Below are 57,671 nucleotides of genomic sequence, written 5' to 3'. Positions count from 1 at the left end.
GAAAGGCCCATCGAGGCGGCCACCCCGTTGAAGTCCCCGCCGAGCTTGAGGGTCGCGGAGGTCAGCACGACGGAGCGCTCGGTGAACAGCTTCTCGCGCAGCAGGCCGGACACATTGAGCGGCGCGATCCGCAGCGAGGCACCGAAGCGGTCGTGGCGGTCGCACCACACCACGTCGTACTCCGACGCCGCGACGAGCCGCTCGCTCACGTCGTGCACGTTCTCCACGGCGCCGAGGGCCTGCTTGCGCACCGCGTCCTCGTCCTGCACCGACTTGTCGCGCGTGTCGCCCAGCGCGGTGATGACCTGCCGGCAGGCGTCGCGCAGCGCGGACAGGACGTAGAGCAGATCCTCGGGGATCTGCTCCAGCCGTCCGGGCAGCGCCAGCTCCATGACCCGTTCGAAGCCCTCGGCGGCGCTCAGCAGGGCGTCGGCGGCCTTCTCGTTGACGAGCCGGGCGGCGCGCTTGACCGCGCGGTTCACGCTTCCGGGGGTCAGCTCGCCCGTCGCGACACCCGTCACCCGGGAGACGAGCTCATGCCCCTCGTCGATGATCAGCACCTCGTGGGCGGGCAGCACCGGTGTGCCCTCGATGGCGTCGATCGCCAGCAGCGCGTGATTGGTGACCACCACGTCGGCCAGCTTGGCGCGCTCCCGCGCCGCCTCGGCGAAGCACTCGGCACCGTAGGCGCACTTGGTCGCGCCCAGGCACTCCCGCGAGCTGACCGACACCTGGCCCCACGCCCGGTCCGAGACGCCGGGGGTCAGGCCGTCGCGGTCGCCGGTCTCCGTCTCGTCCGCCCAGTCGCGCATACGGAGCAGGTCCTGGCCGAGCTTGCTGGTCGGCGCGGCGGCCTCGAAGGGGTCGAACAGGCCCTCTTCGTCGTCCTGCGGCACGCCCTCGTGGAGGCGGTGCAGGCACAAATAGTTCGACCTGCCCTTGAGCATGGCGAACTGCGGCTCGCGGCGCAGCAGCGGCTTGAGGGCCGCGACCGTACGGGGCAAATCCCGCTCCACGAGCTGGCGCTGCAGCGCCAGCGTGGCGGTGGCGACCACCACGCGCTCGCCGTGGGCGAGCGCGGGCACCAGATACCCCAGGGACTTGCCGGTGCCCGTGCCGGCCTGGACGAGCAGATGCGATGTGTCGTCCACGGCGGCGGCGACGGCCTCGGCCATGGCGACCTGCCCGGGCCGCTCCACGCCTCCGACGGCGGTGACGGCGGCGTGCAGCAGGTCGGTGAGTGCGGGTGGGGACGTGTCAGTCATAGGAAGGCAAGCCTACGGGCAGCCACCGACAACGCCGTCCGATTCCACGCCTTCCACCCGTCCCGGCGACCGGTCCGGCCGGGCGGTGCTAGCTTCTGGACACATGCCGTTCGAGCGCCGCCTGACCCTGGACACCTCGGCCGCGGAGTACGTGATCGACGTGGCCAACGTCGTACGCGAACCGGCGCTCGGCGGCGAGCGGGCCGCGGACCTCGCCCGGCTCGCGGGCGTACTGGACGCGCTGGCGGACTTCGCCCGCGACCCGGCCGTGCAGGTGTACGCGATCACCGACCGCGCGCTGCTCACCGACGGGCGCCTGACGGCCGCCGAACGCCACGACCTCGGCCGCTGGTACGCCGGCGGGAAGCTGGAAGTGCTGCCGCGCGCGGACGACCGCATCCTGGAGCTGGCCGACGCGCTCGGCCTGCGGGTGGTCAGCGCCGACAACTTCCTGGACTTCCACCGCGCCTACCCGTGGATCCCCGGCGACCGGGACCGCTTCCTGCGCCCTGTCCTGCAGCCCGACGGAAGCGTGGGCGTGCGCCCGCGGATCATGCCGGTGCCCGAGGAGTGGCAGGTCTCCCGCAAGGAGGAGGAAGGGCTGCTGCTGCAGGCGGGCGTGGTCCGGCGCTGGGAGCCGTCGGCCCGCCACCGCGCGGTGCTCAGCCGCGAGTGGCGCTGCCCGGAGCCCGGCTGCCCGCTGTTCGGCTCCGCCGAGCATCCCGGGACGGCGCTGCCCCGCCGCCGCAAGGACCAGGTGCTGTGCCCCACGCACGGCGTGCCGCTCGCCGACGCCGGGCCGCGTGCGCCCCGCGCGCAGGTCAAGGTGGTCATGGACGGGACGGTGCGGGGCCGCTTCATGGTGACCGAGGGCGAGCCGGTGGCCGTGGGCCGCGCGCCGGCCGGCGGCGGCGTGGCGCTCGGCGCCTGGATCGACGACACCGCGGTGGAGTCCGTGAGCCGTACGCATGTGGTGCTGCGCTACCAGGGCGGCGCGCTGAGCGTCCTGGACGAGCGCAGTGCGAACGGTACGAGGGTGCGGCGCAGGCTGCCCGACCGGGACACCGTGCTGCCGCTGGCCCGCGGAATCGTGCGCATATTGCACAGGGGTGAGTCGGTGATGCTGCACGACCGGCTGGAACTGCTGCCGAGCGGGCGCCAGTTCGTCTTCGAGGACGACCCGACCGACGGTACGGTCGGACCGCAGGAGAGCGCCGCGGTGGCGGAGCCGACCATGATGCGGCTGCCGTTGCACGGCATGGAATGAGCGGGGTTCGCGTGACGGGCGAGGTGGGCACCGGTACGGTCCTCAGCGGTCGCTACCGGCTGGAGGAACTGCTGGGCGGCGGCGGGTTCGGGCAGGTCTACACGGCCGTCGACCAGAGCCTGGGCCGCCGGGTCGCGGTGAAGGTCCTGATGCTGCGCCCGGAGTGGGCCGAGGTCGAACGCAGTGAAAGGCAGGGCCGTTTCCGCCGGGAGGCGGTCGCCGCTGCCGGGCTCAGCCACCCCAATGTGGCGACGGTCCACGACGCCGGCGAGCACGAAGGCCGGCCGTTCCTCGTCATGGAGTTGCTGGCGGGCACCGATTTCCGCCGCGTATTGCTGGACCGCGGCGGGCTGCCGGTGCCGGACGTCCTCGCCTATGGCGCGCAGATCTGCGCGGGGTTGCAGCACGCGCACGAGCGCGGCCTGGTGCACCGCGACATCAAGCCCGAGAATCTGATGCTGCTCCCGGACGGCGTCGTCAAAATCTGCGACTTCGGCCTGGTCGCGAACAGCGAGTCGGACGCGACGCGCTATACCGAGCCGCAGGCACTGCTCGGATCGCCGCCGTATTTCACCCCGGAGCAGGCGCTCGGCGGTGAGGTCACCGCGCAGTCGGACCTGTATTCGCTCGGCTGCGTCCTCTACGCGATGCTCGCCGAGGGGCCGCCGTTCACCGCGGGGAATTACATCGGCTACGCCTATCTCCACGTGCACGAGGAGCCGGAGCCGATCGTGAACCGGCGGCCGGAGGTCCCGCCGGAGCTGGCCCGCCTGGTGCACCAGTTGCTCGAAAAGGTGCCCCGGGACCGCCCGGCGGACGCCAAGGAGGTGGCGGAGCGGCTGCGCGCGATGATGCGGCCCGCGGCGCTGCGGCGGACGCCGACCGCGCTGGACCGCGGGGCCCGGCATCTGGTGTGGACCCTCGTCGAGGAGGGTGAGGCGCTGCTGGCCGCGGGACGCTTCCACGAGGCGGACGACCGCTACTGGCAGGCGCGGCAGCACCTGGTGCGCCAGGGCGCGGAGGACGAGCCGGCGTCCTTTGCCGCGCTCTTCGGCCGGGCCCGGGCCCTGGAGGGCCTGAACGGCGTCCGAGCGACGCGCCGGCAGTTCGAGGAGCTCGCCGCCAGCACCGCCGCGGCGCTCGGCCCCGAGCATCCGCTGACCCGCTGCACGGCCGCGTACGCGTCGGTCAGGGCAGCACGTTGACGTTGACGTCGGCTGCGAGGCGGAAGGTGTCGCCCGGCCGCAGTGGCGCCTGCTCGTTCGACGGGAGCCGGTAGCCGCGCACATAGGTGCCGTTGGTGGAGCCCTCGTCCGCTATCCAGGCCGAGCCGTCGGCCTCGACGCCGACCCGGGCGTGGATGCGCGACAGGTTGTCGCGGCGCGCGAGGAAGGTCACGGCCGGGCACAGTTGCGGGTCGCGGCCGAGCCGTATGGAGTAGCCGGGCGCCACCTCGACGACCTCGCCGTCGGGGAAGTGCAGCCGCAGGACGTGCAGTGGTACGTCCCTGCGGGTGCCGGCCGGGTGGGGCGGGGCGCCGGGGATGACGTGGATGACCCGGGTGTGCTCCGAGTCGTCGGCCGCGCGGCCCTCCCTGGCCATGGCCGCGGGCGCCGCGGCCGGGGGCTGCGCGGGCCGCGGCGGAGCCGGGCGGGGCAGCCGCTCGGTGGGGGCGGTCGGGGAGACGCGGGGCTCGGCGGCGGCGTGCGCCGCGGCCATGAGCGCGAAGGGCACGAAGCAGCCCTGGCAGACGAGTTGCCCGGCGAAGGAAACCGGGGTGCCGCACTCCGGGCACGATCCGGCGCCCGTCTCCTCGCGCATCAGCCCCCTCCCTCCGCCGGTACGTCCGGTGCCGCGATCGTATCCGCTGGGCCGCGGCGGCGCGGCGCGACCTCAGAGGGCGTGCAGCGGGTTGGGGACGGTACCGTGGACGGCGGCGTGCGGGCGCTGCGGGCGGTCGCGGTAGCCGTTCGTGTGCAGCCTGTTGCGGTTGAGGCACAGGCGGTCGATGCGCTCGGTCAGCAGGTCGAAGGTGGCGAATCGTTCCTTGAGCTCGGGGAAGCGCTCGTGGTGGCGCAGGATCTCCGCCCGCACCAACTGCCAGAACTCGGCCTCGGGCACCCCGAGCTGCTCCTCGCACAGCGGCGCGAGGAAGCGCAGTACGCCCACGAAGAGGCCCGAGTGGATGAACTGGGTGAGAAAGGCCGGCTCCTCGGTGAGCAGGACCGACCTGACGTCGCCGGGCATGGTGGCGTGCTCGGGAAGCGGTTCCGCGCTGACGTTGACGTCGTCGACGAAGTCCTTGACCGCCAGCCGCACGGGGATGTCGTGGTCGTCGAAGACGACGATGGCGTTCTCGCCGTGCGGCGAGAAGACCGTCCCGTAGCGGTAGAGGAAGTGCAGCAGCGGCGGCAGCAGCGCGGCGAACAGGTGCCGCAGCCAGGCGTCGGGGGCGAGCCCCGAGCGGGCGACCAGTTCGGCGGCGAACGCCCGGCCGTCGGGATCGGTGTACAGCAGGGCGGCGAGGGTGCGGGCGCGCTCGCCGGGTTCCAGGTACGGCCCCAGCGGCTCGCGCCAGATGCAGCCGAGCAGTTCGCGGTACTGGTACGGCACGGTCGGCAGCCGGTCGAACTGCGGGTGGGCGACGGTCACGGAGGCGACCTCGCCGAGCAGGATGACCCTGGTCTCGTCCCGCAGAAACGAATCGCCCGCACGGAGCCCGTCGACCCACGCGGTGACGGCGGGCGCGGCCAGGGTGCGCTCGGTGGGCAGTCCGCGCCAGACGAGGGTGTTGAGCACCGACAGCGGCAGTTTCACCGTACGGCGCTGCGGATGGCTGGCGTTGAGAAAGGTCCTGATGGACTGCTGCGGCAGCCTGAGGTCGTTGTCGGTGCCGAGGTGCATGACGGATCCGTCGGCGATGGACGGCGCGAAGAGCGGCAGCACGACGTTCTCCCACTGCCAGGGGTGCACCGGCAGCAGCAGGTGGTCGGCGGGGTTGCGGCCCCGGTCGGCGATGGCGTGGTGGAAGGCGTCGAGGGTGGCGGGCGGCAGCTCGTCCGCGTAGAGCAGGTCGGGGGTGGCGAGGGTGGCGACACCGCGGTATCGGGCCAGGCTGTTGTGCACGGCGATCCACGGCAGCCGGTGCTGCCTGCGGGCTTCCGGGGCCCAGCGGGCGGCGTCGGCGTCGGAGAACCCGATACGCCCCTTGTTGGCGACGAGCCAGGGGTGCCCGGTCTGGTGCCCCTCGACCTCGGCGTAGTCGAGGTCGGCGAGGTCCGCGACGGGCGGCGCGGCGGCGTCCAGCCGCAGGTCGGCCCGCAAGGTGGTGAGGATCTCCCGCATCAGGTGCCCGGTGGTGTCGCCGTCGAGGCCGAGGACGGCGTCATGGGCGTGGCTGAGGAAGTGCAGCGGGTCGCCGCTCGGTCTGATGCTCGCCGGGTCCACCTGCCAGCTGCCGTACGCGCCTCTGCGGGCGTGGAAGCGGTACGTGAGGGTGTCGCTGAGCCGCAGCCGGTAGGCGTCGGGTCCGCAGGCGGGGTCCGGCTCGGGGGTGATCACCTCCTCGTAGGCGAATTCGGCGAGCATCTTGGCCAGCAGTCGCCGGGCCGCTCGCTGCCAGGCGGCGGCGTCGGAGGGCGGGGATGTGGTGATCACGGTGGACTCCTGCGGGGCCGGTGTGCAGGTGGAAGGTGGGGCGGTGGTTCACAGCAGGCGGCGCAGTGCGCGCTCGCGGATCATGAGGGCGGCGCGCTTGCCGGGCAGCCCGATCTCCGCGGAGAGCCGGAAGCCGGCGGTGAGGAAGGCCGCCACGGACGGGATGTTGCGCAGGTCCGGTTCGGCGACGACGCGGGCGCAGTCCGGACGGTTGTCCAGGACCATGTCGGCGACCGCCGCGATGAGCGCGGCGCCGAGGCCGCGACCGCGGTCGGCGCGGGCGCCGATCAGCAGGTGGATACCGGTGTCCTGCGGCCTGGCGGCATAGGCGCGGGCCAGCGGGTCGAGGTCGGCGCGGTAGACCTCCCAGTAGCTCATCGGGGTGCCGTCCAGCAGACCGAGGCAGGGGACGCTGCGGCCGTCGCCGCCGGTCTGCGCGGCAATGTGCCGGGCCGTCACCGCGGGCTCCCCGGCGAGCTCCCAGAACGCGGCCACGGCCGGGTCGTTCATCCAGCCGCCGACGAGGGCGAGATCGCGCCCCGGGTGGGCGGGGACGAGCCGGAAGGTGCCGAACGGGGTGCCCGCCGGCGGCCAGCCCTCGACGGCGCCGACGAGCGCCTTGGCGGGCCCCTGGCCGGCCGCCGGCGGGGAGCCGGTGGTGGGGGCCGGGGGGCGGGGTACGGGGGCGGCGAGGAGGGCGCCGGTGACCGCTGGGCGTGCCAGGTCCAGGGTGTCCTCGGTGCCGGGGTGCGCGGGTGACACGCTGCTCCTCCTCTCCTGGGGCTGAGCCTGCTCGTGCGGTCAGGGGGCCAGCGGGTTCGGCACGGTGACGTAGACGGACTGGGTGTCCACCGGGCCGACGAGTTCGTCCATGCCGTGCAGCCGGGTCAGCAGATTGGCCTTGCAGCGCAGCCCGGTGGCGGTCAGCAGCCGCTCCGGGAGGCTGCTGCCGGTGTCCGGGGCCGCCGCGGCGAGGAAGCGGCGGAAGGCGGCGATCAGCACGGCCTCGTCGGCCAGCCCCTGCGAGCCGAGGGCGCCGACGAGGCCGAGGACGTTGTTGATGCCGACGTAGTAGGCGAAGCGTTCGTCGGCGACGTCGTCGGCGACGAAGGTGTCGCTGGCGGCTCCGATGCCGGGCAGCCGTGCTTCGAGGTCGGCCCGGTGCGACTCCCGGTAGTAGTAGCCCTGGTTGTCGCGGTAGCGGCCTCCGCGGGGCCAGCCGTCGGCGTCGAGCAGCACCAGGGTGTTCTGCTGGTGCGCCTCCAGCGCGATGCCCGCCTGGCCGTCCAGCCACAGCAGCGGCCGGACGACCGCGTCGAGGTAGCGCAGGAACCACTCGGTGGCGACGGCGGGCGCGGGCCGGCCGGTGCGCGCGGCGAGGCCGGCGACGACCAGGGCCAGCCGCGAGCGCAGTTCGGGCGTCCCGCTGCCGGTGGGCCAGGGGCGCGGCGAGGTCAGCCCGGCGACGCAGTGCGCCCGGTCGCCGGGGCCGAACGGGTTGTGCCGCAGTACGACGTCGAGGCCCTGCACCGGCTCGCCGTCCGGCGTGTCCACCGCGAGCCACGCGGGGTCGCGGACGATGTCGAAGCCGGGGTGCGCGGCGTGCCATTGTGCGGCCAGGCCGCTGCGGAGCAGCCGGTGGACCTCGGTGCCGCGCAGCAGTTCCTTGCGCAGGTTCTCACGGCGGGAGTTGGTGATCCGCACGCCGAGCGACAGCTTCAGCATGGCGGGCGTGTCCGGCCGGTAGACGGTGCGGACCGACGAGGTGGGGTGCCAGGGCTCGCCGTACGGGCCGAGGTCGCGCAGTAGGCCGGCGTCGAAGAGGGTCCGCACGGCGGGCCGGTGGAGGATGTCCCGGGCCTGCCAGGGGTGCAGCGGCAGCAGGGCCGCGCCGTCCGCGGCGTGCGGGTGCGGTCCGGCGAAGGAGCCGATGAGGTCGGCGGCGCCGATGGGGCGGCCCCGCTCGGTCCAGGCGGAGTCCGTGGCGAGGACCGCGGGGTCCACCGCGAGCCAGTGCAGCGGGAAGGAGCCGCGGGTCTCCGGTGAGTAGGCGGCGGTCTCGGCGTCGGCCAGCCCGTCGCGGCTCTTGGGGGCGGGGTGTATCGGGTGGCCGAGGATCAGCGCCTGCTCGGAGTCCAGGAACGGCAGTTCGGGCTCGGCCGCGCCGGGTTCCCGGCGGCGTTCGGTGACGAAGGCGGCGGTGCGGCGTACGGAGTCGGCGACGCGCGCCACGAGGTCGGCGGCTTCCGCCGGCGCGCCGCCGCCTTCCCTGGCCAGCAGTGCCGACAGGTCCACGGCGGTGAGCGCGGGGCCCGCGGGGGTCAGCCGGGCGGGCGCGAAGCGGTGGTGGCCGGTCGGGGACCAGTAGCGGACGGCTGCGCGGGCCTCGGTGCCGCTCGCAGGGAGCGCGATACGCAGCGTGGCGTCGGCGGGCCGGGGCACGGCCCGCTCGCGTACCCAGCAGCGCAGCAGGTTGTCCGTGGCGGCTGCGTCGGCGACGGCGTAGGCGTCGGGGTGGTGCAGCGGGTCGGGGCCGGTCTGCGGTGTGCTCGCCTCGTCGGGGAGCGGCGGGCGGGGCAGCGGCACGGTGGCCGGCGACGGGGCCGATGCCGCGGCCGGTTCCGGCGGCTGCACGGGGGCGGTTCCTGCGGGGGCGGTCATGCGGGGGCTCCACTGGTCGTTGCCGCGCGGCTGCGGTGGGGGGCGGGCTTCGGCGTCATGCGGCGGCGCCGGGGGCGGTCGCGCGGGCGGCTTCGATGGCTCCGGCGAGGCGGTCCAGGACGGCTTCTGCCTGCTCGTCGGTGATGGTCAGCGGGGGCAGCAGCCGGACGACGCTGCCGTGCCTGCCGCCCAGTTCGACGATCAGGCCGCGGTCGAGGGCCGCACGCTGGATGTGCCGGGCCAGGTGGGGTGCGGCGGGCAGGGCGCCGTGGTCGTCGGGCTCGGCGCCGGTGTCGACGATTTCCACGCCGATCATCAGGCCGCGGCCCCGTACGTCGCCGATGCAGGCGTGGTGTGCCGCCAGTCCGCGCAGCCGGCCGAGGATGCGGGCGCCGACGGTCTCGGCACGCTCGTGCAGCGCGTGCCGGCGGACGAAGCTGAGGGTCGCGGCGCCCGCGGCCATCGCGAGCTGGTTCCCGCGGAAGGTCCCGGCGTGGGCGCCGGGCAGCCAGCCGTCGAGTTCCTCGCGGTAGACGATGACGGCGAGCGGCAGGCTGCCCCCGATGGCCTTGGACAGGACCATCACGTCGGGCACGATCCCGCTGCGTTCCACGGCCCAGAACGTGCCGGTCCTGCCCACGCCGGTCTGGACCTCGTCGACGATCAGCGGGATGTCCCGCTCGGCGGTGATCTGCCGCATCCGGCGCAGCCAGCCGTCGGGGGCGGGAACGACGCCGCCCTCCCCCTGCACCGCCTCCAGCAGCATCGCCGCGGGCGGCTGCACCCCGCCCTTGGGATCGTCCAGCACATGCGCGGTCCATCGCGCGGACAGCTCCGCGCCGCGGTCCCCGCCGACACCGAAGGGGCAGCGGTAGTCGTACGGATAGGGCAGCCGGGTGACGTGGGCGTCCGCTCCCGGCAGTGCGGCGCGGACCGCGGTGTCGCCCGTGGCGGCCAGTGCCGCCGCCGTCATGCCGTGGTAGGCGCCGGAGAAGGCCAGCAGCCCGGCGCGCCCGGTGGCGGTCCTGGCGAGCTTGATCGCCGCCTCGACGGCATCGGTCCCGGCCGGGCCGCAGAACTGGATGCGGCCGTGCTCGGCGAGTTGCGGCGGCAGCGTCTCGAACAGGGCGGTGGTGAAAGCGTCCTTGACCGGCGTCGCGAGGTCGAGGACGTGCAGGGGCGCGCCGGAGTCCAGGACGCCCCTGATGGCCTCAAGGACCACCGGGTGGTTGTGGCCGAGGGCGAGTGTGCCGGCGCCCGACAGGCAGTCCAGGTAGCGGCGGCCGTCGGCGCCCTCGACGGTCATGCCGCGGGCGCGGACCGGCACCACGGGCAGCGCCCGCGCGTACGTCCGGGCGGCCGACTCCCGCTGTGCCTGTCTGCGCAGGATCCCCTCCGCCGCCGTGAAGTCGCCGGCCGCTGCCGCCAGTTGTCCCGGCATGCTGGAAATGGCCGCCACGTGCTGTCTCCTCCGAGTCGCCTGCAGTCCGGTCTTCGCCGTCTCGTCCCCTGCCGGTATTAACGACGCGGTGACGGACCGATCACGGGCCGCGCACAGATCTTTCCGGCCGGAACCGCGCGCAGGCGGCCGGCCGTCCCTCCCAGCGGCGGTGCGGACACGCGCCGCGCGTGCCGGACGCGCAACTGCCCTTCCGGCGCGCCGATCACGCAGGGGGCTCACGTTCATGTCATCGATAGGCCGGCCGTTCCTGGCAGTCGCGGCAGCCGTGGTGCTCGTCGCCACCGCGAGCGCGTGCGACTCCTCGGACGGCGGGGGCGACAGCAAGCCCGCGTCCACGCACACGGTGACGGCGAAGCCCAAGCTCGACCTCTCCCTTCCCTCGTCGCTGCCCACCAGCGCCGCGGACCTGAAGAAGTGGGAAGAGGCGTACAAGCGGGGCGCCTGGAAGAACTGGGACAAGTCGCAGTGGCTGCGCAAGGCGGCGGATTTCGTCAACCCGGTCATCGACGGCCTGTGGAACGACGACCGCATGAGGGGCGCCGACCCCGAGGACAAGAACGTCCCCGCCGACGTCCCCGCCGACCAGGGGCAGACCGACCCGGCACCGCCGCCGGTGACTGCGCAGCGGGTCGCGGCGCCGTACCACCGGAGCGCCCCTGACGTCGGGAAGCTCTTCTTCGACAGCCCCCAGGGGTCGATGGTCTGCTCGGCGACGGTGATCCAGGACCCGGCACATCCCGGCAAGTCCAACCTCGTGTGGACGGCGGGCCACTGTGTGCACGCCGGCGCGGAAGGCGGCTGGTACCGCAACATCGCGTTCGTGCCGGCGTACAACGACGCCGGGCAGAGCGCGGCGGCGCTCAAGGGGGCCGAGCGCGACGTGCTGGCTCCCTACGGCGTGTTCTGGGCGGACGGGGCGAGTACGTCGCAGCAGTGGATCGACACCGGTGCGGAGGAGGGCGGCAGCGGCTCGCCGTACGACTTCGCGGTGCTGCATGTGACGCCGGAGAAGGGCGGCAAGTCGCTGGAGGAGACGGTCGGTTCCGCCATGCCGGTGTGGTTCGACGCGCCGGCGACCGCGCAGGTCGGCACGCTGGACGCCTGGGGATATCCCGCGGCGCCGCCGTACGACGGGCAGCGGATGTACAACTGCGCGGGCAAGCCGGGCCGGCTCTCGCTCGATGCCGGGCAGCCGACCGAATACCGCATCGGCTGCACCATGACGGCGGGATCGTCGGGCGGTGGATGGTTCGCGACCCGTCCGGACGGCAAGACGGCGCTGGTCAGCAACACCTCGATCGGCCCGGTGACGGCCACCTGGCTGGCGGGACCGCGGCTCGGCGCGGACGCCGAGAAGGTCTACGACGCGGTGGTGAAGAAGTTCAGCTGACGCAATAGGCCGCGCCCACGCGGAAGGGCCCGCCACATGGTGGCGGGCCCTGCACCATATGCCGCGTGGTCAGTGCCGGGCGGCGAGGGTGAACGGGGCCAGCTCCGCGGCCATTTCCTCGTGCACCCGCACCTTGAGCAGAGTGCCGTCGCCGGTGTGCTCCTCGGAGAGCACCTCGCCGCCGGCGTGGACCCGCGAGACCAGGCCGCCGTGGGTGTACGGCACCAGGGCCTCCACCTCGACGTCCGGGCGCGGCAGTTCGTCGTCGACCAGCTGCAGCAGCTCGTCGATGCCCTGGCCGGTGCGCGCCGAGACCGCGATGGCCCGCTTCTCCTCGCGCAGCAGCCGCTGGAGCACCAGCGGGTCGGCCGCGTCGGCCTTGTTGACCACGACGATCTCCGGCACGTCGAGTGCGCCGACGTCGCGGAAGACCTCGCGGACCGCCGCCAGCTGCTCCTCGGGCGCCGGGTGCGAGCCGTCCACCACGTGCAGGATCAGGTCGGCGTCGCCGACCTCCTCCATCGTGGAGCGGAACGCCTCCACCAGGTGGTGCGGCAGGTGCCGCACGAACCCGACGGTGTCGGCGAGGGTGTAGAGCCGCCCGCTGGGCGTCTCGGCGCGGCGCACGGTCGGGTCCAGGGTGGCGAACAGCGCGTTCTCCACCAGGACGCCGGCACCGGTGAGGCGGTTGAGCAGCGAGGACTTGCCGGCGTTGGTGTAGCCGGCGATGGCCACCGACGGCACCTTGTGCCGCTTGCGCTCCTGCCGCTTGAGGTCGCGGCCGGTCTTCATCTCCGCGATCTCCCGGCGCATCTTCGCCATCTTCTCGCGGATGCGCCGCCGGTCGGTCTCGATCTTGGTCTCACCGGGACCACGCGTGGCCATGCCGCCGCCGGACGAGCCGGAGCCGCCACCACCCATCTGCCGGGACAGCGACTGGCCCCAGCCGCGCAGCCTGGGCAGCATGTACTGCATCTGGGCCAGGGAGACCTGCGCCTTGCCCTCGCGGGACTTGGCGTGCTGGGCGAAGATGTCCAGGATCAGCGCGGTGCGGTCGACGACCTTCACCTTGACGACGTCCTCGAGGTGGATGAGCTGGCCGGGGCTCAGCTCACCGTCGCAGACCACGGTGTCGGCGCCACTGTCGACGACGATGTCGCGCAGCTCCTGCGCCTTGCCCGAGCCGATGTACGTGGCCGGGTCCGGCTTGTCCCGGCGCTGGACGACACCGTCCAGGACGAGCGCGCCGGCGGTCTCGGCGAGTGCCGCGAGCTCGGCGAGGGAGTTCTCGGCGTCCTCGGCGGTGCCGGAGGTCCACACCCCGACGAGTACCACGCGCTCCAGGCGGAGCTGCCGGTACTCGACCTCGGTGACGTCCTCCAGCTCGGTGGACATTCCGGCGACCCGGCGCAGCGACGCGCGGTCCTCGCGGTCGAGCTGGTCGCCGTCCCGCTCTCCGTCGATGCGCTCGCTCCAGGCGACGTCCTCCTCCATCAGGGCGTCGGCCCGAAGGCTCTCGGCGTGGCGCTGGCGATCGGGCGAGGAGGAAGAGGCAGAGGAAGAGGCAGAGAAGGTCATCAGATCCTTAGGTAGGTTTCATCCCGTTTCGTGGGCGGCGCGTGTACGCGCCGTCATTACGATGGTCGCACGCCGAACGGCCGCGGTCACGTGTGTTTCCCGGCGGGTGCGCGCGGCCTGAGTCCACTCGTACGGGTGGCGTCGGCGAGGGTACGGGGGCGCCGTCACCGGGTAGCCACTCAACGTGACCAGAAGGAGCGCATCAGCCACTGCCGGCGGCGACCGCCGGACGGGCCCGGTAGACGTCGTAGACGCCCGGGACCGCACGCATGGCCCGCATGAGGCCGGCCAGGGCGTGCGGGTCGGTCAGTTCCACCGTGTACGTGTGGCGTACGCGCAGCTCCTGCGGCGGCTCCACGGCCGCCGAGACGATGCCGACGCCCTCGGCGGCGATGGCCTCGGTCAGGTCGGCGAGCAGCCGGGGGCGGCTGAGTGCCTCGGCGAGCACGGTGGCGCGGTAGCCGCCGGCCTGCGCGCCGTCCCGCCATCCCACGGGGACGGACCTGCGGCCGGCCGCGGTCATCCGGGCGGTGGTGGGGCACTCGACGCGGTGGACGGTCACGATGCCGCCGCGGACGACGAAGCCCGTCACCGCGTCGGGCGGGACGGGCGTGCAGCAGCGGGCGAGGCGGACGGTGGCGTCCGGCAGGTCGGTCACGGCGACGGGCTGCTCGGGGCGCGGTTCCGCCTCCGGTTTCGCGGGGCGGAGCGCAGGGAGCGCGGCGGGCTGCTCGTCGTCGGCCGGCGCCGGATGCCCGGCCAGCCAGCGGGTGATCGCGATCCGGGCGGCGGGGGTGGCGGCGTGCTCCAGCCAGTCCGCGCCGGGGCGCGGTGCCGCGCCGGCGTCCAGCAGCAGTTGCAGGCTGTCACCGTCGCGCAACCGGGTGCCCAGCGGTGCCAGCCGGCCGTTGACGCGTACGCCGATACATCGGTGGCCGTCCTCGCCGTGCACGGCGTAGGCGGCGTCCACGCAGCTGGCACCGGCGGGCAGCCGGACCGGGCGGGTGACGTCGCCGTCCGCGGTGAAGACGGTGATCTCGCGGTCCTGGGCCAGGTCGTCGCGCAGCGCGGTCCAGAAGATGTCCGGGTCGGGCGCGTCGCGCTGCCACTCCAGCAGCCGGGCGAGCCAGCCCGGCCGGCTCGGGTCCACCGTGCCCCACGCCTCGGCGGCGGACCGGGATCCGCTGGCCGAGGGGTGCGCGGCGGTGCGCGCGGCGGCTCCCGGGACCGGCGGGGGGCCGCCGGCGGAGGAGCGCAGGCGCTGGGCGGCGGCGTGCCGATGGCCGAGGGCGATCACCCCGGCCTCGGCGATCCGGTGCATCTGCCGGGTGCGGACGAGGACTTCGGCGATGCGGCCCTGCGCGTCGGCGATGGCGGTGTGCAGCGACTGGTAGAGGTTGAACTTGGGCGCGGCGATGAAGTCCTTGAACTCCGCGATCACCGGCGTGAAGCAGGTGTGGAGTTCGCCGAGGACCGCGTAGCAGTCGGCGTCCTCTCCGACCAGCACCAGCAGCCGCCCGAAGTCGCCGCTGCCCAGTTCCGTCCCGCCGCGCTTGAGCAGCAGGCGGTGCAGGGAGACCGCGTGCCGCGGGCGGATCGCGACCTCGGCCGGGATGTCGGCCTCGCGCAGCACCGCGCGCAGGTCCTCGGCGATGGAGGCGAGCAGGTCGGGCCGCTCGGCGTTGGCCGCGATCATGGCCTGGGTGCGGGCGTATTCGGCCGGGTGGAGGATCGCGAAGACCCGGTCCTCCAGCTCGGTCTTCAGCGCCTGCACGCCCAGCCGCTCGGCGAGCGGGATGAGCACGTCGCGGGTGACACGGGCGATCCTGGCCTGCTTGTCGGGCCGCATCACGCCGAGCGTGCGGACATTGTGCAGGCGGTCGGCGAGCTTGATGGCCATGACGCGCACGTCGCTGCCGGTGGCGACGAGCATCTTGCGGAAGGTCTCGGGCTCCGCGGCGGCGCCGTAGTCGACCTTCTCCAGCTTGGTGACGCCGTCGACGAGGTAGGTGACCTCAGCGCCGAACTCCTCGCGGACCTGGTCCAGCGTCACCTCGGTGTCCTCGACGGTGTCGTGCAGCAGGGACGCCGTCAGGGTCGTGGTCTCGGCGCCGAGTTCGGCCAGGATCAGCGTGACCGCGAGGGGGTGGGTGATGTACGGCTCGCCGCTCTTGCGGGTCTGGCCGCGGTGCGAGGACTCGGCGAGGACGTAGGCCCTGCGGAGGGTCTCGATCGCCTCGGGGCCGCTGTGCGGATGTCGGGCGCGGTGGACCTTGATGAGGTGTTCGATGGCGCCGGGCAGCCGGTCCCGGGTGCCCGGGCCGAGCAGTGCGGCGCGGCCGAGCCGGCGCAGATCGATACGGAGCAGACCGCGCCGCCGGGCTTCGGCGACGCGCCCGGCGTCCGTCGCGTTGTCTGCGCTCATCGACACCTCCGGCAGCGTGGACCGGCCGCGGAAGCCCTCGCACGACTCGGGGCCGCGCCGGTGATTGATGCTATCGAGCCCACCACGTGCGGCCGTCGCGCTCTCGCCGAGAGTGATCCCCATCACCCGTTCGAGGGATGGTGTACGGGGATTCCTGGCGGAATGGGCGGTGGTGGCGACAATGGCGGGCGGGCCGCGCGGGTGTCAGGGCGCGGGCTCGGCGCCCAGCAGGGCGGGTTCGATGACTCCCTCGGCGACGATGACGGCGGGTCCGGTCATCTCGATCCGCCCGTCGGTGCGCTCGGTGACCACCAGCCGGCCGCCCGGCAGGTCGACGGTGTAGGTGACGGGGTGGCCGGTGCGCGCCGGGTCGAGGCCGTCACGGCGGGCCGCCGCGACCATGACGGCGCAGGCGCCGGTGCCGCACGAGCGGGTCTCCCCCGAGCCGCGCTCGTGGACGCGCATGGCCACGTGGCGGGGTCCCCGGTCGACGACGAACTCGACGTTGGTGCCGGTGGGGTAGGTCTCGGCGGGCGCGACGCCCGGGGCCCGCAGGAGGGCGCCCGCGTCGTCGAGGTCGTCGACGAAGGCCACGGCATGCGGGTTGCCCATGTTGACGTTCACCGCGGGCCAGGTGCGCGCTCCGACGATGACGGTGACGTCGCCTCCGGGCAGGGTCGCGGGGCCCATGTCGACGGTGATCTCCCCGCCGGTGCCGTCGTGGCCGTCCTTGGCGATGTGGACCTCGCGGATGCCCGCGCGGGTCGCGACGGCGAGGTCGCCGGCGCCGGCGAGGCCGGCCCGCTGGAGGTAGCGGGCGAAGACGCGGACTCCGTTGCCGCACATCTCGGCGATGCTGCCGTCGCTGTTGCGGTAGTCCATGAACCACTCGGCGCGGTCGGCGAGCGCCGCGGCCTCGGGGTGGGCGGCCGATCTCACGACCCGCAGCAGTCCGTCGCCGCCGATCCCGGCGCGCCGGTCGCACAGCCGGGCCGCCTGGGCCGCGGACAGGTCCAGCCGACCGTCCGGGTCGGGGATGATCACGAAGTCGTTCTCGGTCCCGTGGCCCTTGAGGAAGACGGTCGGGGCGGTGCCGTGGTGCGCGTCAGTCACCCCTTGATCGTACGCGGCCCACCGCGGTGGGGCGGCGGCAGGCGGTCAGCGCAGCCGGGCGACGCGCCAGACGGCCAGGACGGCGAACAGGGCGATCACGACGGTGTAGCCGGCCACGAAGCGCCAGTCGGTCCGGCCGCCGGAGCCGCGGGCCGGCAGCCCCGGCCAGGTGTAGCCGACGCGGCGGGCGGCCATCAGGCCCCATCCGGCGGAGCAGCAGCACAGCAGCAGCCCGAGCATCGCGACGACGGGGCCGGCGTCGCCGGACTCGAAGGCGAGCGGGAAGGCGAACATCAGCGAGCCGCCCACCGCCAGGGCGATGATCGGCGCGAGCTGCCAGGCGCGCAGCCGCCGCTGCGGGCGCAGCTCCCGGAAGGACTGGGCGCCTTCCAGGGGCAGGACCGCGTCGATCGCCGCCAGCGGGTCGAGCAGGTCGACGGGGTCGCCGAGCGAGTCCACGAGAGGGGGTTCGTCGCGCGGCTGCGGGCCGTCCGCCGAGACGTCACGCGATTCCTGCGCGTCGTGTGACGCGTGTGACTCATACGAGTCCGCCGCCGAGTCGCGCCCCTGGGGGGTGTCGCGTGGGCCGAGTGCCATCGCCACGCGCCCTCCCAAGTCTCCGAGACCGTAGCTGGATGCTTGATGATGGCACGGTCGCAGGGCCGCTCCGGGGCGCCGGAGCGTCCCGATGCCATCACGTGATCAGGCTGTGACCGCTTCTTCGAGCAACGTCAGCGCACGGCCCGTCAGTTCCGCTCCCTGCGCCGTGAGCCAGTGCACACGGCCGTCCCGGCGGAACCACGAGTCCTGGCGCCGCGCGAAGCGCCGGGTGGCCCTGGCGGTCTCCGCCCGCGCCTCCTCGTCCGTGCACGCGCCGGCGAAGGAGGCCAGCACCTGCTGGTAGCCGAGGGCCCGGGAGGCCGTACGGCCTTCGCGCAGCCCGGCGGCCTCCAGTGCGCGCACCTCGTCCACCAGTCCCGCGGCCCACATACGGTCCACGCGCCGCACGATGCGCTCGTCGAGCACTGGGCGCGGCACGTCTACCCCGATCTGCACGGTGTCGTAGACGGACTCGGCCGCGCCGGACTCGGGGAGGCTCGCGGTGAAGGGCCGCCCGGTGATCTCCACGACCTCCAGGGCGCGGACGATCCGCCGGCCGTTGCTGGGGAGGATGAGCTGCGCCGCGGCCGGATCGAGGGCGGCCAGCCGGGCGTGCAGCGCGCCGGGGCCGCGCAGTTCCAGTTCGGCCTCCAGCCGGGCGCGTACGGCCGGGTCGGTGCCGGGGAACTCCAGCGGGTCGATCGCGGCGCGCACGTACAGCCCGGAGCCGCCGACGAGCACCGGGACCCGCCCCGCGGCGTGCAGGCGGTCGATCTCGGCGCGGGCGAGCCGCTGGTAGTCCGCGACGTTGGCGGCCTGCGTGACGTCCCAGATGTCCAGCAGATGGTGCGGGACGCCCTGCCGCTCGTCCGGGGTGAGCTTGGCGGTGCCGATGTCCATGCCGCGGTAGAGCTGCATCGAGTCGGCGTTGATCACCTCGCCGCCCAGCGCCCTGGCCAACGCGACGCCGAGGTCGGACTTCCCGGCCGCGGTCGGTCCGACGACGGCGATCACACGGTTCTTCACACCGCAAGTCTCCCAAAGATCTCCGACCCCTCGGCCCCCGGCCCGGTGGCGTACGGCCCCTCGCCCGCGGTGGCGCGCGTTCGCCGTCGCGCGAGTATCGTCGGAAGACGGAAAGGGTGTTTTGTGACGCTTTGCCTGCTCCTAGGGGCTGGTGTCACAGCGCGGCGCACAGCGTCGCCCCCGATCGCGTCATCTTCGAGGGAAGGTGCCAGATGGGCTTCATGGACACGATCAAGGACAAGCTCGGCATGGCCAGGAGCAAGGCCGGCGACTACGCGCAGCAGCACGGCGACAAGGTCGAGTCCGGCATCGACAAGGCGGCGCAGACCGCCGACTCGAAGACCGGCGGGAAGTACTCGGACAAGATCAAAACCGGTACGCAGAAGGCGAAGGACGCCGCGCGCAACCTCGGCGACAAGGGCGGCGGCGGACAGACCTGACACCCGCGCTCCCCCGCCTCGACCCGGGCGGGCGCCGTCCTGGCCTGTTGACGGCGCAAGGACGGCGAGAAGGACCGGACGGCCGCGGAATTCCACCTTCCGCGGCTTGTCCACGCGCCGGTACGGGTGCGGGCCGCCACGTGCGGTGAGGCTCATGGGCGAGGCGCGTCCGGCGCGGGCCGACGCTCAGGCCCAGGCGGCGCTCAGGTCCAGGTGGCCACGAAATATCCCACGCCGTAGGGCGCGGCGTCGTAGAGCAGCTCGCCGGTCAGGCCCGCGCCTGCCGCCGCGCCCGCCAGCAGCTGCCAGGGCGCCCGCCCGGCAGCCCCCAGCTCTCCGGCGAGTTCCTGGTCCAGACGCGCCAGGGCCTCGGTGTCCGCCGCCGCCAGGGCCGCCGCGACGGACGCGTCGAAGCCGACCGCGCGCTCGTCGAGATAGCCGGGGGCCTTCACCGTCCGCGAGGCGCTGCCGTCGCCCATCACGAGCATGGCGACCCGCGACGCCGACGCGGCCAGGGTCCGCCCCTCGGCGGTGCAGCGCTCCGGCTCCAGGCGTTCCCCCACACCGAGCCCCGTCACCGGCCCGCCGTTCCAGCCGCGCAGCAGCCACGCCGCCACCGCCAGCGACGGCGGCAGGGCGCGTACCGGCCCACCGGCGGCTGCGGGCCCCTCAGCCGCCCCCTCGCCCTCCTCGGGCGCCCTGCCGAGCCGTACGTCCAGGGCGACGCCGAACGGCCGGAAGCTGCCGGGCGTGCCGGCGGGGAAGACGCCGCGCCCCGAATGCTCGGCCGGGCCCACCGCCACCAGCACGTCGGGCCGGGAGGCGGCCAGCAGGCCGACCGCGTCGGCGCAGGCCGCCCGCAGCACGTCCAGCTCGGGCGCGGCGCCCGCCGCCACGTCGGGGACCAGGAGTGGCGGGCACGGGCAGACTGCGGCGGCGACCAGCATGATCGACACCCTACCGCCGGGGTGTGACACCGGCGCCCGACAGCGCCGTCACCAAACACCCGGAGGAGCCGTCCGTGGCAGGCGGGCCGCGGACCGCTCCCGCCGCCCTCGCGGAAACCGGCCCCGCGTCAGCAGACGGAGCAGCCGTCCCCCGCCGCGCCCGGCCCGCCGGGAGCCGCGGCCGGCGCCCCGACCGCCGGCATGCCCAGCATCACGCCGGCCGGCTGCGGCGCGGCGGCGGCCGTCGTGCGCCGCTCCCACGCGTCGCCGGCGCGCGTGCGCCGCACGGAGCGGGCCGGGCTCTCGGCAAGCAGGTGGTGCGGGGCCGCGTAGGTCACCTCGACGGTCACCATGTCGCCGGGCCGGGGCTGATCGCCCTCGGGGCGCTCGAAGTGGACCAGCCGGTTGTCGGGGGCCCGTCCGGACAGGCGGCGGGTGGCGTCGTCCTTGCGGCCCTCGCCCTCGGCCACGAGCACTTCCAGGGTGCGGCCGACCTGCTTCTTGTTCTCCGCCCAGGAGATCTCCTCCTGGAGCGCGACCAGCCGCTCGTAGCGCTCCTGGACGACCGCCTTGGGGATCTGGCCTTCCATGTCGGCGGCGGGGGTGCCGGGCCGCTTGCTGTACTGGAAGGTGAAGGCCTGCGCGAAGCGCGCCTCGCGCACCACGTGCAGCGTCTGCTCGAAGTCCTCCTCGGTCTCGCCGGGGAAGCCCACGATGATGTCGGTGGTGAGGGCGGCGTCCGGCATCGCGGCGCGCACCTTCTCGATGATGCCGAGGTAGCGGTCCTGCCGGTACGAGCGGCGCATCGCCCGCAGCACGCGGTCGGAACCGGACTGCAGCGGCATGTGCAGCTGGTGCATCACGTTGGGCGTCTCGGCCATGGCGGCGATCACGTCGTCGGTGAAGTCGCGCGGGTGCGGTGAGGTGAAGCGGATCCGCTCCAGGCCCTCGACCGTGCCGGTGGCGCGCAGCAGTTTGCCGAAGGCCTCGCGGTCGCCTATGTCCGAGCCGTAGGCGTTGACGTTCTGCCCGAGCAGGGTGATCTCGATGACGCCCTCGGCGACCAGCGCCTCGACCTCGGCGAGCACGTCGCCCGGCCGGCGGTCCTTCTCCTTGCCGCGCAGCGCCGGCACGATGCAGAAGGTGCAGGTGTTGTTGCAGCCGACGGATACCGACACCCATGCCGCGTAGGCGGACTCGCGGCGCGAGGGCAGTGTCGAGGGGAACGTCTCCAGCGCCTCGGCGATCTCCACCTGTGCCTCGTCGGCGATCCTGGCCCGCTCCAGAAGCACCGGCAATTTGCCGATGTTGTGGGTGCCGAAGACCACGTCGACCCAGGGTGCGCGCTTGACGATGGTGTCGCGGTCCTTCTGCGCCAGGCAGCCGCCCACCGCGATCTGCATGCCCGGCCGCGCGGCCTTCTGCGGGGCGAGCCGGCCGAGGTTGCCGTAGAGCCGGTTGTCGGCGTTCTCCCGCACCGCGCAGGTGTTGAACACGACGACGTCCGCGCCGTCCGAGCCCTCCGGGGCCCGGACATAGCCGGCGTCCTCCAGCAGCCCGGAAAGGCGCTCGGAGTCGTGGACGTTCATCTGGCACCCATAGGTGCGGACTTCGTAAGTACGCGCGCTCATAACAATGACCCAGACTACGTGCTCTCCCCGCTTCGCCGCCTCCGCCTTCGGGTACAGGCATCGCCTTCGGCCCTTCCCCGTGCTCGCGCGGCCTGGCAGGATCCCGGGCCATGGACCTTCCCCGTCTCCGGCTGCTGTGGCCGCAGGGCCGCGGCGCCCGGCTGCGGCGGGCGGTGCAGGGCGCGCTGGCCGCCGCCGTGGCGCTGGCGCTGCTGGTGTGGTGGCTGCTGCCCTCCGGCGGGCCGGCGTACCCGCGTCAGCCGCTGTCCTTTGCCACGGGTGTCGCCAACGGGGTCTACGAGAAGTACGGGATGCTGCTGCAGGGCGATCTGCGGACCGCGCTGCCCGGGGTGCGGGTGACGCTGGAGCACACCGAGGGGTCCGTCGACAACATCAAGCGGGTGGCGTCGGGGCGCTCGGACTTCACGATCGCCGCGGCCGACGCCGTGGCCAGTTACGACGGGCCCGGCAAATCGCGGCTGCGGGCGATCGCCCGGCTCTACGACGACTACATGCAGCTGGTCGTCCCGGCCGACTCGCCCGTGCGCTCCATCCGCGACCTGCGCGGCATGACGGTCGGCGTGGGGCAGGCCGACTCGGGCGTCAACCTCATCACCCGCCGGCTGTTCACGGCGGCGGGCATGGACATGAACAAGGACGTCACCGCGGAGCCGGTCGGCATCGACCAGGCGCCCGCGATGCTGCTGGACGGCCGGCTCGACGCGTTCTTCTGGTCCGGCGGACTGCCGACCGCGGCGGTGGCGGCCATGGCGACGCCGGTGGCACGGATCAAACTGGTGCAGCTCGGCGACCTCGTGGCACCGCTGCACGCGATGGGCCCGGACATGGCCTACTACCGGCAGGCCGTGATGCCGGCCGACGCCTATCCCGCGGCACAGGGCGGCAAGCCGGTCGCCACCGTGGCGGTCGCCAACCTGCTGATCACGACCGACCGCGCCGACGCCGGGATGGTCGAGCGGCTGACCCGCGCGGTCATCGACAGCCGGGACGCGATCGGCACCGTCGTGCACGCGGCGCAGCTGGTGGACCTGCGCACGGCCGTCTTCACCGATCCGCTGCCGCTGCACAAGGGCGCGGTGCGCTACTACCGCTCGGTGAAACCCTGACACCTCGACGCCCCGGCTTCCCGGCGCCCTGACGCCGTGGAACGCCGTCTGAGGGCCCCGCGGCCGGGCCTGCCCGGGAACGGGCGGCGGAGCCGTCAGAGGGCCGGTACGGGCGCCGTACGCGGCACGCTGAGGGTCACTTCCAGCCCGGACGGGTGGTGGTGGTCGTACGTGATGGCGCCGCCGCCCTGCCGCAGCAGCGCCCGGGCGATCGACAGCCCGAGGCCGGAGCCCTGGACGTTCTGGTGCCGGGCGCTGCGCCAGAACCGGTCGCCGATCCTGGCCAGTTCCTCGTCGCCGAGCCCGGGGCCGCCGTCGGCGACCACGAGGGCCACGCTGTCGTCCTCGGCCCGCACGGCGACCGTGACCGCGGCTCCCGCCGGGGTGAACTTGATCGCGTTGTCCAGCACCGCGTCCAGGGCGCTGGAAAGGGCCACGGAATCCGCCCAGCCGGTCACCGGGGCGCCGTCGAGCGGCGCGGTGAACTCCAGGTCGACGTCGGCCCGGTCGGCGACCGGACGCCAGGCCGTGGTCCGCGTACGGGCCATCTCGGCGACGTCGATGATGTCCAGGTGGCCCCCGGAGCTCTCCGCGACCGCGAGACCCAGCAGATCGTCCAGCACCTGGGCGAGCCGGTGCCCTTCCTCCTTGACCGACTCGGCCTCGGTGTGGCCCTCGGGCAGCTCCAGGCCGAGCAGCTCGATGCGCAGCAGCAGCGCGGACAGCGGGTTGCGCAATTGGTGGGAGGCGTCGGCGACGAAGGCCCGCTGCTGCTCCAGCACGGCTTCGACGTTGTCGGCCATCTCGTTGAAGGAGCGCATGAGCCGGCGCAGTTCGGGCGGCCCGCCGGCCGCCCCGACCCGGGACTTCATGCGGCCGGTGGCGATGTCATGGGTGACGCGGTCGAGCTTGGCGACCGGGAGCAGCACCCATCCGGTGAGCCGTACCGCGCACAGCACGGCGATGACCATTGCCGCGAGTTCGCCGGCCGCCAGCAGCATCCAGCCGTGCAGGATGCGCGAGCGCAGTGCGCCGGTGGGCGAGTCGGTGACGACGACCGCCACGACGTCGCCGTCCCGCACAATGGGCGAGGCGATGGCGAGCCTGCGATGCTGCCAGGGCCACACCTGCGCCGGGTCGTGGGCGCGCCGGCCCAGCAGCGCGGACTCGTAGGCGTCGTAGAGCTCTCCCTCTGCGGGGAGCTGCCAGTTCTGCGGCGCCTCGGCCATGGCGGTGCTGTCGCGGTAGAAGACACCCGCGCTGATGCGGTAGAGCTGCTGGTAGCGGGCCAGTTCCGTGCGCAATGTGTGCAGCCGTTCGTCGTCCACGCTGTCCACGAGGGACTGCTCCTCCTCGTCCCGCGAGGTGACGAACTGCGCGAGCGAGGCGAAGCGCGTGGTGTCGTCGATGCGGTCGACGACGACGCGCTGCTGCTGGGCGGCGGCCTGGCTCACGGCCAGCGGGACGCCCAGGGCCAGCAGGACGCCCGCCATCAGCACGATGAGCAGCGGGAGGAGTCGGGTGCGCACGGGCGGAACCGGGGCGGGGGCGGGTCAGCCGGCGGGCGGCACGACGAGGCGGTAGCCCACCCCGCGGACCGTCTCGATCATGGCGGGGACGCGCAGCTTGGACCGCAGGGACGCCACATGCACCTCCAGGGTGCGGCCCGTACCCTCCCACGCCGTCCGCCACACCTCGCTGATGATCTGCTCGCGGCGGAAGACCACTCCGGGCCGCCCGGCGAGCAGGGCCAGCAGGTCGAACTCCTTGCGGGTCAGCAGAACCGCCTCGCCGTGCACGGTGACCCGGCGGGTCGCCAGTTCGATGGCGACCGGGCCGAGCTGCAGCCGGGTGCGCTGCGCCGCCGCGACGTCGCCCTGCCCGCCCGCCGGGGCTCCGCCGGTGCCGGACTCGGGCGGAGCGGGGTCCTGGGCGCGCAGCGGTGGACGGCGGCTGACGGCATGGATGCGGGCGAGCAGCTCGCCGGTGTCGTACGGCTTGACGACGTAGTCGTCGGCGCCCAGGTTCAGGCCGTGGATCCGGGAGCGGACGTCGGCCCGGGCGGTGACCATGATCACCGGCGTGGCCGTCCTGCGCCGGATCCGGCTGCACACCTCGAAGCCGTCCTGGTCGGGCAGGCCGAGGTCGAGCAGGACGCAGTCGAAGGCGGGGCCGCCGTCGGGCAGCAGGGCCTGGATCGCCTCCTCGCCGCTGCGGGCGTGCCTGACGTCGAAACCGTGCTTGCCGAGGAGCGCCGAGACGGCCGCGGCAACCCGGTCGTCGTCCTCCACCAGCAGCAGCCGCATCGTGTGGCTCCTCCTTCCGTTTCCTGTGACGGAATCCACTCCGATTCGCCGGGGGTGCGTCAAGGGGGTACCGGCTCGCGGTGCCGACCGTTACCGAGCCGGTACGCGCCCACGGCGCCCGCGCGTGCCCGGGCAGTGCCCCGGTGCGCCGTCCGCGCACCGCGCCGACGTGCGGCTCTCGCTTGACGCGGGCAGGCGCAGTGAGTTGCATACGCTTTGTGACCGCATTCTTTCCGGAGACCGCTGCGTGGACCCGGTGATCGTCGCGGGGGCAGGCCCGGTCGGCCTGGCCCTCGCCCTCGCGCTGGCCCGCCGCGACGTCCCCGTCATCCTGCTGGACGAGACGGAGGTGATCGCCGGCGCCGAGGGGCTGCGGCGGTCGCGTACGGCGGTGCTCGCCCCGGCCGCCGCGGCGCTGGTCGAACGCCTCGGCCACCGGTCGTTGCGCGAGGACGGGGCGGTCTGGCGCGGCTGGCGTACGGTCCGCAAGCGCGCGGAGGTCGCGCGTATCGACTTCGGCGCGCAGGACGCGCCGGTGCATCTCGCGCAGGACCGGCTGGAGGACGGGCTGCGGCAGGCGCTGCTGGGCTGCGGCTCGGTGCGGATCGTCGCGGGATGCCGGGTGGACGCGCTGGAGCAGGACGGGCGCGGGGTCACCGTCCACACCGGCGGCTCGCACGACACCTGGTGGCGCGGCAGCTTCCTGGTGGGCTGCGACGGCCCGCGGTCGACGGTGCGCAAGCTGCTCGGGGTGCGCTTCCCCGGCCGTACGGCGGTGGACCGGCACGCCGTCGCCGTGGTGCGGGCCGAGCTGCCCGAGCCCGGAGTGGCGCTGCTGCACCGCGATCCGCCGGGCGCGCCGGCCGGGCAGGAGATCACCGCCCGGCCGCTGCGGGAGGGGCTGTGGCGGCTGGACTGGCTGCTGCCGGCCCAGGCCCGGGCGCTGACCCCGGACGCGCTGGTGGAGCGGCTGCGGGGCACGCTGACCGCCTGGTGCGGGAGCGTGGTGCCGTACGAGGTTGTGGGCTCGGCGGACTACGCGGTGCATCAGCGGCTGGCCCGGCGGTGGCGCACCGGCCGGGTCTTCCTGGCCGGGGACGCGGCGCATCTGATGGGGGCGCTGGGCGCGCAGAGCGTCGAGGAGGGGCTGCGGGACGCGGAGAACCTGTCCTGGAAGCTGGCGCTGGCGTGGCACGACGGCGCGTCGAAGGTGCTGCTGGACAGTTACGAGGCCGAGCGGCGCGGCGCGGTGGGCGCCCGGCTGCGGGCCACCGACCAGGCGCTGCCGCTGGTGCGGGCGAGCGGGGCGTGGCAGACAGTGCGGCAGTCGCTGCTGTCGGGGTCGGCGCGGGGGCAGGCGGAGCTGCTGACCGACAGCCATCTGGGGCGGGGTACGGCCGCCACGTCGCGGGTCTACGCGCGCTCGCCGCTGGCGGTGCCGGCGGCACGGACCGGAGGCGGCAGGTCGGGCGCCTCGCCGCTGCTGGCCGGGTGCGACACGCCGCCGGGCGGGCGGGTCGACGACGTGCAGGTGACGGCGCTGGACGGCACCGTCGGGCGGCTGCGGGAGCGGCTGGGGCGCGGGCTCGTGGTGCTGCTCATCGCGCCGGGCACCGGGGTGTGGGAGAGCAGGCACTGGCTGACGGCCGGGCTGATGCCCCGGCTCGCGTCGGCGGTCGCGGCGCTGCCGACTCCGGCCGAGCTGCTGGTGGCCGAGTCGTATCCGGGGGCGACGGCGCACAGCGTGCTGCTGATCCGGCCGGACGGGCATCTGGTCACGACGATGGTGGGCTGCCGTCCCGCGGAGCTGTACTCGTACGCCGACCTGGCCCGTGGCGGCCCGCCGATGGCGGCCGGGGACGACACGGACGACGTCCCCGACGACGCAGAACCGCCGGGCACCCGGGTGGGCGGGCACAGCCGCTAGAGCCGACCCCGGCGGGCGGCCGGGCTGGTCGAAGCGGGCCCGGTGGGTCACTCCCAAGGCTCGGGGTCGCCGGCCTCGCCGGCCTCGTCGGCCGTCTCCGCTTCGGCGGCGAGGGCGTCGCGCACCACCTTCAGCGCCAGGCCCTCGCCGTACCCCTTGCGGGCGAGCATGCCGGCGAGCCGCCGGATGCGCCGGTCGCGGTCCAGGCCGCGGGTGCCGGGCAGCCGCCGCTGGACGAGGGCGCGCGCGGTCTGCTCCTCCTGCTCGGGGTCGAGCAGGCCGACGGCCTCGCTCACCAGCTCGGCCTCCACCCCGCGGTGCCGCAGCTCCATGGCCAGGGCCCGGCGGGCCAGGCCCCGGCCGCGGTGCCGGGACTCCACCCAGGCGGTCGCGAACGCCTGGTCGTCGATCAGGCCCACGTCCTGGAAGCGCTCCAGGACGTGCTCGGCCACCTCGTCGGGGATCTCCCGCTTGCGCAGGGCGTCGGCCAACTGCCTGCGGGTGCGGGGACCCCCGGTGAGCAGGCGCAGGCACACCGCCCGCGCCTGCTCTTCGGGACTGAGCGGCGGCTCTTGCGAGGCCCTCGACTCGGAAGGGCCGCCGCGCTTCTGGGACCTGCCCGCCATGGCGTCAGGCCTTGGCTGCGGTGGCCTTGGTCGCCTTCTTCGGTGCCGGCACCTCGGCCTTGGCCGCCACCTCGGCGGCAGCCGCGTCCGCGGCCGGCTGGGCCTCCGGTGTCTCGGCGGTCTTCCGCACGCCGACGCCCAGCTTCTCCTTGATCCGCTTCTCGATCTCGTCGGCCAGGTCCGGGTTGTCCTTGAGGAAGTTCCGGACGTTCTCCTTGCCCTGGCCCAGCTGGTCGCCCTCGTAGGTGTACCAGGCACCGGACTTGCGGACGAAGCCGTGCTCGACGCCCATGTCGATCAGGCCGCCCTCGCGGCTGATGCCCTGGCCGTACAGGATGTCGAACTCCGCCTGCTTGAAGGGCGGCGCCACCTTGTTCTTGACGACCTTGCAGCGGGTGCGGTTGCCGACCGCCTCGGTGCCGTCCTTGAGCGTCTCGATCCGGCGGATGTCGATCCGGACGGAGGCGTAGAACTTCAGCGCGCGGCCACCGGTCGTGGTCTCCGGCGAGCCGAACATCACACCGATCTTCTCGCGCAGCTGGTTGATGAAGATGGCGGTGGTCTTGGACTGGTTGAGCGCGCTGGTGATCTTCCGCAGCGCCTGACTCATCAGCCGGGCCTGCAGGCCGACGTGCGAGTCGCCCATCTCGCCCTCGATCTCGGCCCGCGGCACGAGGGCGGCCACGGAGTCGATGACGATGAGGTCGATGGCGCCCGAGCGGACCAGCATGTCCACGATCTCCAGCGCCTGCTCGCCGGTGTCGGGCTGGGACAGCAGCAGGTTGTCGGTGTCGACGCCGAGGGCCTTGGCGTACTCGGGGTCGAGGGCGTGCTCGGCGTCGACGAACGCCACCGTGCCGCCGGCCCGCTGCGCGTTGGCCACCGCGTGCAGCGTCAGCGTGGTCTTGCCCGAGGACTCGGGGCCGTAGATCTCCACGACCCGGCCGCGCGGCAGGCCGCCGACACCGAGGGCCACGTCCAGGGCGGTCGACCCGGTGGAGATGACCTCGATGGGCTCATTCGGCCGGTCGCCGAGACGCATGACAGCGCCCTTGCCGAACTGCCGTTCAATCTGCGCGAGCGCGGCGTCGAGCGCCTTGTCGCGGTCGTTTCCTGCCATGGGTTCCACCCGGGATGTCTGGTTCGATCGCTTCACGTCCACGACGCTAGCGCCTGCCACTGACAACGCGCCCGGAACGTCGCTCCGACCTGTGGATAACTTGGGCGGCTCCGCCCGGTTGCCCGGCGGTGCCGGGGCCGCCGACGCGAAAATTCCTTCCGCGCGCACCCATAAGAATGGATGTTCGAATTCCGTGTCAAGCGACCCGCCGGGCGGTCAGTCCCGCGGGTCGGCCACCTCGTAGCGTCGCACGTAGGCGGCGAAGAACCCCTGCAACGTCGCGGTCACGGGGATCGCGATGAGCGCGCCCACCGCGCCGAGCAGGGCCGTTCCCGCCACGACCGACCCGAAGGCGACCGCGGGGTGGATGTCCACGGTGCGCGCGGTGATCCGCGGCTGGAGCAGGTAGTTCTCGAACTGCTGGTAGACCACGACGAAGCAGAGCACCCACAACGCGTCCCAGGGGTCCACGCTGAGCGCGATCAGGATGGGCAGCGCGCCCGCGAGGTAGGTGCCCACGGTGGGGATGAACTGCGAGACCAGCCCCACCCAGACGCCCAGCGCCGGCGCATAAGGGATGCCGAGGACCTGGAAGAGGACGTAGTGGGCGATCCCGGAGACCAGCGCCATCAGCGCGCGCGAGTAGAGGTAGCCGCCGGTCTTGGCGACCGCGATGTCCCAGGCGCGCAGCACCTCCGCCTGGCGCTCGGGCGGCAGGACTGAGCACAGGGTGCACCGCAGCCGCGGGCCGTCGGCGGCGAAGTAGTAGGTGAACAGCAGCACGGTGAAGAGCTGGAACACCGTGCCGATGAGGGTCGCCGAGAGCCCCCACACGCTGCTCGCCCCGTTGGCGAGGTAGGTGCGCACCCAGTCGGAGTGCAGGACGTTGTCGCGGAGCTTGCCGGTCTCCAGGTGGGAGTGGAAGGTCCGGTTGATCCACCGCACCACGTCGTCGACGTACTGCGGCAGGTTGCGGACGATGGTGCCGATCTGGTCGACGAGCAGCGAGCCGAGGGCGAGCAGGAATCCCGCGGCGGCGATCAGGACCCCCAGCATGACCAGGCCGGTGGCGGCGCCGCGGCGGATCCCGCGGCCGGCCATCCAGTGCACCGCCGGTTCGATGGCCACGGCGCAGAAGAACGAGATGAGGACGTTGACGAGCAGTCCGACGAGCCGCCCGAAGACCCAGTGCGCGAACTGGTAGCAGGCGACGAGGGCGAGCGCGAGGATCAGGGCGCGCGGCAGCCAGCGCGGCATGCGGGCGCGGGGCCCGCGCGGGCGGCGGGGTGGGCCGGGCGGGCCGGGTCCGTCGGCCGGCGGCTGGGCAGGAGGCGTGGCCGGCTCGGGGGTGTCGTCGGTTCCTGCCACGGGCCAAGTGTCACCTTGAGCGCCCGGAAAGTCCTGCTGTCGACTCATTCGGCGCAGAGGTGCCGCTCCGTGCCAGGCCCGGCCACCCCGGCCCCGCCGGGACCGCCGGCCGGGCAGCCGCGACTCAGCGCTTCGCGGCGGGCACGTCCATCGCGGCGCACACCGCGCGCCAGACGTCCTTGGCCTCCCAGCCGTCCTCCAGCGCCTGGACGACCGTCCGGCCGCCCAGCTCCGACATGACGTGGTCACGCGCGAAGGAGTCGGCGTACGCCTCACCGAAGTGTGCGCGCATTCGTTCCCAGAAAATCGTCAACCGCATGGCTGCCAGTATCGCGCGCCGGCCGGCCGGACCGGCGCCGCGGGCGTCACAGCCCTGCCAGGGCGCGCAGCGCGGCGGTCACGGCCACTGCGGCGGCGATCACCACCAGGAAGGGTGCCCGCAGCAGCAGCGCGACGAAGGCGGCGGCCAGGCCCGCGGTCCGCGCGTCGACCGTGAGCCGCAGCTGATCGGTGCCGAAGGTCTGCAGCGCGGTGAGCGCGGCGAGCAGCGCGATCGGCACCAGCGCCGCGAGCCGCTTGACCAGCGGGCGCTCCAGCAGCCCCGCGGGTATCGACAGGCCCAGCATCTTCACGGCGTAGCAGCCGGCGGCCGTGACGCCGATCGCCGTCCAGGCGCCCGCGGCCCCCGTCATCGCCGTTTCCCCTTCTTCATGGATGTCCTGTTCATGGGTGTCCTGGCAGATGTCCCGCCGGATTCCTCTACGGGCTTCCCGCCGCGCCCGCCCTCCCCGACCGGCGGGACCGGCGGGACCGGCGCCGCGTCCGGGCCCGGGCCCGGGCCGGAGCGGCCCGCCCGGCGGCGAGCGCCAGGGGCGCGGCGAGGGCCGCGACAAGCACCGGCACCCCGGCGGGGAGCAGCGGCAGGCAGGTCAGGGCGAGGACCGCGCCGAGCGCGGCGACCGCCCGCTCGGTGCGGCCTGTGAGCATGGGGGCGAGCAGCGCGAGGAAGACGGCGGGACCGGCGGCGTCCAGGCCCCAGGCGGCGGGGTCGCCGAGCGCGGAGGCGCCCAGCGCGCCGCCGAGGGTGGTCAGGTTCCACAGCGTGTACAGGCTCGCGCCCGTCACGGTGAAGCCGAGCCGGGCGCTCGCGCGGTCCTTCTGGGCCAGCGCGACCGCGGACGTCTCGTCGATGACCCACTGGGCGGCCAGCGGGCGCAGCGCCGCCGGCAGCCGGAGGATCTGGGAGAGCCGGAGCCCGTAGAAGGCGTTGCGGGTGCCGAGGAAGAAGGCGCCGGCTGCCGCCGCGAAGGGGTTGCCGCCCGCGCCGAGCGCCCCGACCAGCGCGAACTGGGAGGCGCCGGTGAAGACCAGCAGCGAGAGCACGCAGCTTTGGAGCACGGTGAGCCCGGCGCCGGCGGAGGTCACGCCGAAGGCGAAACCGGACAGGCCCACGGCCACACCGACGCCGAGGGCGTCACGGACCACGCGGGAGCGGGACGGGACAGAGGACGGGACAGGGGACGGGTCGCCGGACAGGCCGGCGGCCGGGCCGGACATCGGTGCTGCGGTCACCCGTTCAGGCTAGGGAGCGGCCGGCGGCCGGTCTTGTACGTTCTTGCGCTCGCGCTGGTAGGCGCCGGGCGGGACGCCGACGATCCGGGTGAAATGGCGGTTGAGGTGCGGCTGGTCGGTGAAGCCGACGCAGGTCGCGGCGAGGGCGGGTGGGACGCCGGTGTCGAGCAGCCGGCGGGCGGCCCTGACCCGCTCCCCGGTCAGCCAGGCGTGCGGGGGCAGGCCGTAGGCGGTCTTGAACGCGCGGAGCAGGGCGAAGGGGCTGGTGCCGAACTCGGCGGCCAGCTCGTCGAGGCTCGGCGGGTCGGCGAGCCGGCCGAGCAGCAGCTCGCGGGCGCGGGCGGCGACGGTCCGGCCGGCGCCGCCCGGTGCGGTGACCGGTCCCGAGCCGTGCCGGGTGAGCAGGCGGGCGAGCAGGAGCCGCAGGCGGGTATCGGCCGCGAGGGCGTCGTCTCTCTCGGCCGCCGCGTGGACGCCCGAGACCATCCGGGCGGTGGCGGGGTCGTGCAGGACGGTGGCCGTGAAGGAGGGGGTGCCCGGCGGGACCGACAGGTCGGCGGCCACCGCGGCGACGACGTGCGGTGCGGGATAGAGGACGTGGTACGCCCAGCCCTCTTCCGTCCCCGCGTAGGCCGAGTGCGGGGTCTCGGGGTTGATGAGGACGACGCCGCCGGCGCCGGCCCGCGCCGGTCCGTCCGGCAGGCCGATGCCCTCGACCCCTCCGGTGACCGCGGCGATGACATAGCCGTCATGGGCATGACGGGAGAAGGTGTGCCGGACGTAGCGGGCCCGCAGCAGGTCGACGCCCGGCAGCGCGGGGTGCTCCCAGTGCCGGGCCTGCTCGCGCGGGGTCATGAGGCCATTGTGGCGTGGCCGCGCCAGAAGTTATCCACAGGGCGGCGATCGAGGTCAGCGGGCTGTCGGTGCGGCGAGGCAGGATGGAGGCATGTCCAGTCGCAGCAGTCTCGACGCCTTCTCCCCGGCCACCCGCGCGTGGTTCACCGGGGCGTTCAGCGAGCCCACTCCCGCGCAGGCCGGGGCGTGGACGGCGATCGCCGAGGGGTCGGACGTGCTGGTGGTCGCGCCGACGGGCTCGGGCAAGACGCTCGCCGCGTTCCTCGCCGCGCTCGACCGGCTGGCCGCCACTCCCCCGCCGGCCGAGGCGCGCAAGCGCTGCCGGGTGCTGTACGTCTCGCCCCTGAAGGCCCTGGCGGTGGACGTGGAGCGCAATCTGCGCAGCCCGCTCGCGGGCCTGCGCCAGGAGTCGGTGCGGCTCGGGCTGCCGGAGCCCGAGGTCAGGGTCGGTATCCGTTCCGGGGACACACCGGCCGCGGAGCGGCGTGCGCTGGCCACCAGGCCGCCGGACATCCTCATCACCACCCCGGAGTCGCTGTTCTTGATGCTCACCTCGGCGGCGCGGGAGGCGCTGAGCGGGGTGGAGACGGTGATCCTGGACGAGGTGCACGCGGTGGCGGGCACCAAGCGGGGCGCCCATCTGTCCTTGTCCCTGGAGCGGCTGGACCGGCTGCTGGACCGCCCCGCCCGCCGGATCGGCCTGTCGGCGACGGTGCGCCCGGTGGACGAGATCGCCCGCTATCTGTCCCCGCAGCGCAAGGTGACGATCGTCCAGCCGCCCTCGCAGAAGGAGTTCCAGCTCTCGGTGGTGGTCCCGGTGGAGGATCTGGGCGAGCTGGGCGGCTCGCCCGTCGCCGACACGGCGGAGCACAGCGGTCCGGCCGCGGGCCCGGCGGAGCGCCCGTCGATCTGGCCTCATGTGGAGGAGCGGATCGCCGACCTGGTGCAGGCGCACCGCTCGACGATCGTCTTCGCCAATTCGCGCCGGCTGGCCGAGCGGCTCTGCAACAGGCTCAACGAGATCGGCCACGAGCGGGCCGAGGGGGCGCCGCTCCCCGAATCGCCGTCGCCCGCGGAGATCATGGCCCAGTCGGGCGCGTCCCGGGGAGCGCAGCCGGTGCTCGCCCGGGCGCACCACGGCTCGGTGTCCAAGGAGCAGCGGGCCCTGGTCGAGGAGGACCTGAAGGCGGGCCGGCTGCCTGCGGTCGTGGCCACGTCCAGCCTGGAGCTGGGCATCGACATGGGCGCGGTCGATCTGGTGGTGCAGGTGGAGTCGCCGCCCTCGGTCGCCTCCGGGCTCCAGCGGGTCGGCCGGGCGGGGCATCAGGTCGGGGCGGTGTCCACCGGCGTGGTCTTCCCCAAGTACCGGGGCGACCTGGTGCAGTCCGCGGTGGTCACCGAGCGGATGCGCGAGGGCGCGATCGAGGCGCTGCGGGTGCCGTCGAACCCGCTGGACGTACTGGCCCAGCAGATCGTCGCCATGACGGCGATGGACGTGTGGGACGTCGACGAACTGCTGACCGTGGTGCGCCGGGCCGCGCCGTTCGCCTCGCTGCCGCACTCGGCGTACGTGGCGGTCCTGGACATGCTCGCCGGGCGCTATCCGTCCGACGCCTTCGCCGAACTGCGCCCCCGGCTGGTGTGGGACCGGGTCGCGAACACGGTGACGGGCCGGCCGGGGGCGCAGCGGCTCGCCGTGACCTCGGGCGGCACGATCCCGGACCGCGGCCTGTTCGGGGTGTTCCTCGCCGGGTCCGACCCGAAGAAGGGCGGCGGGAGGGTCGGCGAGCTGGACGAGGAGATGGTGTACGAGTCCCGGGTCGGCGACATCTTCACCCTGGGCACCACGTCCTGGCGGATCGAGGACATCACCCGGGACCGGGTGCTGGTGTCCCCCGCGCCCGGGGTGCCCGGGCGGCTGCCCTTCTGGAAGGGCGACCAGCTCGGCAGGCCGCTGGAGCTGGGCCGGGCGCTCGGGGCGTGGCTGCGGGAGGTCGGCGCGCTGGCCGAGGGACCGGCCAGGCAGCGGCTGACCGCGGCGGGACTCGACACCTGGGCCGCCGACAACGTGCTGGCCTACCTCGCCGAGCAGCGGCAGGCGTGCGGGCATGTGCCGGACGACCGCACGATCGTGGTGGAGCGTTTCCGTGACGAGCTGGGCGACTGGCGGGTGATCATCCACTCCCCCTTCGGCGCCCAGGTGCACGCGCCCTGGGCGCTGGCGCTCGGCGCCCGCCTCCAGGAGAAGTACGGGCTGGACGCGCAGGCGATGCACGCCGACGACGGCATCGTGCTGCGGCTGCCGGACGCGGATCTGATGGGCCTGGATCTGCTGGACGTGGCGCCGGTGCACCCGGGAGCCGAGTTCGACCCGGAGCAGTCGCCGGTCGGGGCCGCCGACGTCGTGTTCGACAAGGGGGAGGTCGAGCAGCTGGTCACCGACCAGGTGGGCGGCTCCGCGCTCTTCGCCTCCCGGTTCCGGGAGTGCGCGGCCCGTGCGCTGCTGCTGCCGCGCCGCAGCCCCGGCAAGCGCACACCGCTGTGGCAGCAGCGCCAGCGCGCATCGCAACTGCTGGCGGTGGCCTCGGAGTTCGGGTCGTTCCCGATCGTGCTGGAGGCGGTGCGCGAATGCCTTCAGGACGTGTTCGACGTGCCGGGCCTGGTGGAGCTGATGGGCGACGTCGAGGCGCGCAGGGTGCGGCTGGTCGAGGTCACCACGAACGAGCCGTCGCCCTTCGCCAGGTCGCTGCTGTTCGGCTATGTGGCGCAGTTCCTCTACGAGGGGGATTCGCCGCTGGCGGAGCGGCGGGCGGCGGCGCTGTCGCTGGACTCGCGGCTGCTGGCGGAGCTGCTGGGCCAGGCGGAGCTGCGCGAGTTGCTCGACGCCGACGTGATGGCGGAGCTGGACCGGGACCTGCAGTGGCTGACGGAGGACCGCCGGGTCAAGGATGCCGAGGGGGTCGCGGACCTGCTGAGGGTGCTGGGGCCGCTGACCTGGCCCGAGCTGGCGGCGCGCGGCGCGCGGCAGGACTGGGCGTCGGAGCTGGAGTCGGCCCGGCGGGCGATCAGGGTGCGGATCGCCGGCGCGGAGCACTGGGCGGCGGTCGAGGACGCCGGGCGGCTGCGGGACGCGCTGGGCACCGCCCTGCCGGTGGGGGTGCCGGTGGCCTTCACCGAGCCGGTGAAGGATCCGCTGGGCGATCTGGTGGCGCGCTACGCCCGCACGCACGGGCCTTTCACCACGGCGGAGGCGGCGGAGCGGTTCGGCCTGGGGGCCGCGGTCGCCGACGGGGTGCTGCAGCGGCTGGGCGCGGCCGGCCGGGTGGTGCAGGGTGAGTTCAGGCCGGGCGGCGCGGGCCAGGAGTGGTGCGACGCGGCGGTGCTGCGCCGGCTGCGGCGCAGGTCGCTGGCCGCGCTCCGGCAGGAGCTGGAGCCGGTGCCGCCCGCGACGCTCGGGGCGTTCCTGCCGCAGTGGCAGCACGTGGGCACGCACAGTCTGCGCGGGATGGACGGCCTGGCGCGGGCGGTCGAGCAGTTGCAGGGCGCGGCGGTGCCGGCCTCGGCGCTGGAGAAGCTGGTGCTGCCGTCCCGGGTCACCGGCTACACCCCGGCGATGCTGGACGAGCTGACGTCGTCCGGGGAGGTCCTGTGGGCGGGCGCGGGCGCGCTGCCCGGCAAGGACGGCTGGGTCTCGCTCTACCTGGCGGACACCGCGCCGCTGCTGCTGCCTCCGCCGCAGCCGCTGGAGCTCGGCCCGCTGCACCAGGAGGTGCTGGCGGCGCTGTCCGGCGGATACGGGCTGTTCTTCCGGCAGATCGCCGACCAGGTGCGGGCGGGCGGACTGGAGGTGAGCGAGCCGGAGCTGGCCGACGCGATCTGGGAGCTGGCGTGGTCGGGCCGGCTCACCAACGACACGCTGGCGCCGCTGCGGGCGCTGCTGGGCTCGGGCCGCACGGCGGGCGCGACCGCGCACCGCGCTCCGCGGGCGGTGCCGCGCGGGAGGTACAGCGCGCTGGCCGGCCGGGCGGCGCCGCGGCCGACGGCGTCGCGCAACGGGCCGCCGACGACGGCCGGGCGCTGGTCGCTGCTGCCGGAGCCGGAGCAGGAGCCGACGCTGCGGGCGCACGCCCTCACCCACGCCTTGCTCGACCGGCACGGGGTGGTGACCCGGGGCGCGGTCGCGGCCGAAGGCGTGGAGGGCGGCTTCTCGGCGGCCTACCGGGTGCTGGCGGCGCTGGAGGAGACCGGCCACGCCCGGCGCGGGTATGTGGTCGAAGGGCTGGGCGCGGCGCAGTTCGCGATGGACGGCGCGGTGGACCGGCTGCGCGCACTCAGCACCGCCCGGGAGCGGACGGAGAAGAGCTCCGACCACGCGCGGACGGTCGTGCTGGCCGCCGCGGACCCGGCGAATCCGTACGGCGCCGCCCTGCCGTGGCCGGAGCAGCCGCCGGGTGTGAGCCACCGGCCCGGCCGCAAGGCCGGCGCGCTGGTCGTCCTGACCGACGGCGAGCTGGCCCTCTATGTGGAGCGCGGCGGCAAGACGCTGCTGGCCTGGCCCATGGACGAGATACGGGTCCAGGCCGCGGCCGACGCGCTGGCCCTGGCGGTGCGCGAGGGTGCGCTGGGGCGGCTCACGGTGGAGCGCACCAACGGTGAGCCGGCGCTCACCTCACCTCTGGGCCAGGCGCTGGAGGCCGCCGGCTTCCATGCCACGCCGCGGGGGCTGCGGCTGCGCGACGGTCACTAGGGCCTGTTTTAAAAGTCCCGTCTGCCCGGAGGGGCTGGGCACGCACTCCCCCACGGCTGCGCGTGGGGGTGCCCCCAGCCGCGTTGTCGGTCGTCGGCGCAGCCCTCCCCCTGCCTTCGGCGGGAGGTACCCCCAGCGCTCTCCTCCCCCCGCCTTGCAATCGCACGCACCCAGCCCCGCCGGCCCCCGCCCTTACGGGCGGGACGACGCTACTTTTAAAACAGGCCCTAGCGGTCATGGCGGGGAGGAGCGTGCGCGCCGCCGGGCGGCCCGGGGGTATGTCGGGCGGGGGCGGCATGATGGAGGAGTGCCTGAAGGAGACACGGTCTGGCTGACGGCCCGGCGGCTGCATGCGGCGCTCGCCGGGCGGGAGCTGGTGCGCGCCGACCTGCGGGTGCCGCAGCTGGCGACGGTGGACCTCACCGGCCGCCGGGTGCTGGAGGTGGTGCCGCGGGGCAAGCACCTGCTGACCCGGCTGGACGGGGACACGACGCTGCACTCGCATCTGCGGATGGACGGCTCCTGGCACCTGTACGCGCCCGGTGAGCGGTGGCGGGGCGGGCCCGAGCACCAGGTGCGGGCGGTGCTCGGGGACGAGGAGCGGACGGCGGTGGGCTACCGGCTGCCGGTGCTGGCTCTGCTGGCCACGCAGGACGAGCCGCAGGTGGTGGGCCATCTGGGGCCGGATCTGCTCGGGCCGGGTTGGGATGCGGCGCAGGCGCTGCGGCGGTTGGCGGCGGAGCCGGGCCGGCCGGTGGGTGAGGCGCTGCTGGACCAGCGCAATCTCGCCGGGATCGGCAACGTCTATGTGGCGGAGCTGTGCTTCCTGCGCGGGGTGACGCCGTGGACGCCGTTCGGCGAGGTGCCGGCGCCGCAGAAGCTGGTCGTGCTCGCCAAGCGGCTGCTGGAGGCGAACAAGGCCAGGCCCGGGCATGTGACGACCGGCGATACGCGGCGCGGCCGTATGCACTGGGTCTACGGCCGGGCGCACCAGCCGTGCCTGCGCTGCGGTACGGCGGTGCGGGGCGGTGAGCACGGCCCGGCGGACCAGCGGCGGGTGGCGTACTGGTGCCCGCGCTGCCAGCGGGGGCCGGTGCCGGACGAGTGGGCCTGAGGGCTGCGCGGGGTCAGCGGCTCTTGGGTTGCGGCGGGCTCACGGGGTTCGCAGGGCGGGGTCGGCGGGCCGGGCGCGGGCGGTGCGGCGGCGGGAGGCGCGGGCGGGGACGGCGTGCAGCGGTATGAGGCCAAGGCCCCAGCCGCCCGCGACGAGAGCGTTGAGCCAGGGGGCGGCCTCACCCGGGCCGGCGGCGAACCGGAACACCGCGCCCCACCACAGGACGCCGCCGATCACGCCGATGACGCAGCGCAGCCGCCGCGAGGCCGACCGCGGACGGCCCGGGCGCTCGCAGCGGCCCGGCTCCGCACCGTGGCGGCCGGCGGGGGCGCCGGGCTCCACCGGCGACGCGCCCGCCTGCCCGGCGCACGGGACGGCGCGGGGTGCCGGAGTCGCGGGCCCGCGCGCGGCCCGGGAGGCCGCAGCGCTCGGGCGCGGGCCGGCGGAGGTGACGGGGAGCGGGAGCGGGAGCGGGTGGAGCGGACGCATGGCCGCCTCCTTCGACCCCGAGTTCGCGGCGGGGCCGCATGTGCGGCCCCGGACTGCGCTGCCCCCTGCGAGCGGTCAGACGTTCTCGGCCTGGAACATCCAGTGGAATTTCTCCAGGTCGGCGGTGATGCCGATCAGGATGTCCTGCGTGACGGGGTCGGGCTTCTCCGTCGTCTCGATGCGTTCCCGCATCCGGGTGATGGCGGCGTGCAGCGCCGCGACCATGATCTCGACGACCTCGGCGTCCTTGACCCAGCCGTCGGTGACCGTGTCGATGCCGCTGGTCTTGGCGATCGTGCCGGCCCTGCCGTCAGGGGAGACGCCGATGGCGGAGGCGCGCTCGGCCACGGTGTCGGAGTGCGTGCGCGCGGTGCTGACGACCTCGTCGAGCTGGAGGTGGATGGAGCGGAAGCGCGGCCCCACCACGTTCCAGTGCACCTGCTTGGCCAGCAGCGACAGGTCGAGCAGATCCACCAGCGCACCCTGGAGGGCGTCGCTGACGACCTTGAGGTCCTGTTCGGACAGCGGGCTCTTCACGACAGTCATGCGGTATCTCCCAGCGGATCGACGCCATCAGACCGGTCAGGTCGGTTTCGACCGTTTTCCGACGCTCACCGCCTACCCTGCCTCGCCGTTTCGAACACGGCAAAGCGAAACCGCCCCCCGGAGCCCCCGGACACGGCCCCCGGACACGGCCCCCGCGCACGGCACCGCCGCCGGGCGGTGGGCCCGGCGGCGGGTGGTGACGACGGCAGGAAGATCAGGCGGCGACGACGTCCACGGCTTCGGCGGACTTCTTCGGGGCCTTGATGGTGATCCGTTCGTCCGGAGCGGACGTGACGGACGTGACCGACGTAACGGTGCCGAGCAGCGGGCGCATGGGCGCCGCGGTGGTCTCGGACGCCGCGGACTGCGCCAGCTCCGCCAGCGAAAGATCGTCGCTGACCTCGCGCATCACCTCGGACATCGGCACGTCCAGGGCTTCGCAGATCGCCGAGAGCAGTTCGGAGGAAGCCTCCTTCTGCCCCCGCTCGACCTCTGAGAGATAGCCGAGCGAGACCCGGGCGGACGAGGAGACCTCGCGCAGGGTGCGGCCCTGGCGCTGGCGCTGCCGACGCAGCACGTCACCCAGCAGGCGACGGAGCAGAATCATCGGTGGCTCCCTCCTCGGATCGCGGTACCGCATCCTTCTCGCCCCACCGTACCGCCTCGGACACCAGCCGTGCGGGGAGCGAAGACGTGTTCACTCAGGGCTGCAAACATCACATCCCCCTGTGTTCTTCCCTGCCCACCGCCGCCGAACGCACACCGCAGCCGTTATTCGAAGGTCTTCCGCAGCTGTTCGAGGAGCAGATCGAGCACGGCGCCGACCGAGGCGCGGCGGATCGCCGTACGGTCCCCGGCGAGCAGCAGCGGCGCGACCTGGACGGAACCGTCCGGGCCCGCGACCGCCACGAAAACCGTGCCGACCGGCTGCCCGTCCTGCGGGTCGGGACCCGCGACGCCGGTCGTGGCGGCGCCCCAGTCGGCCCCGAGCCGGTCCCGTACGCCGAGGGCCATCTGCCGGGCCACGTCCGGATCGACCGCGCCGCGCGCGGCCAGCAGCGCGCCGTCCACGCCGAGCAGCTGCTCCTTGAGCGGGGTCGCGTACGCCGTCACCGAACCGCGGAAGCTGCGGGACGCGCCCGGCACCCCGGTCAGCTCGGCGGCCAGCAGCCCGCCGGTCAGCGACTCCGCGACCGCGAGCGTCCAGCCCCGCTCCTCCAGCAGCCGCAGCGCCTCGGCGGCGGGCCCCGTGCTCCCGGCGGGCTCGGCCCCGGCAGCCGCCCCGCCCTCCGCGGCGGAACCGGCCGCGCCCTCGCCGGCACCCTGCGCGCCCGACCCGGCAGCCCCGGCCACACCGCCCGACCCGGCAGCCCCGTCCGGCCCGACTGCCCCGTCCCCCTGCGCCGCCGCCCGCTCCGCCGCGAGCCCCGCCCGCCGCAGCACCACGGCCTGCCGTACGTAGTCCAGGCCCGTCGCCACCGTCAGCACCACCGCCGCGGCCATCAGCCACGCCCGCAGGCTCGCCAGCGGCCCGGTCAGCACCAGGATGTACATCCCCACGGCGACGCCCTGCGTGAGCGTCTTGAGCTTGCCCCCGCGGCTCGCCGGGATCACGCCGTGCCGGATCACCCAGAAGCGCATGAGCGTGATGCCCAGCTCACGGAAGAGGATCACCGCGGTCACCCACCACGGCAGGTCGCCCAGCCCCGACAGGCCGATGAGCGCCGCGCCCATGATGGCCTTGTCAGCGATCGGGTCGGCGATCTTGCCGAAGTCCGTGACGAGGCCGTACCGCCGGGCCAGCTCGCCGTCGAAGAGGTCGGTGATCATCGCGACGGCGAACGCCGCCCACGCGAAGGAGCGCCACGCCGGGTCGTGCCCGTCGCCGTGGACGAGCAGCAGGACGAAGCCGGGCACGAGCACCAGCCGCGTCATCGTCAGCAGATTGGCGACGTTCCAGAGCCGCGGCTTGCCGCCCTGCGGCCCCGCCCCGCCGGCCATGACCTCGTCCGGGGCCACCGTCGAACCCGTCGCGCCGCCCGGCGCCGCAGCCGCCGAGCCGGGGGCGGAGGCGGACGGCCCGGACGAGGAGGCCGCGCCGGACGACGACGCAGAAGACGGCGACGCAGCGGACGACGAGGACGAGGACGACGACGAAGAGGAAGAAGACGGCGAGGGCGACGCGGCCGGCGCGGGCGCCCCGCTCATCTGCCCACCGCCCCGCCCAGCGGCTCGGCCACCAGGTCGACGCCCTGCGCCGCGATCACCTTCGCCGTCACGAACGTCCCGGGCTCCGCCTTCCAGCCGGGGACCGCCGGGGCCAGCACGACCTGCCCGTCCGTCTCCGGCGCCTGGTGGTCGGCCCGCCCGGTGATCTCGCCGGTCTCCTCGTCGACGGCCTCGACCAGCACCTGCACCGTGTCCCCGACCCGCTCCTCGGCGCGCTGCGCGGTCAGCTCCTCGGCGAGCCGGGAGACCCGGGCCAGCCGCGCCGCGACCACGTCCTCGTCGAGCTTGCCGTCGTAGCCGGCGGCCTCGGTGCCCTCCTCGTCGGAGTAGCCGAACACGCCGATCGCGTCGAGCCGGGCGGCGGTCAGGAAGCGTTCGAGCTCGGCGAGGTCGCCCTCGCTCTCGCCGGGGAAGCCGACGATGAAGTTGGACCGCACACCCGCCTGCGGCGCCTTGGCCCGGATGGCGGCCAGCAGCTCCAGGAAGCGGTCGGTGTCGCCGAAGCGCCGCATCGCCCGCAGCACACCGGCCGCGGAGTGCTGGAAGGACAGGTCGAAGTACGGCACGACGCCGGGCGTGGAGGTCAGGACGTCGATGAGCCCGGGCCGCATCTCGGCGGGCTGCAGATAGCTGACCCGGACCCGTTCGATGCCGTCGACCGCCGCGAGCTCCGGCAGCAGCGTCTCCAGCAGCCGGATGTCGCCGAGGTCCTTGCCGTACGAGGTGTTGTTCTCGCTGACCAGCATCACCTCGCGGACGCCCTGCTCGGCCAGCCAGCGCGTCTCACCGAGGACGTCGGAGGGGCGGCGGGAGATGAAGGAGCCGCGGAAGGAGGGGATGGCGCAGAAGGTGCAGCGCCGGTCGCAGCCGGAGGCGAGCTTCACCGAGGCGACGGGCCCGGAGTCCAGCCGGCGCCGCAGCGGCGGGCGCGGCCCCGAGGCGGGCGCGACGCCGTCCGGAAGATCGGCGAGGTCCACCGCGGGACCCTCCGCCGCAGAACCCTGCACCGCAGCACCCTCCGCCGCAGAACCCTGCACCGCGGCACCTTCCGCCGCCGGGCCCCCCGCTGCGGAACCGCTGGCCCCGGGACCCCCCACCGCCCCCCGGCCACCCGCCGAGGTACCGCCGTTCGAGTGACCCACCTGCGAGTGACCCGGCAGCGCCACCGTTGACGCCTGCCGCTCCGCCGGGCTGACCGGCAGCAGCTTGCGCCGGTCGCGCGGGGTGTGCGCGGCGTGGATGCCGCCGGACAGGATCGTCCGCAGCCGGTCGGAGATGTCGGCGTAGTCGTCGAAGCCGAGGACGGCGTCGGCTTCGGGGAGCGCGTCGGCCAGCTCCTTCCCGTACCGCTCGGCCATGCAGCCGACGGCGACGACGGCCTGCGTACGGCCGTGATCCTTCAGGTCGTTGGCCTCCAGCAGCGCGTCCACGGAGTCCTTCTTGGCCGCCTCGACGAAGCCGCAGGTGTTGACGACGGCGACATCGGCGTGCGCGGCGTCCTCGACCAGCAGCCAGCCGTCCGCCGCGAGCCGTCCGGCGAGCTCCTCCGAGTCCACTTCGTTACGGGCGCATCCGAGCGTGACAAGGGCGACGGTACGGGTTTCGGGCATGCACTCAGATTACCCGCTGCCCTGTCGGACCCCTCGCCCCTCGCCCGCCTCCGCCTTCCGTCAGCCCTGCGTCGGGTCCCCGGGGGTGTAGGTGAGCCGTACGACCTGGCCGGTCGCACCCGCCGGGCCGACGTCCTTGCCGTTGACGAACAGCTGCACCGCGCCCGCGTTGCCGACGATCAGCTTGATCTTCTTGTCGTCGGTGAAGGTCTCCGACTTGCCCTTGGTGAGCGAGCCCTCGAAGAGCCGCTTGCCGTTGTGGTCGGTGGCCTGGACCCAGCTGCTGCTGCCCTCCACGGTGAGCTTGACCGTGACCTTGCCGGGCGGCGCCGCGGCGATGGCGCTCTCCGAGGGGTCGGGCGTGGGCGGCAGGGTGCCCTGCGTGGCCTGGACCGAGGGCGTCGTGCTGGCGCTGCTCGGGGTGGGCGGCGCCGGGTCGGCCTTGGGCTTGTTGCCGTCGTCGCCGCCGGTGAAGGCGGTGTAGCCGACAAAGCCGATGACCGCGACGATGGCGGCGACCATGGCGGCCGTCCAGTTGGGCCGGCGCGGCTCGGACTTGATCTTCTCGGCGGAGTAGACGGGCGCGACCGGCGGCGGTACGACCTCGGCGCCGTGCTCGGCCGCGTACTGCGCGATCAGCGGCTCCGGATCGAGGCCCACGGCACGTGCGAGCGTACGGATGTGGCCGCGCGCGTAGACGTCACCACCGCAGCGGGAGAAGTCGTCCTGCTCGATCGACTGCACGATCGGGACGCGCACCCGGGTGACGGTGCTGACCTCGTCGACGGAGAGCCCGGCGGCGATGCGGGCCTGAGCGAGGGCGTGACCGACCGAAGGCCGGTCTTCGGTGGGCGTGTTGCCGAGGGACACGAGGGCGCCTTTCGAGCGTGCAGCCGCTGGGAATTCAGTCTACGGGGGGTCCGAAACCGGGGGGCAAGGTGACGGCCGGAATGTGTACGCCATCAGGATGCCGACCTCCCTGCCGAAGTTGACGTACGAACAGATCAAACGGTTGCCCGATGATTCCGGCGGTTTTCCCCGGCGTGCGCGTGTCGCGCGCCGGGCGCACCCGGCGGGGCACCACCTGCGCCGGACGCACCGGACGCCACGCGCCGCGCGCCGACCCGGCCGCGCGTCACGCCCCGCCGCGGATCTCCGCCAGGACTCCGTCGAGCTCGTCCGCCTTCACCATCACGTCGCGCGCCTTCGACCCCTCGCTGGGGCCGACGATGCCGCGCGACTCCATCAGGTCCATCAGCCTTCCCGCCTTGGCGAAGCCCACACGCAGTTTGCGCTGAAGCATCGACGTCGAGCCGAACTGCGTGGAGACCACCAGCTCCGCGGCCTGGCACAACAGGTCCAGGTCGTCGCCGATCTCCTCGTCGATCTCCTTCTTCGGCCCGCTGCCGACGGTGACGTCGCTGCGGTACGTCGGCGTGAGCTGCGCCTTGCAGTGGTCGACGACCTTGGCGACCTCGTCCTCGGTGACGAAGGCGCCCTGCATGCGGATCGGCTTGTTCGCGCCCATGGGCAGGAACAGGCCGTCGCCTTTTCCGATGAGCTTCTCGGCGCCCGGCTGGTCCAGGATGACCCGGCTGTCGGCGAGCGAGGAGGTGGCGAAGGCCAGCCGCGACGGCACGTTCGCCTTGATCAGCCCGGTGACGACATCGACGCTCGGCCGCTGCGTGGCCAGCACCAGGTGGATGCCGGCGGCCCGCGCGAGCTGCGTGATACGGACGATGGCGTCCTCGACGTCGCGCGGCGCGACCATCATCAGGTCGGCCAGCTCGTCCACGATCACCAGCAGGTACGGGTACGGCGCCAGCTCGCGCTCGCTGCCCTCCGGGGTCTTGGCCCGCCCGGAGCGCACCGCCGCGTTGAAGTCGTCGATGTGCCGGAAGCCGTACGCGGCCAGGTCGTCGTACCGCAGGTCCATCTCGCGCACCACCCATTGCAGGGCCTCGGCGGCCCGCTTGGGGTTGGTGATGATCGGCGTGATCAGGTGCGGGATGCCCTCGTACGCGGTCAGCTCCACGCGCTTGGGATCGACCAGCACCATGCGCACCTCGTCCGGGGTCGCGCGGGCCAGCACGGAGGTGATGAGGCAGTTGATGCAGGAGGACTTGCCGGAGCCGGTGGCGCCGGCGACCAGGACGTGCGGCATCTTCGCGAGGTTGGCCATGACGTAGCCGCCCTCGACGTCCTTGCCGAGCGCGACCGTCATCGGGTGGTCCTCGCCGGCGGCCTCCGCCGAGCGCAGCACGTCGCCGAGGTTGACCATCTCGCGGTCGCTGTTGGGGATCTCGATGCCGACCGCCGACTTGCCGGGGATCGGGCTGATGATCCGCACGTCGGGGCTGGCGACGGAGTATGCGATGTTCTTGGCCAGCGCGGTGATCCGCTCGACCTTCACCGCCGCGCCCAGCTCGACCTCGTAGCGGGTGACCGTCGGGCCGCGGGTGAAGCCGGTGACGACGGCGTCGACCTTGAATTCGGTGAAGACCTGGGTGAGCGCGGCCACCACCGCGTCGTTGGCGGCGCTGCGGGTACGGCCGGGGCCGCCGCGCTCCAGCAGGTCCAGGGACGGCAGCGCGTAGGTGATGTCGCCGGACAGCTGCAGCTGCTCGGCCCGCGGCGGCAGCGGCTCGCCGGCCTCGGGGCTCTGCTTGGTCAGGTCCGGTACGCCCGAATCGCCGTCGTCCTCGGCGCGGGCGGCCGGGACCGGGTTCTTGCGCAGCCCGCTGGTGAGGTCGGCGACCAGCGGCGAGGGCTGCAGGCCGTGCAGCACGGCGCCGTCCAGCGCCGCGGCGGCCTGGGCGGCCACGTCCACCGCGTCGGGCCCCTGCGCGCCGGCGGGCAGCGCCTCGGCGCGGCGGCGGGGCCTGCGGCGCGGCTTGGGCTCCTCCCCGGCGGCGGCGTGCGCGGCGGCGGCCGGGTCGGCGGCGTCGGCGCTCTCTATGTCGTACGGCTCGTCGGCGCTCTTGCGCAGCCGCAGCGGGAGCCGCCGGACCGGCGAGTCGTCCTCGCCGTCCCCGGGCAGGGCCTGCTCCTGGTCGTCGAAGAACTCCTCCAGCGGTACGGCGTCGGGGTCCGGCGGCGGGGCGTACAGGCCCAGCCGGGCGCCGGCGGCGCGCAGCCGCTGCGGGATCGCGTTGACCGGCGTGGCGGTGACGACGAGCAGCCCGAAGACGGTGACGAGCAGCAGCAGCGGCGCGGCGAGGAACGCCCCGACGGTGTAGAGGAGCGGCGAGGCGGCGGCCCAGCCGATCAGGCCGCCGGCGTCGCGCAGCGCGCTCGCCCCGTCGCTGCGGGTCGGCGAGCCGCACGCCAGGTGGATCAGGCCCAGGGTGCCGATGACCAGGGCGGACAGGCCGATCACGATCCGGCCGTTGGCCTCGGGCTGCTCGGGGTGGCGCATCACCCGCACGGCGATCGCGCCGAGCAGCAGCGGCACCAGCAGGTCCAGCCGCCCGAAGGCCCCGGTGACCAGCAGCTCGACCAGGTCGCCGACCGGGCCGCGCAGATTGGACCAGGTGCCGGCGGCGACCACCAGCGTCAGGCCGATGAGCAGCAGGCCGAGGCCGTCCTTGCGGTGCGCGGGGTCGAGGCCGCGGGCGCCGCGCCCTATGTGCCGCAGCAGGGCGCCGACGGTGTGGGCGAGGCCCAGCCACAGGGCGCGGAACATCCGCAGGATGCCGCTGGTCGGCGACGGCGCCGGTTTTGGGGCGGCTTTGGGCGCCGCAGCCGCCTTCTTGGCGGGCGGTTTCGCGGCGGCGCCCTTGGCCGCGGGCTTCTTCGCGGGGGGCTTCCTGGCCGCAGGCTTCGCCGGGGCTTTCTTGGCGGTGCCGGACGTACGTGGGGCCATGGTGCCGAGGTTACCGTTCCTGTGATCGGTGAACACGCCCGCCCGCGGATACGCCCGTTCGTGTCGTATGGTCCACGGCGCCACGTTGACGCGGCGTCAACCTGCGTTGCCTTGCGGCGCTCCCGCCCTTACTCGCCGGGCTGCTGCCGGACGATCCCGCTGCCGCTGCCGGGCTCCAGCGCGTCCAGCGCCCGCCGCAGGCCGGTCAGTTTGCGCTCCAGGTGCGCCGCGGTGGCCACCGCCGCCGCGTCCGCGCCCTCGCCGAGCTGCTTGCTCAGCGCCTCCGCCTGCTCCTCGACCGCCGCGAGGCGGGCGGACAGCTCGGCGAGCAGGCCCGCGGGCTCCTTCGAGCCGTTGGAGCCGTTGGAGCCGGCACCCGCCGGGGCGCCCTGCTCCAGTTGCAGCCGCAGCAGTCCGGCCTGCTCGCGCAGCTGGCAGTTCTTCATGTACAGGTCGACGAACACCGACACCTTGGCCCGCAGCACCCACGGGTCGAACGGCTTGGAGATGTAGTCGACCGCGCCCGCCGCGTACCCCCGGAAGGTGTGGTGCGGGCCGTGGTTGATCGCGGTCAGGAAGATGATCGGGATGTCCCGCGTCCGCTCCCGCCGCTTGATGTGCGCCGCGGTCTCGAAACCGTCCATGCCCGGCATCTGCACATCGAGCAGGATCACCGCGAAATCATCGGTGAGCAGCGCTTTGAGCGCTTCCTCCCCGGACGATGCCCTGACCAGAGTCTGATCGAGCGCCGAGAGAATCGCCTCCAGCGCCAGCAGGTTCTCCGGCCGGTCATCGACCAGGAGGATCTTGGCCTTCTGCACCATGGCCCGCCCTCCTCGCCCCGGCATCGCGCCGGTCGCCGCCCCCAGGGACGACTCCGTCGCGCCGCCCGTCCTTGTGCCGGTCATGGTAGCCGCACCCCACCGTTCGCCACACCCTGTCACCGTCACGTCACTCACCACACACCGAAAACGCCGGCGGAGACGAGAAGGTTCCCTGATCCTCTCGTCCTCACACCCGTGACGCAGGCCACAGTCGGTAAAACTTCAACTTTTTTGGTACCACTGCTCCGCCGGCCCCTCAACGGGCGTGCATCCACTGCTCCATCAGGGTCAGCAGATGGTCGGTGTCCACCGGTTTGGCGACATAGTCCGACGCGCCCGACTCGATGCTCTTCTCCCGGTCGCCCTTCATCGCCTTCGCCGTCAGCGCGATGATCGGCAGCCCGGCGAACTGCGGCATCTTGCGGATCGCCGTCGTCGTGGCGTAGCCGTCCATCTCCGGCATCATGATGTCCATCAGCACGATCGCGATGTCGTCGTGCTGCTCCAGCACCTCGATGCCCTCCCGCCCGTTCTCGGCGTACAGCACGGTCAGGCCGTGCTGCTCCAGGACGCTGGTCAGGGCGAAGACGTTGCGGATGTCGTCGTCGACGATCAGCACCTTCTCGCCGCTGAAGCCGCCGGAGAAGCCCGAGAAACCGCCCGCCTCGTCCCCCTGCTCCCACTGCCCCTGCGCCGCGCCGTCCTGCGACTGCGCCGCGGGCAGCGGGGCGGGCTGGGCCGAGCGGCGGCGCAGCCGGGCCAGGCTGCTGCCGGGGCCGCGGGTGCGGGCCCCGGTGGCGCCGTCCGCCTCGCCCGAGCCGCTCGTCAGCTGCGGAACGGCCGGCGGCACCTCCGCGTCGCCGCCCAGGCTCAGCGGCAGGTACAGCGTGAAGGTGGAGCCGCGGCCGGGCTGGCTGTCGGCGTGGATCTCGCCGCCGAGCAGCCGGGCGATCTCCCGGCTGATCGACAGGCCCAGGCCCGTACCGCCGTACTTGCGGCTGGTGGTGCCGTCGGCCTGCTTGAACGCCTCGAAGATCACCCGCATCTTGCCGGCCGCGATACCGATCCCCGTATCCGTCACCGAGAACGCGATCAGCGGCGCGTCCGGGCTGCGCAGCGTGCCCGCCTCCAGCAGCTGCTCGCGGATCGACTGCGGCACCTCGCTGCCGGCCGGCCGGATCACCAGCTCCACCGAGCCGCTGTCGGTGAACTTCACCGCGTTCGACAGCAGGTTGCGCAGCACCTGCAGCAGCCGCTGCTCGTCGGTGTGCAGCGTCACCGGCAGCTCCGGCGAGACCCGCACCGAGAAGTCCAGGCCCTTCTCCGCGGTCAGCGGCCGGAAGGTGGCCTCCACGTAGTCCACCAGCTGCACCAGCGCGATACGGGTCGGCGAGACGTCCATCTTGCCGGCCTCGACCTTCGACAGGTCCAGGATGTCGTTGATCAGCTGCAGCAGGTCAGAGCCCGCCCCGTGGATCGTCTCGGCGAACTCCACCTGCTTGGGCGACAGGTTGCCGTCGCCGTTGTCGGCGAGCAGCTTGGCAAGGATCAGCAGCGAGTTGAGCGGGGTGCGCAGCTCGTGCGACATGTTGGCGAGGAATTCCGACTTGTAGCGCATCGAGACCGCGAGCTGCTCGGCACGCTCCTCCAGGACCTGCCGGGCCTCCTCGATCTCGGTGTTCTTCACCTCGATGTCGCGGTTCTGCCGGGCCAGCAGCTCGGCCTTCTCCTCCAGTTCGGCGTTCGACAGCTGCAGGGCCCGCTGCCGGTTCTCCAGCTCGGCAGACCGTTCCTGCAACTGCTCGGCCAGCTCCTGCGACTGCTTGAGCAGGTACTCCGTCTTGGTGTTGACGCTGATGGTGTTGACGCTGATCGCGATGATGTCGGTGATCTGGTTGAGGAAGTCCTTCTGGATCTGCGTGAACGGCTGGAACGCCGCCAGCTCGATCACGCCCAGCACCCGGCCCTCGAACAGCACCGGCAGCACGATGACATGCGACGGCGGCGCGTCCCCGAGCCCCGAGGTGATCTTCAGATAACCCGGCGGGACATGCTCGACGAGGATCGACCGCTTCTCCACCGCGGCCTGCCCGATCAGCCCCTCGCCCGGCAGGAACACCGTCGACATGCTGCGCCGCGAGAAGCCGTACGAGCCGCGCAGCCGCAGCTCGTACTCCTCGCCGACCTCGGTGGTGTCCTCGGCCAGGAAGAAGGCGCCGTGCTGCGCGGAGACCACCGGCGTCAGCTCGCTCATGATGAGCGCGGCCACGTCGCCCAGATCCCGGCGGCCCTGCATCAGGCCGGAGATACGGGCCAGGTTGCCCTTGAGCCAGTCCTGCTCCTTGTTCGCCAGCGTGGTCTCGCGCAGGCGCACGATCATCGTGTTGATGTAGTCCTGGAGCTCCAGGATCTCGCCGGCGGCGTCCACGTCGATCCGCAGGTTCAGGTCGCCGCGGGTCACCGCGGTGGCGACCTGGGCGATGTTGCGGACCTGGCTGGTGAGGTTGTTGGCCATCAGGTTGACGGACTCGGTCAGGTCCTTCCAGATGCCGGAGACGCCCGGCACCCGGGCCTGGCCGCCCAGCCGCCCCTCGGTGCCCACCTCGCGCGCCACCCGGGTGACCTCGTCACCGAACGCGGACAGCTGCCCGACCATCGTGTTGATGGTCGTCTTGAGCTCCAGGATCTCGCCGCGCGCGTCCACGTCGATCTTCTTGGACAGGTCGCCGCGCGCGACCGCCGTCGTGACCTGGGCGATCTGCCGCACCTGGCCCGTCAGGTTGGACGCCATGCCGTTGACGGACTCGGTCAGGTCCTTCCACGTGCCCGCGACGCCCGGCACCCGCGCCTGGCCGCCGAGGATGCCCTCGGTGCCCACCTCGCGGGCCACGCGCGTCACTTCGTCACCGAACGCGGACAGCGTGTCCACCATCGTGTTGATGGTCTCGGCGAGCTGCGCGACCTCGCCGCGCGCCTCGACCGTGATCTTCTTGGTCAGGTCGCCGTTGGCGACGGCGGTGGCCACCGACGAGATCGAACGCACCTGGCTGGTCAGGTTGTTCGCCATCAGGTTGACGTTGTCGGTGAGGTCCTTCCAGATGCCCGAGGCGTCCCGCACCCGCGCCTGGCCGCCGAGCTGGCCCTCCGTGCCCACCTCGCGGGCCACCCGGGTCACCTCGTCACCGAACGCCGACAGCGTGTCCACCATGGTGTTCACCGTGGTCACCAGCGCCAGGATCTCGCCCTTGGCGTCGACGGTGATCTTCCGCGACAGGTCGCCCTGCGCGACCGCGCTGGTGACGTCGGCGATGTTGCGGACCTGGCTGGTGAGGTTGTTCGCCATGAAGTTGACGGACTGCGTGAGGTCCTTCCACGTCCCGCTGACGCCCTTGACCTCGGCCTGGCCGCCCAGGATGCCCTCGGTGCCGACCTCCCGCGCCACCCGGGTCACCTGCTCGGCGAACGACGACAGCTGGTCCACCATCGTGTTCAGGGTGTTCTTCAGCTCCAGGATCTCGCCGCGCGCGTCCACGTCGATCTTCTGCGACAGGTCACCGCGCGCCACCGCCGTCGCGACCTGCGCGATGTTGCGGACCTGCGCCGTCAGGTTCCCGGCCATGAAGTTCACCGAGTCCGTCAGGTCGCGCCACACGCCGGCCACACCCGGCACCTGCGCCTGGCCGCCCAGCCGCCCCTCGGTGCCCACCTCACGGGCCACCCGGGTCACCTGCTCGGCGAACGACGACAGCTGGTCCACCATCGTGTTGATGGTGTTCTTCAGCTCCAGGATCTCGCCGCGCGCGTCCACGTCGATCTTCTGCGACAGGTCACCGCGCGCCACCGCCGTCGTCACCTGCGCGATCTGCCGCACCTGCGAGGTGAGGTTGCCGGCCATGAAGTTGACGGAGTCCGTGAGGTCCTTCCACGTGCCGCTGACGCCGTCCACCCGCGCCTGGCCGCCGAGCCGCCCCTCCGTACCCACGTCCGTGGCCATCCGCGTCACCTGCGCGGCGAACGAGCCGAGCTGGTCCACCATGCGGTTCACGGTGTTCTTCAGCTCCAGCATCTCGCCGGAGACGTCCACCGTGACCTTCTGCGACAGATCGCCGTTGGCGACCGCCGTCGTGACCTGCGCGATGTTGCGGACCTGGCCGGTGAGGTTCCGGAAGGCCGTGTTGACCGAGTCCGTCAGGTCCTTCCACGTCCCCGCAGCGCCCGGCACCTGCGACTGCCCGCCCAGGATGCCCTCGACGCCGACCTCGCGGGCCACCCGCGTCACCTCGGCGCCGAAGGCCGACAGCTGGTCGACCATCGTGTTCACGGTGTTCTTCAGCTCCAGCATCTCGCCGGAGACGTCCACCGTGACCTTCTGCGACAGGTCGCCGCCCGCCACCGCTGTCGTGACCTGCGCGATGTCCCGCACCTGGGCCGTCAGGTTGCGGAAAGCGGTGTTGACGGAGTCGGTGAGGTCCTTCCACGTGCCCGCGGCCCCCGGCACCTGCGCCTGCCCGCCGAGCTGGCCCTCGGCGCCGATCTCGCCCGCGACCCGGGTCACCTCGTCGGCGAAGATCCGCAGCGTCTCGGTCATCGCGTTGATCGTCTCGGCGAGCTGCGCGACCTCGCCCCGCGCCCCGATGGTGATCTTCTGCGTCAGGTCGCCGTTGGCGACCGCGGTCGTGACCTGCGCGATGTCCCGCACCTGGGCCGTCAGGTTGCCGGCCATCAGGTTCACCGAGTCGGTGAGGTCCTTCCACACCCCGGCCACGCCCGGCACCTGCGCCTGACCGCCCAGCACACCCTCGGTGCCGACCTCCCGCGCGACCCGCGTCACCTCGGAGGAGAACGACGACAGCTGGTCCACCATCGTGTTGACGGTGTTCTTCAGCTCCAGCATCTCGCCCGCGACATGCACGGTGACCTTGCGCGACAGGTCGCCCTTGAGCACCGCCGTCGTCACCAGCGCGATATCGCGCACCTGCGCCGTCAGCCGGTACGCCATGGTGTTGACGGAGTCCGTCAGGTCCTTCCAGGACCCCGCCGCCCCGCGCACCTTCGCCTGCCCGCCGAGCTTGCCCTCGGTGCCGACCTCGCTGGCCACCCGCGTGACCTCGTCGGTGAACGCCGACAGCTGGTCGACCAGGCCGTTGACCGTCCGGCCGACCTTCAGGAACTCGCCGCGCAGCGGGTGCGTGGAGCCGTCCGCGTTCTGGGCGCGCAGGTCCATGCGCTGCTCCAGATCGCCCTCGGCCACCGCCGACAGCACCCGGCCCACGTCCGAGACCGGCCGTACCAGATCCTCCACCAGCGAGTTCGACGCCTCGATCGCCGCCGCCCACGCGCCCTCGCACGCCCCGACGTCCAGCCGCTCGGTGAGCTTGCCCTCCCGGCCGACCACGCGGCGCACCCGGGCCAGCTCGCCTGTGAGATGCTGGTTACGGTCCGCGACCTCGTTGAAGACCGCGGCGATCTCCGCCATGGCACCGTCACCGGTCACCGTCAGGCGGCGGCGGAAGTTGCCGTCCCGCATCGCCGACAGCGCGGCGAGCAGCTTGGTGAGCGCGGCCGAGTCGACCTCGACGGTCCCGCCGGACCGGGAACGACCGTTCTTCGTACGCGTGACCGTGCCCCGCGCCGATGCGCCAGACTCCACCGTGTCCCTCCTGGAGGGTCGATCGACCTGCATGTACCCGAGTGGGCCCCTCCAGTCTTCCACTTCCGCGCACCGGGCCGACAACATCCTGCGTAACCCGTGCGCAACGGAGTCGTTGGCGGTAAGCGGCGTCGCCACCCGTGCACACCCCCGTACGCCCCGCGTACGCCCGCCATGCGGTGCCGTGTGTTCCGGTTTGACAGGCGCACGGGACGCCCGCGGCCCGACGCACTAGCCTTGCCTGATGGCAGGACGACGCACGGTGCACGAGCGGGAGACCGCACACCGACCGCACCGGCAGCGCCTGCGGGAGACCACCGCATCCGTCATGAGGAGATCCGTGATCACGGCTCGGGCATCGGCCAGCTTCGAACCGGTCGGCAGGTCCGTCGCCGTGGCCAGGGCCTTCGTGCGCGACACCCTCCACGGCTGGGGCTTCGCCGACGTCGTCGACGACGCGGTCGTGCTGACCAGCGAACTCGTCACCAACGCCGTCGTCCACGCCGGCACCGCGGCCGACGTGCGCTGCCTGCGCTACGAGACCGCCGTACGCGTCGAGGTCGCCGACCACTACCCGGAGCGCGAGGTACCGCTCCAGGGCCGCGGCCGGCCGCACCGCGACCCCGACCACGAAGGCGGGCGCGGCCTGCTGCTGTGCGCCGCCCTCGCCAGCCGCTGGGGCGTGGAGTACACCGCGGCGGGCAAGCACGTCTGGTTCCAGCTCGACCTGCCCGAGCGCCCGGCCGGCACCCGCTCGGCAGGCCCGCAGCTGGCCCCCGCCGACCTGCCCGTCGCCGACGAGCGGGTACGGGTCGCCGTCGTCCAGGTCGACCGGAAGGGCACCATCACCCGCTGGAACGACGACGCCGCGGAGCTGTTCGGGCACGCCGCCGCCGACGTCGTCGGCAAGTCCCTCGCCGACCTCACCGCCTGGCCGCAGACCCCCGGCACCGGCATCGGCCTCGCCGAGGCCCTCCAGCTCTCCCGCTGGGAGGGCACCTACGGGCTGCGCAACGGCGACGGCCGCGTCCTGCCCGTGTACGGCTCCCACCTGCGGGTCCGCGACAGCTCCGGCGAACCGTCGACGGTCTGCCTGCTGGTGCGCGCCGAGGAGCGCGCCGTCCTGGAGACCCCGGCCCGCGGCCCCGCCCCGTCGGAGTCCGGCATGACCCAGCGCGGCAAGAACGCCGACGCCTTCGAGGTCTTCATCGGCTCCCCCGCTCCCGACGACCTCGACGGCCTGCTCCAGCGCACTGTCGAACGCGCTCGCGACATGCTCGACGGCGACGCCGCCTACCTGCTGCTCGCCACCGACGACGAGACCGAACTGGAAGTACGCGCCTCCACCGGCCTGCCCTCGGCCCGCCAGCGCTTCGCCCGCGTCCCCGTCGAGGCCGGCACCGGCCGCTACGGCAGCGCCCGCATGCCCGCCGTCCACGAGGACCTCACCGCCGTCCCCGGCGCCGTCCCGCTGCTGTCCGGCACCGGCATGCGCTCGGTCGTCACCGTGCCGCTCAAGGTCGAGGGCCGGCTCACCGGCTCCCTCGGCGTCGCCGCGGAAGCACCCGGCCGCTACTCCAACCAGGAGGCGCTGCGGCTGCAGTTCGCCGCCGACCGCATCGCACTGGCCGTCGAGAGCGCCCGCCTCACCGAGCTGGAGCGGCTGCGCCGCGGCTCGCTGTCCTTCCTCGTCGAAGCCTCCGACCTGCTCGCCGGCACCCTCGAACGCGACCAGACGCTCGCGCTCATGGCGCAGATGACCGTGCCGACACTGGCCAGTTGGTGCGCCGTCTACACCATCGCCGAGCAGTCGGAACCCGAACTCGCCTTCGTCCTGCACGAGGACGAGGACCGCATCGACGGCATCAAAGCCCTGCTCTCCCAGGTCCGCCCGCCCGAGCCCGACCCGACCCCCGGCGCCCGCGCCTGGACCGCCCCCTCCGACGCCGCCCACTCCAGCGCGCTGCGCGCCTCCCTGCGCAGCCTCGGCGTCGGCCCGAGCGGCCCCGCCGCGATCCCCGGCCGCCCCGCCAGCGCGCCGGGCGTCGCCCTGGCCACCGCAGCCGCCGTCGGCGGCGAGACCGTCGTCCTGCCGCTGGTCGCCCGCAACCGCGTCATCGGCATGCTCACCCTCGGCAAGCCCTCCGACGAGCGCTTCCGCCAGGAGATCCTGGAGCTCGCCGAGGACCTCTCCCGCCGCGCCGCCCTCGCCCTGGACAACGCCCGCCTCTACAGCGAGCGCACCGCCATCAGCCAGGCCCTCCAGCGCAGCCTCCTCCCGCCGGAGCTCCCCCGCGTCCCCGGCGTCGAGGTCGAGGTCGTCTACCGCGCCGCGGGCGAAGGCAACGAGGTCGGCGGCGACTTCTACGACCTCTTCCCGATCCGCGACGGCTGCTGGGGCTTCGCCATCGGCGACGTGTGCGGTACGGGCCCGGAGGCCGCCGCCGTCACGGGCCTTGCCCGGCACGCCCTGCGGCTGCTGGCCCGCGAGGGCTTCGGCGGTCCCGCCGTCCTGGAGCGCCTCAACGCCGCCATCCTCGACGAAGGCGCCCGCAGCCGCTTCCTCACCCTGCTGTACGGCGAGCTGTGGCCGCAGCACGACGGCAGCGCCGTGCTGCGCATGGTGTGCGCGGGCCACCCGCTGCCGCTCCGGCTGCGCCCCGACGGCACGGTGGAGCCGGCGGCCGACCCGCAGCCGCTGCTCGGCGTCATGGACGACCTGGAGCTCGTCGAGCAGTCCGTCACCCTCGACCCGGGCGACGTCCTGCTCTGCGTCACGGACGGCGTGACCGAACGCCGCGAGGGCACCCGGATGCTCGGCGACGACGGCCTCGCCGACGTGCTGGCCACATGTACGGGGCTGACCGCCGGCGCCGTCGCGGCCCGAATCCAGCGCGCCGTCGAACGCTTCGCCTCGGACGCACCGTCGGACGACATGGCCATCCTGGCGATGCGGGTCCCGGCCCTGCCGGAAAGCTGAACGCGACGGGATAGGTCGGGATGGCACGGGACGGCACAGAATCGGACGGGCAATAGGAAAGGCCCCCCGCCATCGGCGGGGGGCCTTTCTTTGCCAGAGCCCCAATACGGAATCGAACCGTAGACCTTCTCCTTACCATGGAGACGCTCTACCGACTGAGCTATTGGGGCGCGTCGACGGGACGATCGTAGCCCATGAACGACTGTGCGGGAAACTCGGCCGCGGGGCCCTTCAGATGAGTCCACCCAGTGCGTTGCAGGTGTCGGCGATGTGCGTCAACTCCCGCTGGGTGATAGCCGAATGCACCGGCAGGGACAGGCTGTCCGCGGCCACCCGCTCGGTCTGCGGCAGGATGTCGCCCGTACGGTGCGCCGGCATCCGGTGCACCGGCACCGGCACACTCACCGTCGCCCGCACCCCGCGCGCGGCGAGCGCCGCGGCGAACGCGTCCCGGTCCGGCCGCCCGTTGCCCGGTATCCGCACGGTGTAGCGGTGATAGCGGTGGTACGCCCCCGGCGCGGTGTACGGCACCACGACACCGGTCAACGCCGAGTCCAGGAACCGCGCGTGCGCCCGGCGCCTGGCCAGCGCGCCGGCGTCCTCCACGACCCCGGCCTCTTCCACGACCGCCAGCGCATAGCGCTCAGCGAGCGCGCCGAGCTGCGCCATGGGCGCGGGGTGCCCGAAGACGTGCAACGGCACGATCGCCGCGGTCCGCCGGGTGACCTCGGCCGCCACCGCGTCCGGGTCCAGGCAGAACGTCCGGGGGTCGATGTCGGCGAAGACGGGTATCGCGCCCGACAGCCGTACGGCATCGGCCGGCACGCCCGTACCGAAGGACGGCACGATGACCTCGTCGCCGGTCCCTATCCCCAGGTCTTCCAGGACGTCACGCAGCGCGGAGGCCGTCGTGTCCGAAGCGATCCTGTGCCGCCGTCCGGCAATCGTCGTCTGCTGCACGTCTCCACACCTCCGCCTGTCGGGGCGTCAAGCGTCCCGGCGGCATGTGAACGCCGGGTGACGGACAGCAGAAAGGCCCCGGCCCACGAGACAAAGCTCGGGGGCCGGGGCCTCCATCAATATTTGCTCGGCGGTGTCCTACTCTCCCACAGGGTCCCCCCTGCAGTACCATCGGCGCTGAAAGGCTTAGCTTCCGGGTTCGGAATGTGACCGGGCGTTTCCCTCACGCTATGACCACCGAAACACCATGAAACACACACCACACACCCGCACCACCCCGGTCTCCCGGGGGTG

At 73.5% G+C, this 57,671-nt stretch carries 40 protein-coding genes, 1 tRNA gene, 1 rRNA gene and 2 pseudogenes (1 of these 44 running past the window's edge); 9 read left to right on the top strand and 35 right to left on the bottom strand.

What is annotated here, in order from left to right:
- Positions 1–1,265 carry the 5' portion of an ATP-dependent DNA helicase gene (locus HCN08_RS29740; protein WP_167986394.1) on the bottom strand. The gene continues 772 nt to the left of window position 1, outside the view, so the window shows 1,265 of its 2,037 coding nt (coding positions 1–1,265); its start codon is at positions 1,263–1,265; its stop codon lies off the left edge, out of view.
- Between the two features lie 103 nt (positions 1,266–1,368).
- Here HCN08_RS29740 and HCN08_RS29735 point away from each other — a divergent pair, with 103 nt between their 5' ends.
- Positions 1,369–2,532 carry an FHA domain-containing protein gene (locus HCN08_RS29735; protein ID WP_167986393.1) on the top strand — a complete coding sequence of 388 codons (1,164 nt, stop codon included), beginning with the start codon at positions 1,369–1,371 and terminating at the stop codon, positions 2,530–2,532.
- Between the two features lie 11 nt (positions 2,533–2,543).
- Positions 2,544–3,737 (top strand): serine/threonine-protein kinase, encoded by a 1,194-nt coding sequence (locus tag HCN08_RS29730; RefSeq protein ID WP_167986392.1) that lies wholly within the window; start codon positions 2,544–2,546, stop codon positions 3,735–3,737.
- On the opposite strand, the gene HCN08_RS29725 is transcribed toward HCN08_RS29730, so the two are convergent.
- The 5 genes from HCN08_RS29725 to HCN08_RS29705 form a co-directional block, all read right to left on the bottom strand.
- Complete coding sequence (locus HCN08_RS29725; RefSeq protein WP_167986391.1) at positions 3,721–4,353, bottom strand: FHA domain-containing protein; 633 nt, start codon at positions 4,351–4,353, stop codon at positions 3,721–3,723. The genes HCN08_RS29730 and HCN08_RS29725 overlap by 17 nt on opposite strands.
- A gap of 72 nt (positions 4,354–4,425) precedes the next feature.
- A complete protein-coding gene (locus HCN08_RS29720; RefSeq protein ID WP_322974771.1) occupies positions 4,426–6,189 on the bottom strand; it encodes an IucA/IucC family protein in 1,764 nt (587 codons plus the stop codon).
- Between the two features lie 48 nt (positions 6,190–6,237).
- Positions 6,238–6,951: a GNAT family N-acetyltransferase gene (locus HCN08_RS29715; RefSeq protein ID WP_167986390.1), complete on the bottom strand. Its 714-nt coding sequence runs from the start codon at positions 6,949–6,951 to the stop codon at positions 6,238–6,240.
- A 39-nt stretch (positions 6,952–6,990) separates the two neighbouring features.
- Entirely contained in the window at positions 6,991–8,850 is a 1,860-nt protein-coding gene (locus HCN08_RS29710; protein WP_167986389.1) for an IucA/IucC family protein, read from the bottom strand.
- Between the two features lie 55 nt (positions 8,851–8,905).
- A complete protein-coding gene (locus HCN08_RS29705; RefSeq protein ID WP_167986419.1) occupies positions 8,906–10,291 on the bottom strand; it encodes a diaminobutyrate--2-oxoglutarate transaminase family protein in 1,386 nt (461 codons plus the stop codon).
- Between the two features lie 244 nt (positions 10,292–10,535).
- On the opposite strand from HCN08_RS29705, the gene HCN08_RS29700 reads away from it, so the two are divergent.
- Positions 10,536–11,702, top strand: coding sequence for a trypsin-like serine peptidase (locus HCN08_RS29700; protein WP_167986388.1), 1,167 nt, complete (start codon positions 10,536–10,538; stop codon positions 11,700–11,702).
- A gap of 69 nt (positions 11,703–11,771) precedes the next feature.
- Here HCN08_RS29700 and hflX read toward each other — a convergent pair whose 3' ends face one another.
- The 5 genes from hflX to miaA form a co-directional block, all read right to left on the bottom strand.
- Entirely contained in the window at positions 11,772–13,280 is a 1,509-nt protein-coding gene (gene hflX / locus HCN08_RS29695; protein WP_167986387.1) for a GTPase HflX, read from the bottom strand.
- Between the two features lie 202 nt (positions 13,281–13,482).
- Complete coding sequence (locus HCN08_RS29690) at positions 13,483–15,705, bottom strand: RelA/SpoT family protein (protein WP_167986386.1); 2,223 nt, start codon at positions 15,703–15,705, stop codon at positions 13,483–13,485.
- Between the two features lie 204 nt (positions 15,706–15,909).
- Positions 15,910–16,818 carry a diaminopimelate epimerase gene (gene dapF / locus HCN08_RS29685; protein WP_167986385.1) on the bottom strand — a complete coding sequence of 303 codons (909 nt, stop codon included), beginning with the start codon at positions 16,816–16,818 and terminating at the stop codon, positions 15,910–15,912.
- 45 nt (positions 16,819–16,863) lie between these two features.
- Positions 16,864–17,415, bottom strand: a complete 552-nt coding sequence (locus tag HCN08_RS29680; RefSeq protein ID WP_167986384.1) for a hypothetical protein — start codon at positions 17,413–17,415, stop codon at positions 16,864–16,866.
- 105 nt (positions 17,416–17,520) lie between these two features.
- Positions 17,521–18,444 carry a tRNA (adenosine(37)-N6)-dimethylallyltransferase MiaA gene (miaA, locus tag HCN08_RS29675; RefSeq protein ID WP_167986383.1) on the bottom strand — a complete coding sequence of 308 codons (924 nt, stop codon included), beginning with the start codon at positions 18,442–18,444 and terminating at the stop codon, positions 17,521–17,523.
- 221 nt (positions 18,445–18,665) lie between these two features.
- Here miaA and HCN08_RS29670 point away from each other — a divergent pair, with 221 nt between their 5' ends.
- Complete coding sequence (locus HCN08_RS29670; RefSeq protein ID WP_322974770.1) at positions 18,666–18,884, top strand: antitoxin; 219 nt, start codon at positions 18,666–18,668, stop codon at positions 18,882–18,884.
- A 203-nt stretch (positions 18,885–19,087) separates the two neighbouring features.
- On the opposite strand, the gene HCN08_RS29665 is transcribed toward HCN08_RS29670, so the two are convergent.
- Both HCN08_RS29665 and miaB read right to left on the bottom strand, forming a co-directional pair.
- Positions 19,088–19,831 (bottom strand): class III extradiol dioxygenase subunit B-like domain-containing protein, encoded by a 744-nt coding sequence (locus HCN08_RS29665; RefSeq protein ID WP_167986381.1) that lies wholly within the window; start codon positions 19,829–19,831, stop codon positions 19,088–19,090.
- Positions 19,832–19,959: 128 nt separating this feature from the next.
- Complete coding sequence (gene miaB / locus HCN08_RS29660; RefSeq protein WP_167986380.1) at positions 19,960–21,462, bottom strand: tRNA (N6-isopentenyl adenosine(37)-C2)-methylthiotransferase MiaB; 1,503 nt, start codon at positions 21,460–21,462, stop codon at positions 19,960–19,962.
- A 110-nt stretch (positions 21,463–21,572) separates the two neighbouring features.
- On the opposite strand from miaB, the gene HCN08_RS29655 reads away from it, so the two are divergent.
- Positions 21,573–22,589: a TAXI family TRAP transporter solute-binding subunit gene (locus HCN08_RS29655; RefSeq protein WP_167986379.1), complete on the top strand. Its 1,017-nt coding sequence runs from the start codon at positions 21,573–21,575 to the stop codon at positions 22,587–22,589.
- A 95-nt stretch (positions 22,590–22,684) separates the two neighbouring features.
- Here the strand turns inward: HCN08_RS29655 and HCN08_RS29650 are convergent, their stop codons facing one another.
- Entirely contained in the window at positions 22,685–24,118 is a 1,434-nt protein-coding gene (locus HCN08_RS29650) for a sensor histidine kinase (protein ID WP_167986378.1), read from the bottom strand.
- Between the two features lie 24 nt (positions 24,119–24,142).
- Entirely contained in the window at positions 24,143–24,895 is a 753-nt protein-coding gene (locus HCN08_RS29645; protein ID WP_167986377.1) for a response regulator transcription factor, read from the bottom strand.
- Between the two features lie 247 nt (positions 24,896–25,142).
- On the opposite strand from HCN08_RS29645, the gene HCN08_RS29640 reads away from it, so the two are divergent.
- On the top strand, positions 25,143–26,822 hold the full coding sequence (locus HCN08_RS29640; protein ID WP_167986376.1) for an FAD-dependent monooxygenase: 1,680 nt from the start codon (positions 25,143–25,145) through the stop codon (positions 26,820–26,822).
- Positions 26,823–26,869: 47 nt separating this feature from the next.
- On the opposite strand, the gene recX is transcribed toward HCN08_RS29640, so the two are convergent.
- From recX to HCN08_RS29605, 7 genes are all read right to left on the bottom strand, one after another.
- Positions 26,870–27,448, bottom strand: coding sequence for a recombination regulator RecX (gene recX / locus HCN08_RS29635; protein ID WP_167986375.1), 579 nt, complete (start codon positions 27,446–27,448; stop codon positions 26,870–26,872).
- A gap of 4 nt (positions 27,449–27,452) precedes the next feature.
- Positions 27,453–28,577 (bottom strand): recombinase RecA, encoded by a 1,125-nt coding sequence (gene recA, locus HCN08_RS29630; RefSeq protein WP_167986418.1) that lies wholly within the window; start codon positions 28,575–28,577, stop codon positions 27,453–27,455.
- Positions 28,578–28,784: 207 nt separating this feature from the next.
- Positions 28,785–29,936 (bottom strand): AI-2E family transporter, encoded by a 1,152-nt coding sequence (locus HCN08_RS29625; protein WP_322974769.1) that lies wholly within the window; start codon positions 29,934–29,936, stop codon positions 28,785–28,787.
- 124 nt (positions 29,937–30,060) lie between these two features.
- Positions 30,061–30,255, bottom strand: coding sequence for a DUF3046 domain-containing protein (locus HCN08_RS29620; protein WP_167986374.1), 195 nt, complete (start codon positions 30,253–30,255; stop codon positions 30,061–30,063).
- A 46-nt stretch (positions 30,256–30,301) separates the two neighbouring features.
- Positions 30,302–30,628, bottom strand: coding sequence for an AzlD domain-containing protein (locus tag HCN08_RS29615; protein WP_167986373.1), 327 nt, complete (start codon positions 30,626–30,628; stop codon positions 30,302–30,304).
- A 67-nt stretch (positions 30,629–30,695) separates the two neighbouring features.
- Positions 30,696–31,493 carry an AzlC family ABC transporter permease gene (locus HCN08_RS29610; protein ID WP_167986416.1) on the bottom strand — a complete coding sequence of 266 codons (798 nt, stop codon included), beginning with the start codon at positions 31,491–31,493 and terminating at the stop codon, positions 30,696–30,698.
- 24 nt (positions 31,494–31,517) lie between these two features.
- Complete coding sequence (locus HCN08_RS29605; protein WP_167986372.1) at positions 31,518–32,363, bottom strand: AraC family transcriptional regulator; 846 nt, start codon at positions 32,361–32,363, stop codon at positions 31,518–31,520.
- 91 nt (positions 32,364–32,454) lie between these two features.
- On the opposite strand from HCN08_RS29605, the gene HCN08_RS29600 reads away from it, so the two are divergent.
- Both HCN08_RS29600 and HCN08_RS29595 read left to right on the top strand, forming a co-directional pair.
- Positions 32,455–37,110 carry an ATP-dependent helicase gene (locus HCN08_RS29600; protein ID WP_206319402.1) on the top strand — a complete coding sequence of 1,552 codons (4,656 nt, stop codon included), beginning with the start codon at positions 32,455–32,457 and terminating at the stop codon, positions 37,108–37,110.
- Positions 37,111–37,417: 307 nt separating this feature from the next.
- On the top strand, positions 37,418–38,224 hold the full coding sequence (locus tag HCN08_RS29595) for a DNA-formamidopyrimidine glycosylase family protein (RefSeq protein ID WP_322974767.1): 807 nt from the start codon (positions 37,418–37,420) through the stop codon (positions 38,222–38,224).
- A gap of 39 nt (positions 38,225–38,263) precedes the next feature.
- Here the strand turns inward: HCN08_RS29595 and HCN08_RS29590 are convergent, their stop codons facing one another.
- The 10 genes and pseudogenes from HCN08_RS29590 to HCN08_RS29545 form a co-directional block, all read right to left on the bottom strand.
- Entirely contained in the window at positions 38,264–38,713 is a 450-nt protein-coding gene (locus HCN08_RS29590) for a hypothetical protein (protein WP_167986369.1), read from the bottom strand.
- A 75-nt stretch (positions 38,714–38,788) separates the two neighbouring features.
- Positions 38,789–39,259 carry a Dps family protein gene (locus tag HCN08_RS29585; protein WP_167986368.1) on the bottom strand — a complete coding sequence of 157 codons (471 nt, stop codon included), beginning with the start codon at positions 39,257–39,259 and terminating at the stop codon, positions 38,789–38,791.
- 214 nt (positions 39,260–39,473) lie between these two features.
- Positions 39,474–39,866, bottom strand: a complete 393-nt coding sequence (locus tag HCN08_RS29580) for a helix-turn-helix domain-containing protein (RefSeq protein ID WP_167986367.1) — start codon at positions 39,864–39,866, stop codon at positions 39,474–39,476.
- A gap of 164 nt (positions 39,867–40,030) precedes the next feature.
- Positions 40,031–40,471 (bottom strand): annotated as a pseudogene (locus tag HCN08_RS35835) (CinA family protein); the annotation flags it as partial.
- 186 nt (positions 40,472–40,657) lie between these two features.
- Positions 40,658–41,260 (bottom strand): annotated as a pseudogene (gene pgsA / locus HCN08_RS35830) (CDP-diacylglycerol--glycerol-3-phosphate 3-phosphatidyltransferase); the annotation flags it as partial.
- Between the two features lie 203 nt (positions 41,261–41,463).
- Positions 41,464–43,098: a MiaB/RimO family radical SAM methylthiotransferase gene (locus HCN08_RS35825; protein ID WP_240970553.1), complete on the bottom strand. Its 1,635-nt coding sequence runs from the start codon at positions 43,096–43,098 to the stop codon at positions 41,464–41,466.
- Positions 43,099–43,158: 60 nt separating this feature from the next.
- A complete protein-coding gene (locus HCN08_RS29560) occupies positions 43,159–43,968 on the bottom strand; it encodes a helix-turn-helix domain-containing protein (RefSeq protein ID WP_167986365.1) in 810 nt (269 codons plus the stop codon).
- Between the two features lie 265 nt (positions 43,969–44,233).
- Positions 44,234–46,963 carry a DNA translocase FtsK gene (locus tag HCN08_RS29555; RefSeq protein WP_167986364.1) on the bottom strand — a complete coding sequence of 910 codons (2,730 nt, stop codon included), beginning with the start codon at positions 46,961–46,963 and terminating at the stop codon, positions 44,234–44,236.
- Positions 46,964–47,091: 128 nt separating this feature from the next.
- Complete coding sequence (locus tag HCN08_RS29550; protein ID WP_167986415.1) at positions 47,092–47,787, bottom strand: response regulator; 696 nt, start codon at positions 47,785–47,787, stop codon at positions 47,092–47,094.
- Between the two features lie 256 nt (positions 47,788–48,043).
- On the bottom strand, positions 48,044–53,437 hold the full coding sequence (locus tag HCN08_RS29545; protein ID WP_322974766.1) for a hybrid sensor histidine kinase/response regulator: 5,394 nt from the start codon (positions 53,435–53,437) through the stop codon (positions 48,044–48,046).
- Positions 53,438–53,777: 340 nt separating this feature from the next.
- Between HCN08_RS29545 and HCN08_RS29540 the strand changes: the two genes are divergently transcribed.
- A complete protein-coding gene (locus HCN08_RS29540) occupies positions 53,778–56,417 on the top strand; it encodes a SpoIIE family protein phosphatase (protein ID WP_167986363.1) in 2,640 nt (879 codons plus the stop codon).
- Between the two features lie 97 nt (positions 56,418–56,514).
- Here the strand turns inward: HCN08_RS29540 and HCN08_RS29535 are convergent.
- The 3 genes from HCN08_RS29535 to rrf form a co-directional block, all read right to left on the bottom strand.
- A tRNA-Thr gene (locus tag HCN08_RS29535) sits at positions 56,515–56,587 on the bottom strand.
- Between the two features lie 61 nt (positions 56,588–56,648).
- Positions 56,649–57,362 carry a DegT/DnrJ/EryC1/StrS family aminotransferase gene (locus HCN08_RS29530; protein ID WP_167986413.1) on the bottom strand — a complete coding sequence of 238 codons (714 nt, stop codon included), beginning with the start codon at positions 57,360–57,362 and terminating at the stop codon, positions 56,649–56,651.
- 140 nt (positions 57,363–57,502) lie between these two features.
- Positions 57,503–57,619, bottom strand: a 5S ribosomal RNA gene (gene rrf, locus HCN08_RS29525).
- Positions 57,620–57,671 lie beyond the last annotated feature (52 nt).

Source organism: Actinacidiphila epipremni (assembly GCF_012034175.1).
Taxonomy (GTDB): domain Bacteria; phylum Actinomycetota; class Actinomycetes; order Streptomycetales; family Streptomycetaceae; genus Actinacidiphila; species Actinacidiphila epipremni.
Note: the sequence above shows the minus strand (reverse complement) of the source record. Positions and strands in the feature narration are given on the sequence as shown.

Bases quoted from the DNA above. Each gene is read 5' to 3' on its own strand.
- HCN08_RS29725 (WP_167986391.1), bottom strand. From the start codon at position 4,353: ATGCGCGAGGAGACGGGCGCCGGATCGTGCCCGGAGTGCGGCACCCCG.
- HCN08_RS35825 (WP_240970553.1), bottom strand. From the start codon at position 43,098: ATGCCCGAAACCCGTACCGTCGCCCTTGTCACGCTCGGATGCGCCCGT.
- HCN08_RS29700 (WP_167986388.1), top strand. From the start codon at position 10,536: ATGTCATCGATAGGCCGGCCGTTCCTGGCAGTCGCGGCAGCCGTGGTG.
- HCN08_RS29615 (WP_167986373.1), bottom strand. From the start codon at position 30,628: ATGACGGGGGCCGCGGGCGCCTGGACGGCGATCGGCGTCACGGCCGCC.
- HCN08_RS29620 (WP_167986374.1), bottom strand. From the start codon at position 30,255: ATGCGGTTGACGATTTTCTGGGAACGAATGCGCGCACACTTCGGTGAG.
- HCN08_RS29585 (WP_167986368.1), bottom strand. From the start codon at position 39,259: ATGACTGTCGTGAAGAGCCCGCTGTCCGAACAGGACCTCAAGGTCGTC.
- hflX (WP_167986387.1), bottom strand. From the start codon at position 13,280: ATGACCTTCTCTGCCTCTTCCTCTGCCTCTTCCTCCTCGCCCGATCGC.
- HCN08_RS29550 (WP_167986415.1), bottom strand. From the start codon at position 47,787: ATGGTGCAGAAGGCCAAGATCCTCCTGGTCGATGACCGGCCGGAGAAC.
- HCN08_RS29735 (WP_167986393.1), top strand. From the start codon at position 1,369: ATGCCGTTCGAGCGCCGCCTGACCCTGGACACCTCGGCCGCGGAGTAC.
- HCN08_RS29555 (WP_167986364.1), bottom strand. From the start codon at position 46,963: ATGGCCCCACGTACGTCCGGCACCGCCAAGAAAGCCCCGGCGAAGCCT.
- HCN08_RS29605 (WP_167986372.1), bottom strand. From the start codon at position 32,363: ATGACCCCGCGCGAGCAGGCCCGGCACTGGGAGCACCCCGCGCTGCCG.
- HCN08_RS29665 (WP_167986381.1), bottom strand. From the start codon at position 19,831: ATGCTGGTCGCCGCCGCAGTCTGCCCGTGCCCGCCACTCCTGGTCCCC.
- HCN08_RS29655 (WP_167986379.1), top strand. From the start codon at position 21,573: ATGGACCTTCCCCGTCTCCGGCTGCTGTGGCCGCAGGGCCGCGGCGCC.
- HCN08_RS29600 (WP_206319402.1), top strand. From the start codon at position 32,455: ATGTCCAGTCGCAGCAGTCTCGACGCCTTCTCCCCGGCCACCCGCGCG.
- recX (WP_167986375.1), bottom strand. From the start codon at position 27,448: ATGGCGGGCAGGTCCCAGAAGCGCGGCGGCCCTTCCGAGTCGAGGGCC.
- HCN08_RS29590 (WP_167986369.1), bottom strand. From the start codon at position 38,713: ATGCGTCCGCTCCACCCGCTCCCGCTCCCGCTCCCCGTCACCTCCGCC.
- miaB (WP_167986380.1), bottom strand. From the start codon at position 21,462: ATGAGCGCGCGTACTTACGAAGTCCGCACCTATGGGTGCCAGATGAAC.
- HCN08_RS29710 (WP_167986389.1), bottom strand. From the start codon at position 8,850: ATGACCGCCCCCGCAGGAACCGCCCCCGTGCAGCCGCCGGAACCGGCC.
- HCN08_RS29705 (WP_167986419.1), bottom strand. From the start codon at position 10,291: ATGCCGGGACAACTGGCGGCAGCGGCCGGCGACTTCACGGCGGCGGAG.
- HCN08_RS29645 (WP_167986377.1), bottom strand. From the start codon at position 24,895: ATGCGGCTGCTGCTGGTGGAGGACGACGACCGGGTTGCCGCGGCCGTC.
- HCN08_RS29580 (WP_167986367.1), bottom strand. From the start codon at position 39,866: ATGATTCTGCTCCGTCGCCTGCTGGGTGACGTGCTGCGTCGGCAGCGC.
- HCN08_RS29610 (WP_167986416.1), bottom strand. From the start codon at position 31,493: ATGTCCGGCCCGGCCGCCGGCCTGTCCGGCGACCCGTCCCCTGTCCCG.
- HCN08_RS29670 (WP_322974770.1), top strand. From the start codon at position 18,666: ATGGACACGATCAAGGACAAGCTCGGCATGGCCAGGAGCAAGGCCGGC.
- HCN08_RS29680 (WP_167986384.1), bottom strand. From the start codon at position 17,415: ATGGCACTCGGCCCACGCGACACCCCCCAGGGGCGCGACTCGGCGGCG.
- HCN08_RS29690 (WP_167986386.1), bottom strand. From the start codon at position 15,705: ATGAGCGCAGACAACGCGACGGACGCCGGGCGCGTCGCCGAAGCCCGG.